This window comes from Acetobacter sicerae (assembly GCF_011516765.1).
Classification (GTDB): domain Bacteria; phylum Pseudomonadota; class Alphaproteobacteria; order Acetobacterales; family Acetobacteraceae; genus Acetobacter; species Acetobacter sicerae.
This window is the reverse complement of sequence record NZ_JAAABN010000001.1, coordinates 516,158-573,828: the sequence shown is the minus strand read 5'-3', so window position 1 is coordinate 573,828 and position 57,671 is coordinate 516,158. Positions and strand designations below refer to the sequence as shown.

The following is a 57,671-nucleotide window of genomic DNA, read 5'->3' as shown; positions in this document are numbered from 1 at the left end:
ATAAGAAGAACTAGGTTTCCACACCCTAAATTTATTTCAAAATTAAGATTTTCCATTTCGTATGTATCGAAAAAGCCCCTCTTAACAGCTAAGGTGTATAGATCACTAACAGACTCAATCAATGGTAAGTCTTCTATATCTCGAAAGTCGGTCGCAGATAGAAGAAGGCCACGTTTATGTTTGTGTTCATCAATATATCGAGCCACATCGTCACAAAAAGTAGTTTTCCCTATACCTGCAGGACCTACAATAATTTGTAGAGGAGCACAACTTTCGCTATTATCTAGCAACCTTCTTATATATGTTCTGGTCGCCTCGTCCTTATGAGAGCTATCATCGTTTTCAAGTTTAGAAATCTTCTGAGGAATTATATATTCTCTATGTTGACTTGAAGATGGAAGCGTTCTCATTTCAGTTGGAAGACAATTTTCCCATAGAAAATCGTCAAAATACTCTATATTTACTTTACGAAAATCATAAGAAATTTTTTGTTTAGAAATAGAATTTATATAAATAGAATTTATCGATTTTTTTCTATCTATTTCTTTTCCTAAAGAATTATATACTCGTGGAGTAATTATTGTTAGCTTATAAGGCATAGATTCTTTTATTTTAACATTAAAAGAATCTATGCTTTTTTCGAGTGACGAATTAGTCCTTAGAAAAAGATATCCTAATTCAACGCCTTCTATCTCAGTTACTATATAATCGTAATATATTTTTGAAAAACTATCCACTTCTTTTTCTTTTGTGAAGACTTTTTGTTTTGGAAATTTAATTTTCACCACATCCTCAGCACGTAAATTTTCGAACCGGCCTCGCTGCAATGCTCTTGGAGGGAAAGCGAGAGTCATCTGATGAGGAAGTTTAGGGGCAACGAGCGTAGTCTGGCCGAAGAAAGCTATATGCAAAGATCGGCATAAGAAGGAGTAAATCTCTTCCTGAGACAAACTTTCAGATACCTCGCCGCCAACATTTCCATGCGAATACTCATTGCCCACCTTCTGAATATAGCTGAGAGAAGAAGAAAATAAACCTGAATCTCGTGTGCCTATAGCATCTATTTCTTTTTTAGCCTTTGATATCAAAGATTCTAGATTTCCGGAAAAATCTTTTTCGTTTCCGATTAATATTAGTTTGCATATTAATTCAGCAGCCTGCCTATAATTATTACCCGCACCGGAAAGAGGAATTGTCTTTCTTTCTTCGATTTCTTCTAATTTTTTCTCCAAATAATATAGGTGATTATCATAATCATTTTTACTAGTCATTCTATCAGACCTCTATGTTAATTGAAATTACACGCGCAAACTATTTTCCTCAGCCTCCGTAATATAATGTCATATTGTGAAAAAATGTATAGTTTACAGTGATAATTTACAGGTTTTTTTCTCAAAAAAGCCTAATGTGAAAATGAAACGCGCTAAAATAGTCGGTTACCTCCAATCTTAGAACTTTCGTACTATGTCCGCTTTGAGGACGCGCTGATTGGCTCCTTACCGTCCGGGATGAGGCGGAAGCAGACGCCTCCGCCCCATTAGCTCCACCAGTCTCAAACGCTCTCAGCCACCCAGTTCTTCCGCTTCGTCGCTTTGCCAATACCCGGGTTCATGCAGTTGCACGGATCAAGCGAACGGTAGTGATCCAGCATCTCCTGCGGGGCCTGATAGAGGTGACCGACATTGTGCTCGGCAGGATATTTCGCACCACGGGCGTCAAGGCCGGGCAGCATGGAATGTTCAACTTCCATGGCGTCATAACCCTTTTTCACGACGTAATCCTGATGCATCACATGGCACAGGAAGTGGCCGTAATAGAGTTTGACGATCAGCTTGTCCTCAATCTCCTTAGGTAGCGTCTCGAACCATTTCCGGTCATTGCGACGCAGGGCCACGTCAAGCGCGACAATATCCTGCGCCTCCCGTGGGTGGACAGCGCGATAACGGATGGCGGCGCCCGCAGCAGCGAAGCGATGCAGGAAGGCGCGTTTGCCTTCATCGTCAGTGCATTTGAAAAACTCGCCTGTCGCCTTGCCGAAGAAATCAGTCAGATAGGCCTGCACGGGGCCTGTGAGTTCGGCTGAGACTTTCAGCATCAGATGATGCTCGAACCGGTCACGATAATTCAGCATCCGTTGCGGAAGCTGCTGGGGCAGAAGATAGCTCAGGGCCTGCATCACCCGATCACTGAAATGCTCAGGCAGAAAGCCGAGCTTTTTGGCGTAGATATCGAAGCGTGACTTCAGGGCGAACATGGTCGGCAGCACTTTCGTGCCGAAATAGCGAATGACCGCGAATGTATCCTTGCCGTATTTTTCAGCAATGTTGAAAGCATCGCGATGGATGTATTCACCGGCGATCGGCAGAGTGTCGAAACCGGTCAGCAGATGGCGACGCAGGTCTTCCAGTTCGTCGGTGCTGTTGGTGCCGATATAGAAAACGCTGGTGTTTTTCTCAGCCGGAAACGTGTCGAGACGCACGGCGAACGTGACCAGCTTGCCTGCGCTTCCGGCGGCCTCGTGCCAGCGGTGCGGGTCGGCATTGAAGCGGGCAGGGGTGTCGGCGTCGATTTCGCGAACATGACTGATATAGTTGCCGTCGTGGCCGCGTCCGGCGTTCCAGTCGATATCGGCCTCGGAAAAGCTGCCCTCTTCCAGCTTGCGGAGCATGGCTTCCGGATCATTACCAAGCTGGATGCCCAGATGGTTGACGAGGCGAAGCTGTCCGTCCTCACCGACCTGACCGAAAATCGCCATTTCGGTGTAAGCCGGTCCGCGCTGCACAAGTGCGCCGCCAGAGTTGTTGCTGACGCCACCAAGGACCGACGCACCGATACAGGAGGAGCCAATCACCGAGTGAGGTTCACGTCCGATCGCGGCCAGCTTGGCTTCCAGTTCGTAAAGCGTGGCGCCCGGCAGGCAGACGACCTGCTTGCCGCCACCGATCAGATGCGAACGATCCAGACGCAGCGTGCTGATGAGCACGATATCACGGTCATAATCATTGCCGTCCGGCGTGGAACCACCGGTCAGGCCGGTATTGGCGGCCTGCATGATGATGATCTTGCCGTCATCGGTGCAGGCTTTCGCCACGCGCCAGAGCTCCACAAGCGAGCCGGGCTGTACAACGGCGAGCACCCGGCCGGCCCCAAAGCGAAAACCATGTGTGAACCGGTAAGTAGCAGCGTCGCCTGTCATGACGTGCGCATGGCCAACAATGGTTTTCAGGGTGGAAATGAGTTCCGGGCTATTCTGGAGAGCAGACATTGTGAAAAGGCCTTGAAACTGTTGTTTTCTTATCAGCTCCACCATAGAGCGCGGGAGAGGAGAAAGGCAGTGCTCCGGGAGAGTTGATGTATATTCTTTTGATATGGCAGAGGTGAAAAAGATAAAATTTACGTCTGGAAAAGCTCACGGCATCGCTTCCCGCCGCAGCAGGTGGCGGTCAGACACCAGCCACGGCAAGACAGGTCCGGAAAACGGGAAGCTCAGGATTTTCTCACAAAGAAGCACCAGTACTTCTCGTGTGGCCTCTCCCGGATTGTTCAATAATGCGTGCAAATCTACGGGAGAGAATTCCGTTCATTCCCGAGATGCGGGTCAGCTTGTCGCGACCGTGCAGGCGCCCTTGCGGCCCGGCTCATGCAGGGCAGTGGAAGGAGAGGACGGATCGATCAGATAGAAATCCGTGAAGTTATCCGCGCCCATCGCCTGAAACACATGCCCGCTCGGATCGTGAAGTGTGCCCTGACTGCTGACGAGGTGGGTCTCGGTCTTTCCTTCGGCGTTCCGCACCACGATCTCGCCGCAGAGCGCGTAGGTGTAGGACGGCTTGTCCGGCACAGAGATGACGGCGCGGCGCTGAGGCGTCTTTTCATCCAGCACCATGGTGGCGACCAGATCGCCGTCAATATAGAGCCGGGAGGTCTCAGAAACTTCCTGTGTCGCCTTGCCGTCTTCCACGATAAACTGGGCAGCCCAGGCTGAACCATTCGTCAGAGCGGTCATCGTTGCCAGCAGGCAGGCGGCTTTGAGGGCGTTGTAAGCATAAGGGCGAGAAAAGCCCGAAGTGCGTGCAGTCATGAGAAACTGTCTCTCTCCGGTAGTGAGATGCTCGCCATCAACCGGCGATGTGTGCGAAAACCGATGTCATGAAACAGCTTTATAATACGTTATGACGCCCGCAGACGATAGCCGGGCGGGAGCCCTGATCAGTCGCGCGGCAGCGTATCTTGCTGAATCCGGAATTGATCAGGCGCGCAGGGAAGCCCGCCTGCTGTTTGAACTGGCTTACGGCAGGGAGGTCAGTTGGCAACTGACACACGCCGATGAAATCATGCCTGACACAGAACTGTTTACCGATTTCGTGCGGCGTCGCGGTGCGGGTGAGCCGATGGCGTATCTCAGCGGCAGGAAAGGATTCTGGACACTCGATCTGGAAGTTACGCCCGATACCCTGATCCCACGCGGAGATACGGAGACGCTGGTGGAAGCGCTGCTTCGGCATCGCCCAGATCGCCAGTCGATAGCATCCGTGCTGGATCTTGGGACGGGAAGCGGCTGCCTGCTGCTGGCAGCACTAAGTGAATATCCGCAAGCTTTTGGAGTGGGTATTGATCGTGCCGAAAGGACCGCGCAACAGGCGCGGAAGAATGCGGCTCTGAATGATCTGGCTTCACGGGCGGATTTCGTGGTGGCCGACTGGAGTGATCCGGTGAACGCCCGTTTCGACGTGATTCTGTCCAATCCGCCCTACATTCCGAAAGACGATATTCCCGGCCTGATGAAAGACGTGGTGGCTTATGAGCCGGGTGCGGCTCTCGATGGCGGTGATGACGGGCTGGATGCTTGCCGTCAGATCATTCCGCGACTGCCGAATCTGCTGGAGCTGCACGGACTGGCTATTCTGGAGTTCGGGATCGGTCAGGAGAAAGACGTGGCAGATATCGCCCGACAATCTGGTCTGTCTGTTGTGGAACTCTGCCCCGATCTGGCGGGGATTATCCGGGCTATTGTCCTGTCGCTCTGAGAGCATCCCGTCGGGTCAGACATTCCGGACAATCGGTTTCCGAGCGCCGCCGGGAAAGACGGCTCAGGTCTTGGAGCGGTGAGCGGACTTGGCTGCACTGTGGACCGAACGGGACACTTCACTGCTTTTGGCGCGCTTTGTAATGGGCGATTTCGCCAGAACATAGTGAATGATGCCGAGCTTCTTGAGACGACTGTTGCGCGGCGCTTCAGCAACCTGAAGCGGCTGCCTTTTCCCTAAACCACTGGCTGCATAGAGACGCAGTTCATGCCGTCGGGATGCGGAGCTGGTGTTGCGGGCAATGACAAGCGGACGGGGCGTGATAGCTCTTCTTTCAACAGGAGCGACGCCTTCATCCTGAAAGCCCTGATCCATCAGGTCAGCCATTGTGCGGGTGCGTTCGGCGTTGGAGGATGCCCCCATGACAACGCCGACCAGTCGCACATTTTCACGAAGGGCGGACGCGACGAGGTTGAGGCCCGCCTGCGCGGTGTAGCCGGTCTTCATACCGTCAGCCCCCGGATAGAAGCGGAGCATCGGGTTATGGTTCGGAATTTCACGCCCATGATAATAGAAAACGGGAGTGGAGAAATAATGGTAGTCTTCAGGAAAATCTGAAATCAGACGACGTCCGAGGGTGGCCAGATCCCGGGCGGTCGTGACCTGATCCGGGTCGGGAAGACCGGACGCATTGCGGAAGGTTGTGGACGTCATGCCAAGCGCATGGGCCTGCGCCGTCATCATGGCGGCGAAACGCACCTCGTCTCCGCCGACCAGTTCACCAAGTGCGCAGGCGGCGTCATTGGCCGACTTGGTGACAAGCCCGAGAATGGCCTGTTCCACTGTAATATAGGAACCCGGCACCAGTCCGAGTTTGGACGGCTCACGGGTGGCAGCCCGCACGGATACGGGAACAGCCTGATCCAGAGAGATCTGTCCGTTACGCAGGGCCTGAAACGCCATGTACAGAGTCATGAGCTTTGTGAGGCTGGCCGGGTAACGCTGGAGGTCAGGATTGATCTGCGCCAGCACTGTGCCTGTGCGAGCGTCCTCGATAAAGGCGCTGACATGACCGACATACTGGGCGCGGGCAGAATCGACGGCGAAGACGGATGAGAGGATGAGAGAGGCGGCGAGTCCTTTTCTGGGTGCGCGTTTGACCACAGACAATATATTGATTTTATGGAAGAAATTCTTCGCCCTGGATCGAGTGTATCCGCCATTCACTTCGGAGAAACAGGCCGGGAATCCAAAGTTCTTTTTCATGGCGGAGCGCACAACAATCCTGATGGGTGTTTGGACAAGAGCTTAACAGTGCCGAATCCATCGTCTAGAGGGAAAATTACTAATATTTTGGAAAATACAAAGCGGTCCGGGCGTTTGTAAGCAACAACTTTTTAAGAAAATTGACGACAGGGTGGCAGCGTCGCTTTGAGCACAACGCAGACTGACCATCAAAAAGGGTTCTGCTGGCCTTGTTCCTGATTTTTTGTTTCCTTGCGCAGTCGGGCGGTTTAGAGAAGCACGATAAGCGTGGCGACCCAGCCTTCTCTGTCAGGAAGAGCCAGGGGAATTGGCGCCGCGGAGCAGCCGAGTGAGTTTCATGACGGAGAATTCAGAAGACAACACATCGGATATCGGCGTTCTGGTCAGGGCTGTCCCCAAGACCAGAAAGCCATCGATGTACAAAGTCCTCATGCTGAATGATGACTACACGCCCATGGAATTCGTCGTGCATGTACTGGAGCGGTTTTTTAACAAAAATCGTGATGAAGCCACCAACATCATGCTGCATGTGCACAAGAAGGGTGTCGGAGTCTGCGGCGTCTTCACGTATGAGGTCGCGGAAAGCAAGGTTTCCCTCGTCATGGATCTGGCGCGACAGAACCAGCATCCGCTTCAGTGCACCATAGAGCGCGACTGAAACACCGGCTTTCAGCGGTTATCGGGATTTCATTGTATGGGAATGCAGGCTTTAGCCGGGCCTGTCCGGTAGCGAACGCGCGGCTCTGATCGCAGGGACGCCCCGCTTTTCAGAACTCTGAATGTGCTTTTAGCCAAGGAAACGGGGCTCTGTCGTATGTGACAGAGCCCCGTTTTGTTACGACTTAGGAGTCGTGTTCGTCTTTCTCGGACGGAACATCAATGTCCGAGCTGATGTCGTCGGCATCGTCATCCAGATCCGATGTGTCCTCAATGACATCATCATCATCGTCATCATCGTCCGCTACGATGTCGAGATCATCATCAACATCATCCTCGTCCGTCTTCGGCTTCGGAGCCTTTACCGGAGTGGCGGGAACGATCTCGCCTGTACGCTTGAGGCGAGGAACTTCAGCCGGCTGCTCAGCCCCGCATTTCGGGCAAACAGCCGGGTCTTTGGTGAGGTCATAGAAACGCGCGCCACACGAGACGCAGACGCGTTTGGAACCGAGTTCGGGCTGGGCCATATGAAACCTGTCGAATTGTATTCGTGGCAGGGGACGCGAATCCCCGACGGTATATGGTGCGACCAGAAGACCCGCACGCAATCTAAGGGCAGGCCACATGCCAGTTCAGACAGTATGCGTCAACCGAGGAAAAGACGTTCCATACCTCTGCACCCAATAAGTCCGTCTCATTTTAGCCTTAATTTTCCATTGGCATACATTCCATTGGCATACACAGGTGTAATGTTGGGATGCGTCCATTCTTTCAAGGGGGCTCGGGATGAGTCGGGGGCAGGCTGTAATCTTTCGGTCCATGACGCTGGGACTCATGCTTGGTCTGGCGGCATGCAGCGGCAGTTCACGGCCGGGCGGCAGTCCATCCCAGTGGGGCCGGGGAGATTATACCCCACCCGGTCCGGCCAGTGATCCGTGGGGACCGTATATTCGTGAGGCAGCCAATCGCTTCACTGTTCCCGAGCAGTGGGTGCGTGCCGTCATGCATCAGGAATCGGGTGGTCACGAATATCAGAATGGTCATCTGACCCGCTCCGGCTCTGGCGCAATGGGCCTGATGCAGCTCATGCCCACCACATGGTCAGAACTGGCGGCGGAATTCGGACTGGGCAACGATCCTTACGAACCGCACGACAACATCATGGCCGGAACCGGCTATATCAGGCAGCTTTATAATAAATTCGGCTCGCCGGGTTTTCTGGCGGCCTATAACGCCGGGCCGGGCCGTCTGGAGCAGTATCTTGAAACCGGCGGCTCACTGCCTGATGAAACGGTCAATTACGTCGCCTCCATCAGCCCGAATCTGGGGGATGCCGTTCCAGCTGTGACGACAACCGCACCGCCGGTCATGGTGGCCAGCGCACGAACTGCGCCGGCTTATACGGTCGCCCAAAACACAGTTACCCAGAACACAGTTGCTCAGAACGCTGTCGCAACAGGTCCCGTGGCTCGTACCTCCGATGGCTGTCTGCGTAATGTCGACGCTGCCTACGACCCGTCAAACTGTCTGGTCGATCGCGACGTGCCGCATGCCGATCCTGCTGCGCCAGTCGCGCCAGTCGCGCCACTCGCACCGCCTCAACCCGCCGTGGAAGTGGCCTCGGCGCCACCAGTCGCAGCACGTCAGCAGGCATTGCCGGTGGAACTGGCAAGTTATGTCGAGCCTGCTTCAACACGAGCCGCTCCGGCTTATCGTCTGACGCCTGTGACTTATACACGACCTGCTTCCGGCGGTGGCGGTTGGGCCGTGCAGGTCGGCGCTTTCTCATCCGGCTCTGATGCGAGAGTCGCTCTGGCGCAGGCACAGGCCATTATCGGCAGAAAAGGTGATGCCAGTCCTGTCGTCACCAGAGTTTCTCCGACGGCGAAATCCCTCTATCGCGCCCGTCTGGTCGGATTTGCCGCGCAGGATGCAACAACAGCCTGCCGTATCCTCCACACCCATTCCGTAGCCTGCTTCGCCGTTCCGCAGTCGACCTGACCACAGGCGGCATGATGCAGGCCGCACAGGCGTTGCGATCCGGGCTGCGCTCGGCTAGACCCGCGCCTTTCCGGGACTGATTTGTCCGGTCACGGGGCAATCGGGAGATGCAGGAATGGCGCGTAACCGTGTTCGCAAGGGGCGGCCTCTGGACGGCTGGCTGGTGATCGACAAACCAACCGGCATGACATCGACGGCAGTGGTCAGCATTCTCAAGCGCGCCTTCAATGCCCAGAAAGTCGGTCATGGCGGCACGCTCGACCCTCTGGCGACCGGCCTTCTGCCCATTGCGATGGGAGCCGCGACCAAGACGGTTCCTTACATTATGGATGGCACAAAGCGGTATCACTTCACCCTTAAACTGGGTGAGGCGAGGGACAGCGACGACGCCGATGGCAATGTCACGGCGACATCCGATGTGCGTCCGACGGATGAGCAGTTGCGGCAGGCCGCGGCGGATCTGACGGGTGACATCATGCAGGTGCCTCCTGTGTTTTCCGCGCTGAAAGTCGCGGGCGAGCGGGCCTACGACATGGCGCGTGACGGTCGTCCGCCCGAATTGCCGCCTCGTCCCGCCCGCATCGACCGTTTCGTGCTGATTGATCGTCCCGATGCCGATCATGCGGTGTTCGAGGTTGAATCGGGTAAAGGCGTTTATATGCGCTCGCTGGCCCGCGATGTGGCGCTGGCCTGTGGAACGGTGGGGCATATTGCTGTTCTGCGCCGGTTGCGGGTCGGCCCCTTCACCGAGGCTGATGCGATTTCACTGGACAAAATCACCGGGAGCGCCGAAGAAGGCCCCGCTTCGCCGGAACTGCTTCTTCCGGTATCGACCGCGCTGGCCGACATCCCGGCGGTGGCCCTGATGCCTGATGAAGCAGCGCTTATCCGACATGGTCAGGCTCTTGGCCTGATGGATTTCATCGACCGTATCCCGCAAACGGGTCCGGACGAGGTGGTCCGCATGATGGACGGGGAAGTGGTCCTGGGTCTGGGACGCCTTGAAGAAGGGTGGCTCAAGCCTGTTCGTTTGCTTTGAGACTGGGAGACGACGATGTCGATTACCGCAGAACGCCGCACGGCGCTGATTGAAGAATACCGCACAACCCCGACCGACACGGGTTCGCCGGAAGTTCAGGTTGCGATCCTCACGGAGCGCATCAACAACCTGACCGAGCACCTGAAGACCCACGCGAAGGACTTCCATTCCCGCCGTGGTCTGCTGGTGATGGTTGGTAACCGTCGCGGCCTGCTCGACTATCTGAAGCGCAAGAGCCAGCAGCGTTACGAGACGCTGATCGGTCGTCTGGGTCTGCGTCGCTGACAGCGGGGTTGGGCAAAAGGAAAGAAGGCGGTCAATCTGCTGTTTTCCCTGCGCCGATAATCCTGTAAAGGTTCGCCCGGGGTTCCGCTTTTGGAGCCTCGGGTTTTTTGCGTCCGGATGGTCCGGACGTGAAGCTGCGCCGTTCCGCATGCGCGGAGGCCGGGCTGGCCACGGCGTTTCAGGCCACATGGCGTTCTGGCGTTTTCGTCAGCCACCATGCCGTCCGAGACGCTGTCTGCATCCGGTTTCTCAAATCCCGGGAATCACAGGGCTGCTATCAGGCCCGGACCGGGGCTGTCGCTGGGGATGGCCGAAAGGTTTGAAGTAAGAATGTTCAATTATTTCCGTAAAGAAATTGAATGGGGCGGTCGTCCGCTGATCCTTGAGACCGGCAAGATCGCCCGTCAGGCGGACGGCGCTGTTGTCGTCACCTATGGCGAGACCGTTGTGCTGTGTACGGCCGTGGGCGCCAAGACCGTCAAGCCGGGACAGGATTTCTTCCCGCTGACAGTCAACTATCAGGAAAAAGCCTACGCTGCCGGCAAGATCCCGGGTGGTTTCTTCAAGCGTGAAGGTCGTCCCTCCGAAGCGGAAACACTCAACTCCCGTCTGATCGATCGTCCGATCCGTCCGCTGTTCCCGGAAGGGTTCCGCAACGAGGTTCAGGTCATCACGACGGTCCTCAGCCATGACATGGAAAACGATCCGGCCATTCCGGCCCTGATCGGTGCGTCAGCAGCGCTGACCCTGTCCGGCATCCCGTTCTTTGGTCCCGTTGCGGCCTGCCGCGTTGGTTACGCCAACGGCGAATACGTGCTGAACCCGACCATTGACGAGACAAAAGAGTCCGATCTCGACCTCGTTGTTGCCGGTACGTCGGAAGGCGTGCTGATGGTGGAGTCGGAAGCCAGCGAGCTTTCCGAGGCCGTCATGCTGGGCGCCGTGAACTTCGGTCACAAGGCTTTCCAGCCGGTCATTGATGCGATCATCGCGCTGGCCGAGCATGCCGCCAAGGCGCCGTGGGAGATGGAAGGTCCGAGCAAGGAAGCCATCGCTCTTCGCAAGAAGGTCGATACGCTGGGCCGCAAGCTGCTGACGGCAGCATATAAGGAAAAGGCCAAGCAGGCTCGCTACGAGAAAATTGCTGCGGCCAAGAAGACGGTCATCGAAAAGCTGACCGCTGCTGATCTGGACGCCGAGGCGGCCAAGCCGATGCTGAAGGATCTCGAAGCTGACATCGTTCGCAACTCGATCCTTGATACGGGCCTGCGCATCGACGGTCGTGACCTTGTCACGGTTCGTCCGATCGTCTCAGAAGTCGGCATTCTGCCGCGCGCCCACGGTTCCGCTCTCTTCACACGTGGTGAGACGCAGGCTCTCGTGATCGCAACGCTTGGCACGGGGCAGGACGAGCAGGTTATCGACGCGCTTGAAGGTGAATATCGCACCAACTTCATGCTGCACTACAACTTCCCTCCGTTCTCGGTCGGTGAGTGTGGTCGTACAGGTTCGCCGGGCCGTCGTGAGATTGGTCATGGCAAGCTGGCATGGCGCGCCATCCACCCGCTGCTGCCGACGAAGGCCGAGTTCCCGTACACGATGCGCGTCGTGTCCGAGATCACGGAAAGCAACGGTTCGTCCTCCATGGCGACGGTCTGCGGTTCGTCTCTTGCCCTGATGGATGCCGGCGTTCCGCTGAAGCGTCCGGTCGCTGGTATTGCGATGGGTCTCATCAAGGAAGACAGCGGTTACGCCGTGCTGTCCGATATCCTTGGCGACGAGGATCACCTCGGCGACATGGATTTCAAGGTCGCGGGAACCGAAGCCGGCATCACCGCGTTGCAGATGGACATCAAGATCACATCCATCACGCCGGAGATCATGGAAATCGCTCTGGAGCAGGCCCGTGGCGGTCGTCTCCACATTCTCGGTGAGATGTCCAAGGCGCTGACGGAAGGCCGTGCAGGCGTGTCTTCCACGGCTCCGAAGATCACGACGATGAGTGTGCCCAAGGAGAAGATCCGCGACGTGATCGGAACGGGCGGCAAGGTCATCCGTGAGATCGTCGAATATTCCGGCGCAAAGGTCGATATCGGCGATGATGGCACGATCACCATCGCGGCATCGTCCGATGAGCAGGCGCAGAAGGCGATCGCCCGTATCAACGGCATCGTGGCCGAGCCGGAAGTTGGTCGTATCTATGACGGCAAGGTTGTGAAAACGGCTGACTTTGGTGCGTTTGTTAACTTCCTTGGTGCCAAGGACGGTCTGGTTCACATCTCCGAACTGGCTCAGGGCCGCGTGGCCCGTACCACGGACGTGGTGAAGCAGGGTGACGCCGTGAAGGTAAAGGTCATCGGTTTCGATGATCGTGGCAAGGTGAAGCTCTCGATGAGGGTTGTAGATCAGGCCACCGGTGCCGATATCACAGCAGACGTCGGCGAGAAGCCTGCACGCGCACCACGCCGCGAAGACTGAGATCTTCCAGGGTCTGAAGTTGGAGCGGGCGTTGCGACTCTTCGGTCGTAACGCCCGTTTCTCTATGGCGCCTGAAGTCGCATCGGGTTAAGAGCGCCGTGTTTGCGGCACGAACAGGGACGATGACGGAACAGCATGAAGTCGATTAACGCAGTTAGGTTGGGGGGCGCTGAAGTCCTGCCTCTGGTTGAGGGTGGAAAAGGTGTTTCCGTTTCGACGGGTGAATCCGCCGGGGCCTGGGCCGCTGCTGGCGGTGCTGGCACGATCTCTGTCGTCAACGCGGATAGCTATGACGAGAATGGCGATGTCGTTCCCCAGATCTACAAGGGGCGCACACGCAGGGAACGTCAGGAAGAACTGATCGACTACGCCATCAGGGGTGGCATTGCCCAGGCCAAAATCGCGCACGAGCGCTCCGGCGGAAAAGGGCGCATCCACGCCAATATCCTCTGGGAAATGGGTGGTTCTGAGCGGGTGATCGAGGGCGTCATGGAAGGCGCTAAAGGTCTGGTTCATGGTCTGACCTGTGGCGCGGGCATGCCCTATCGTCTGTCGGAAATCGCCGCGAAATTCGGCGTTCACTATTATCCTATCGTTTCATCGGCGCGGGCGTTCAACGCGCTGTGGAAGCGCGCCTACAGCAAGGCGGCCGAGCTTCTTGGTGGCGTGGTCTATGAGGACCCGTGGCGGGCAGGGGGTCACAATGGCCTGTCCAACACAGAAAATCCGCTGATGCCGGAGGACCCTTATCCCCGCGTTCTCGCATTGCGGAAGCTGATGCGTACGTTCGGACTTGGAGACACACCCATTATCATGGCGGGTGGCGTCTGGTGGCTCGAAGAATGGCAGGATTGGATCGACAACCCTGAACTGGGGCCGATCGTCTTCCAGTTCGGGACGCGGCCTCTGCTTACGCAGGAAAGCCCCATTCCGGATGCCTGGAAATCACGGCTGCTGACCCTCAAGAAAGGCGATGTCTATCTCAATCGCTTTTCACCGACCGGATTTTATTCTTCCGCAGTGAACAACAGCTTCATGCAGGAACTGCGTGAGCGCTCGGAACGTCAGGTTGCCTATTCGTCGGAACCGCTGGGTGAGCTGGTGGCCCGGTATGGCGTCGGCGCCCGCAAACGCGAAGTCTTTGTGACCGAAGCTGACCTGCTGCACATCAAGGGTTGGGAAGCTGCGGGCTTCACGGAAGCGATGCGCACGCCGGATTCGACCCTGATTTTCGTGACGCCAGATCGTGCGAAGGAAATTCTGGCCGATCAGGTAGCCTGCATGGGGTGTCTGTCGGAATGCCGTTTTTCCAACTGGAGCCAGCGTCCGCCGGAATACAGTAACGGACGCAGAGCCGATCCGCGTTCATTCTGCATTCAGAAAACGCTCCAGACGATTTCGCATGCTGAGGGGCCGGACCAAGCTGAAATTGCTGATCACAACCTGATGTTCGGTGGCACCAATGCCTGGCGCTTTGCGACGGACCCGTTCTACTCGAACGGTTTTGTTCCGACGGTTAAGCAGCTCATCGAACGGATCATGACCGGACGCTGACCGGTATCTGATGGAATGAAGAGGCCACGGACCATGTTCTTTCGACAGAAAAGCGCCACTCTGCTGCGAGCTGTTTTTCTGGCTGGTGGTATGATCATGGCCTCACCCGTTCCGCTGTTCGGGGCAGCTTATGCGGAACCTGCACTCTCACCGGTCGATCAGGGGTGGGTCGCTCGCGTTCAGGACACGATGAACGCTGTCACCACCATGAAAGGCCGTTTTGAGCAGGTTGCGCCAGATGGTCAGCGCACGACGGGCACTGTCTGGCTGGCTCGACCAGGACGGATGCGGTTCGAATATGACAAGCCAAGTCCATTGTTGCTGGTTGCAAACGACGGCAAAGTCGTTTTTCGCGATACCCAGCTTGATCAGACCACGGAAATCCCACTGGAACGCACACCTCTGGGGCTGCTGCTCAGTGAGCATGTCTCGCTCTCGGGTGATGTGACCGTCACCAGTTTTCAGCGCCAGAACGGAACGCTTCAGATATCAGCCGTTCGCACGGCCTCTCCGGGGGAGGGAACGCTGGTTATGCTGCTGTCGGAGCAGCCACTGAGTTTGCAGGGCTGGACTGTTATTGACGCGCAGGGCCGACAGACAAGGGTGGCGCTATCTGATGTAAAGCAGGGCGTGAAGGTTTCAGACTCTCTGTTCGCGTTGCCTCGCGAGAACTGACGCCCTGTGGGGGGCTTCAGGGCTGATCTGTGTTTCTTCCCAGCATATGAAAACTTTTCACGCACCGTATGGTAGGTATTCGGGGCAGATTGTACGGATAGCTGTCTACTTCTCATGATGAAAATTGATGTTTTTCTGAATGCCGGGAAGATGGCGTAGGCCACTCTCGTAAGAGATATGTAAATCAATCTCAATCACCTTGGACATTACTGATAACGTCTCGTCATTTCTGCTCTTGCGACATGACGTGCGGGAGTGGTGGTGCTAGGTTGCCATATCATGATTGATACCAAGGGCCGTTCTCTGGAACTTTTCTATATTGATGGCCATCCGGACGGCATGATTACTGCCGAGCTTTTCAACTGGACAGGCCATGTATTCGTCACGCCTCGCACGCGTCTTGCTGAAGCCCTGAAACGGACTGAGGCTGGCTATGCCGGGGTGTATCTGCTTCTGGGTGAGAAGGACGGTGTGGATTGCGCCTATATCGGGGAAGCCGAAGATCTTGGTGTAAGGCTTAAACAGCACGCGGCGGCGAGTGACAAGGATTGGTGGGAAACCGCAGTTCTGATTTCCGCCAGCGCAAACCGACTGAATAAGGCTCATGTAAAATATCTTGAATCACGACTGATCGTTATGGCGCGAGAAATCGGACATACGCCGCTGCACAATGGTAATTCCCCAAAACCTCCGGGCCTGACGGAAGCAGATATTGCCAAGATGGAAGCGTTTCTTGCCAGTCTTATGGTGGTGCTTCCTGCCATTCGGGTCGATATGTTTATCCAGCGCAGTCGTCCGGCAGGATCGACTGTGTCTTCCATCTCACGTGAGACACCCTATTTCGAGAATTCGAAAAGTAATCCGGAAGCTGAATTCTTACTTAAATATCCGAAGTATGGAATCCAGGCGAATGCTGTGCTCAGGGAAGGTGAATTCATTGTTCTGGCTGGTTCCCAGCTTTATCCGCACTGGCAGGGGAAGGAGGGAGCGAACTATCATTCTCTCTATGAAGAACTGCTGAGAGGTGGCGTTGTAAAATCTGACGAGCAAAGCGCCGTCTTTATTAAAGACTACGCTTTTGCCAGTCCAAGTGCTGCCGCTACCATAATTTATGGACGCTCAGCCAATGGTCCGGAAAGCTGGCGTGAGATCAATAGCGACATTACGTATAAAGAATGGGAAGTCCGTCAGCTTGATGCCGTGACTGAAGAAAATACGGATGATTGATTGTCGAAAGTTCTATCGAGCAATCATAGTCCATGACTATCGTGTGTATTTCGTCTGATTTTATAATGATATTCTGTTTGGCAGTGAATTGGTCACCTGCGCGGGAGGTCAAGGCAGCACGAAAACCGCTTTCACGATCAACTGGATTTAAGGAGCGGGTGATACGACCTGACGTAACGGACAGTTATAATCTTTCCGCATCGAAATGGATTGCGGTTTACGAGACTGCTCTATCACGAAACTTTATAGATTTCGTATAAATCGCAATCGTGAATTTTAATTATTTTCACCGAACAGATGGTGGGCGCAACAGGGATTGAACCTGTGACCCCTACCATGTCAAGGTAGTGCTCTACCGCTGAGCTATGCGCCCATCTGTTCGGTAAGCGGGCTTTTAAAAGAGCTCTGCGAAGAAGGCAAGCCCATGTGAGAAAAATAGTGTAGCCTGTCAGAACGACCCCAATAATCCCTTGTTCTGAGTGCTTATGCTGGACCAATCAGGCGCTGTTTTCAGCGATTCTTTCAACACCAGAGAAGAAGACACGTCTGTCGGTTCCCACGCGAATCCGCCTGTGACTGTTGTACGTCCGGCCGGCGAATCAATACCGCTCATTATCTCGTCACCTCATTCGGGACGTGATTATTCTCCCAGCTTTCTTGCTCAGGTCAGATTGCCGCTTGAAGTGCTGCGCAGTGGCGAAGATTTTCACGTCGATACTCTGGTCGCTTCCGCGCCGGCCCATGGCGCGACCCTGCTTTCAGCTACATTTCCGAGAGTCTTCTGTGATGTGAACAGAGCCTCACTCGATCTCGATCCGGCCATGATCGCCGGAGCAGAGGAAGAGGCGCTTAGCCCTTCAGCTCGTGGGCGTGCGGGTCTGGGGAGTGTCCCGGTAGTCGTTTCCGGGGGGAGGCAGCTTTATGCAGGAAAACTCTCCATGGCGGAGACGACCGCTCGTCTGAGACGCTACTGGCATCCATACCATGCCGAGCTTCGTCAACTGATCAGGGATATGAAAGAGAAGCACGGCTTCTGTGTTCTGCTCGACATGCATTCCATGCCGGCAGGAGTGGACGGCTCAAAAGCGGATTGTGTGATTGGCGACTGTTTCGGCGCATCGAGCGAGCTGCATTATGTGCAGGCGCTGGCCCGCAATCTGCTGGCCCAGAATATGAAAGTGGCCCGTAATCATCCGTTCGCAGGCGGGTTCATCACCAGCCATTATGGCCAGCCTGCTGAAGGGGTCAGCGCCATACAGCTTGAGATGAATCGTGCGCTTTATGTGAGCCGGAGAGCCAACGGCGGCTCCGGACTGAATCCTCGTTTTGCTCAGAAAATCGAGCAGGTTATTGCGGACATGGCGGCTTATGTCGCGCAGTGTGTGAAGACACGCTGATCAGAGGGTGCGCACCATAATCCTGAATGCCGTCGCGAAATGCACGTCCGCTGCGTCAGAGGCGTCCTGATTGAGGCGGATATCGACGGTTGGTTGGGAGATCAGATAAATCTGGCAACTTCCGTTCTCCACCTGGTCCAGATGGCTTGTCACGCAGACAGCGTGGTGTGACGTGAGCGCGTTTTTCAGGGTAGGTGTGCCCGCGCCATTGGCGGATACAACAGCGACAAATGTGTTATGATTTAGATCATCGAGACGCACGGCAAAAGCGTGCATGACAATATCGATATTCTGTGAAGAGTCGGAGAAAGCCTTGCTGATCTGCATCGCTTCCTGCTCTGAACCTGACACCGCAGGATTGTAGACGACCGCCACGGAGATTTCTCCCTTTGGCGGAGGCACAACAAAGTGCAGAGCCTCGCCAAGAATGGTGACATCCTTGGAATCAAAAGCTTCTGCACATGCTGGCATGGTGATGAAAAAACCATAGCTCAGGCCGCATGCAGCCACAAATCTGGCAGTTTTTCTTAAGACGGGTATCAGCTGAACAACTTTCGATCCGACCAACTGGCTGGATAATCAGTCAGAGCTATTGAAGAACATTTAAGCAGTCGCCGGTGCGTTGAAGTATTGTTATGTCGCAATGTTTTTTTCTGTTGCCGCCAGCCACGCCGCAATCTGGGCTTCAGGATCAGGCGCAAGAATGAAGTCGGAAACGGCGGAAACACAGTCCGCACCGGCAGCAATGCACTCCGGCGCACGGGCGAGGGTAACGCCGCCGATTGCGACCAAAGGAAGATCGCCAATTCGCTGCCGCCATTCAGTCAGTTTTTCCGTGCCCTGCGGCCCAAAAGCCATCTTCTTGAGGCGTGTCGGCCAGATCGGTCCCAGCGCGACATAATCAGGCTTGACCGCCAGCGCGCGCTCCAGTTCTTCCACGCAGTGCGTGCTGATGCCGAACCGAATGCCTGCTTTCCGGATGGCGCCAAGGTCCGCTGTGTCGAGATCTTCCTGTCCCAGATGCAGCCAGGGGGCGCCGCACAGAATGGCTTCCTGCCAGAAGTCGTTGACGACCAGCGACACGCCATGGCGTTCGGCGAAGCGCAAACCTTCCTTCAATTCCTCAACGAGCGCTGCGCCCGTTTTGTCCTTGATGCGGAGCTGGATGAAACGCGCTCCGGCCGCGCCGAGACGATCAATCCAGAAAGCCCGATCCACGACAGGATAGATGCGTTGTGGAAGCGGTAAATGGGTCATGCGAGCACAGGCTTTCCGAGCAGGGGAGTGGAGGGGGCCGCCATATCACGTTCCGCCATGGGGTCCGCCTTATACGCCAGAGCGCCAGCTTCGACAGCCAGACTGAAAGCGCGGGCCATCGCTACGGGATCGCCAGCCTTGGCGACGGCCGTGTTGATGAGAACCGCGTCATAGCCGAGTTCCATGGCCTGCGCAGCGTGTGATGGCACGCCGATCCCGGCATCGACGACAAGCGGAACATCCGGGAAATGAGCCCGAAGAGCGCGCAGACCGAACACATTGTTCAGGCCCTTGCCCGAGCCGATGGGCGCACCCCACGGCATCAGCACTTCACAGCCCGCAGCGAGAAGTTTCTCCGCCACGACAAGGTCTTCAGTCGTGTAGGGAAAAACCCTGAAGCCTTCAGATGTGAGAATACGCGCGGCTTCGACAAGCCCGAACACATCTGGCTGGAGTGTATCGGCTTCGCCGATGACTTCGAGCTTCACCCAGTCCGTCTCGAACACCTCGCGGGCCATGTGGGCTGTCGTGACTGCTTCCTTGACCGTGTGACATCCAGCCGTATTGGGAAGCACCGGAACTTCAAGTTCGCGAATGAGGGACCAGAATGCCTGTCCAGCCTTCTGACCAGCAGATTCCCGGCGCAGCGACACCGTTATGACCCCAGCCTGAGCCGCTTTCACAGCGGAAGCGAGGATGTCAGGGGAAGGATACTGGGCCGTTCCGAGCATCAAAGGAGAGGAAAGTGCGGTTCCGTAAAACTTCATTGCTTTATCCACCCTGCATGGGAGCGACGATTTCAATCTTCATTCCCTCTGCAATGGTCAGGTGAGAACGGCGGGAGGCCGGCACGAAGTCGCCATCTACAGCGGTGGCGATCCGGGCACCCTTCAGGCCGAGTTCATCGACAAGCGCGGCGAGAGTGGCGGCGGTCACCTCGCGGGCCTCGTCGTTGACCAGAATGTTCATGTCAGCCTCCCTGACCAGAAGTCGTCACTTGCATGGTTCATGCATCACTTGGGGCTTTCAGGAAGACCACGCAAGTCGCGGGTCTTCTAAGAATCGAATACGAGCTTCTCGACCTGCGCGCCCAGCCATGGCGACAGCAGATAGCCGTGGCGGTACATTCCGTTGACGAAAATGGTGCGACCTTCCTGTGTCACAAGCGGTACATTATCCGGATAGGACGGCCTTAAACCTGTCCCGATATCCACGATCTCGGCTTCCGCGAAACCGGGGTGTAGCGTCCAGGCTGCGTTAAGCAGTTCGCTCATCGACCGGAGCGTCATCGGTCCGTCATTCTCGCTTTCGATCATTGTCGCGCCGACCATGAACAGGTGATCGGCGCGGGGCACTATGTAGATGGGGATCCGGGGATGCAGCATCCGCACGGGTCTGTGCAGCGTGACATCCGGACAGTGAAGAAGAAGCATCTCTCCTCTCACGCCTCGCAGCGAGGAAAGTTCCTTCCGCGCACGTAGACCTGTCGCATCAACTGTCCAGTCGAAAGTTTCGTCGGTTGGCGCCGCCGGTGTATTCAGCAACAGGCGGCCGCCCAGTTCGTTCACCAGACGATCAGCGAGGGCAGGGAGCGCCTTCCGTGGATCGAGATGGCCTTCCTCCGGAAAGAAGAGCGCTTTCTGAAAACGGTCGGCGAGATCCGGCTCCAGTTCGCCGATCTCCTGCGGACCGATTTCCCGAAAATGACTGGTGCGGCGTCCAAACCGGGCGACTTCCGCCGTGTCGCGGGGCGGGGCGACCACAAGACTGCCGTTGGACTGCACATCCGGCACGTTGGCGCGCCACCAGGCGAGGGAATCAATGGAGCGTTCGGTTACTTCTGGCGGTGCTGACTCTGCTTCGCACCAGGGAGCGAGCATGCCTCCCGCCATCCAGGACGCGCCCGAGCCGACTTTCGGTCCGGCTTCGGCCAGAGTGACACGCGCTCCCCGACTGGCCAGTCTGACAGCGGCGACAAGGCCCGCGACGCCTGCGCCACGAACCAGAATGTTTTGCGGGCGTGTCATGAGAGCCTCCCTTGCCGACAGAGCCAGAAATGTGCGCCACGATGACGATCTTCCGACGGTTTGTTAAGGGGGCCTCACGCGCGTCTGAAAAGCTCCCCAGGCGGGAGGTCTGTCATGAAATGATCTTTTTCAGTTTTTAGCGAAAAAAAATGATAATCAGGAGTAGCTGGGGTTCTATTGACCATTCGTTCAGGTTGTAACGATCTGAGGATTTGGTAATAGGTTGCTCAGATAAGTCCGTCGGAGAAAATGGAATGACTGAACCGGTAACGCCACCGCATCTTACTCCCTCCGATCTGGCAAATAATGAAAGAGCCATTGCTTATTATAACGAGCATGGCTGCGACACTGTCGAGAAGGCGTTTTACCTCGCCAATATTCTCCATACCGATCGCTGTGTTGCGGAGGCGGCCCGTGTTTATCACATCGGGTATGAACTCCATTCGAAATCTCCGGACCAGCACCCCGGCGCGCACATTCTGCTGCACGTCAGTCTTCTGTGTCAGCTGAAAGCCGGTCTGCCGCTTGATCAGGCGGATATGGACGCGCTCCGGTCCCTGTCGCTTCCTCTCTACAATTACATCCTCGGCATCCAGACAGCATGGACCACAGGCGACCTGATCAAGGCTGCCCGCATCATGGGCAACTGTTACGACGAGTTCCACACGGGCGAGGAGTGCGACAGGCTGTATCTGGAGGTCATGAACCGCCTCTACACCGAGCAGATGCGCAACGGCGTGGCTGACAGCCGTGTGCCGGGCGCTCTCATCCCCCGTAAGATCTTCATGTACTGGGACAGGGAAACGCCGGACGAAGTTGAGCGTAACTTCGAATATCACCGCAATCTCAAAGGCGTTGAGGTCAAGACTTTCAATCAGGAAGAAGCCGCCCAGTGGCTGTATGAGGTTTATGGCGTCGAAGCCCGGAACCTGTTCCTGAGCACCCGTCATCCTGCCGAGGCGGCAGATTTCCTTCGCGCTCACGTCATCCAGAAGCTGGGTGGCTGGTGGCTCGACGCCGATATCCGCATCCGTTCCGAAGACGTGTTCTTTGAGCGACTGTCCCATCACCACTCACATGTGTTCCTCCTGACCCATGACAGTGTGGTGCATAATGACTTCTTCGGTTCGGTTGCGAACAGCCCGATTCTGGAAGACGTGCTGCTGTCGCTCTATCGGAACTGCTATCTCCATCCGGGTCTGTACATCCCCTACAAGACCGGTCCCGGTGTGTTCGAGCGCGCTCTGAACCGCACGTTCCATGCAGATTTCATGCGGGTGCGTCCGATCCCGTCCATGATCGTGTATGACAACCACGTCTTCTCCGAAATCATCGAAGAACTGCACGTGGACTACAAATTCCAGGGCAAGTCCTGGCACGCCGTCAGCAACTGATCGTCCGGTCCTGAAAGGGCGTCACCCGATTTGGGGATGATACCCACAGCGTCTTAAAGCCGCCTCCATGTGGGGCGGCGGTGGCGCGACTGCCGTGACCGGGGTGGGAAGTTGCAGCGTAAGCTCCCGACTCAGGAGCTGTAACGGACCTGAAGATTCAGTTTTCCCCTCGGCGTAGATCGGGTCGCCTTTGATGGGTGTGCCCAGAAGGGCGCAATGTATCCGCGCCTGATGGGTCCGGCCCGTGTGGAGCGTCAGCTCTACCCACGAACACACACCGTCCGTGCCGAGACGCCTCAATGTCGTCCGTGCGTTCTGTCCGTCTGGAGCGGCGCACATTCTCCATCCACCGGATTTCGTGCTGATCTTTTTCAGAGGCTCATCAATCTCCGCTGTTTCCGGAGCAACGCCCTGCACGATGGCCCAGTAGATCTTGCGGGTCAGGCCTTGTGAGAAGCAGGACTGCATCGCCAGCAATGTCTGTTTGCGCAGGGCAATGGCAAGGCAGCCTGCCGTGTCGGCGTCCAGCCTGTGCGCGAGCCACGGACCATCTTTCCTTCGGCTCATCAGGGGAAACCAGTCTTCAACGCTTGGACCGCCACGTGGTCCGGGATGAACCGGCAGACCAGCGGGCTTGTTGATGATGAGCGCCTGATTGCTTTCATAGAGCGTTTCAAACGGGAGTGTTGAAGAGAGACCCGTCATGACCGTTCACTCGTTTCCAGAAACAGAGAAAGCCTGCACCGTCTGTCCAGAAGTAATAACTTAAGACCGGGGTGAGGCTGAAATTGAGAGCGGTTCCGTATTCACCTGAACGGATGAAGAAGCACGCCAGATAAGTCGTTCGAGCCATTCTGCTGACCGGTGCGCAGCGGAATGGCTCCATAAAGTGGGGCGCAGATAAATCAGTCTTCTGCGCCACGCCCGATCAGCACCTTGCGACGACCCACATGGTCGGCAGCCGTCACGATACCGTTCTTCTCCATCTGTTCAATCAGCTTGGCCGCACGGTTGTAGCCAATCGAAAGATGACGCTGGACGAAGGAGGTGGACGCCTTGCCTTCGCGGATCACGATGGCGACCGCCTTGTCATACAGACCGCCTGCATCGCCATCTCCACCGCCGCTTCCGGCTTCAAACGCTCCCGCAGCGCTGTCATCCTCGCGTTCGGAGATGACGTCTTCATCATAAATCGGCTCACCCTGTTCGCGCAGGAATTCAACCACTGCCTCGACTTCGCTATCGGCAACGAATGGACCATGCACGCGGGTGATGCGACCGCCGCCCTGCATGAACAGCATGTCGCCCTGACCGAGCAACTGTTCCGCGCCCTGTTCGCCAAGGATCGTTCGACTGTCGAACTTGCTGATGACCTGAAAGGAAATACGCGTCGGGAAGTTGGCCTTGATGGTGCCGGTAATCACGTCCACGGACGGACGCTGCGTCGCCATGATGACGTGGATACCCGCCGCACGGGCTTTCTGCGCGAGACGCTGGACGGCGGCGTCGATTTCCTTTCCTGCCGTCATCATCAGATCGGCCATTTCGTCAATGACCACAACGATGAAGGGCAGGGGGTCGAGCGTCAGAGACTGTTCTTCGAAAATCGGGTTGCCCGTTTCCGGATCGTAGCCGGTCTGGACGCGACGGGTCACTTCCTCGCCGCGCTCCCGAACCTGCGCAGCCCGTTCATTGTAACCGGCGATGTTACGCACCTGCAGATGCGCCATGGCGCGATAGCGGCGGTCCATCTCGCGCACGACCCATTTCAGGGCGGTGACGGCCTTGTTCGGCTCGGTGACGACAGGCGTCAGCAGGTGAGGGATGCCGTCATAGATCGACAGTTCCAGCACCTTGGGGTCGATCATGATCAGGCGGCACTCGTCCGGCGAATGTCGGAAAAGCAGTGACAGGATCATCGCGTTGATCCCGACCGACTTACCGGAGCCGGTGGTGCCTGCGACCAGAAGATGCGGCATCTTGGCGAGGTCGCCGAAGACCGGTTCGCCAGCGATATCCTTGCCGAGAGCCAGTTCAAGGCGGGCTGTCGTGTTCACCCATTCGGGGCATTTGAACAGTTCGGAGAGATACACCGTCTCGCGGGTCGCGTTAGGGACTTCGATACCGATGACATTGCGGCCGGGAACCGTGGCGATACGGACGCTGAGCACGGACAGGGAACGGGCGACATCGTCCGCCAGACCGATGACACGGGCAGCGCGAATGCCGGGGGCTGGCTCAAGCTCGTACAGCGTGACCACGGGGCCGGGATGCAGATCGACGATCCGTCCCTGCACGCCGAAGTCCGCAAGAACCGTTTCGAGAAGCCGGGCGTTTCCTTCCAGCATTTCCCGCGATGGCGCCATGGCGGCCCGCGAGGCGGGGGGAAGTTTCAGCAGAGAGACAGGTGGCAGAACCCAGCCCTGAGACGCCTTTGCAGCTTCCCGTCGACCTGCTGCTGACCCTCCATCATTTTCCGAGCGTCCCCCGAAGAGTTTGGAAAGCAGGGACTTCTTGCCTTCACCTTCAGCAGGCGCGCCGTAACCGGCAGACTGCGTGACGGGTTCAGGCCGGGTCGCCGGAGGTGGCGATGCCGGCTGCAAGGGAGCCGGAGCCTGAAGATCAGCAGAAGCATCAGCCTGCTCATCCCGATACGCTGAGAGGCGCTCGGTCGGCGGCGGGGCATCATTTACCGGGCCGGGCAGGGCGTAGACAGCTTCGTCCTCGTTAACCGTGTTGGCGGGCCTGCGGCCAGTCGGACGGTTTGCCGGAGGTGATTCCGGTGAGGGCGCCAGAAGAGCGAGATCGGTGCCTGTAGGGGCGGCGCTTCTGGTGGCGGCAGGCTGTCTTGCCGTTTCGGAACGCGGCGGCGGAGGTGCGAAGCGGGTTTCCTGCGCTGCTTTTGCTGCAAGATATTGCCCGGCCGAGGCGGTGGAAGCCTTGGCGCGCCGGGGAATCCACGACCGTTTGCTGCCGTTGTCCTGTTCGACAAAACCAGTTTCGGAACCGGCTGTTTCATAACCGTTGCCGTAGTCGCTGCGGGCGTATGCGTCCTCCTGCCCCGGAAGAACCCGACGCTGACGGGCAATAATCACTTTGGCGAGGCGACCGGGCTGCCGACCGATGAGCAGCATGGTCGCGCCTGTCAGTCGGGCGATGCTGTTCCATTCATTCTTGTCGAGCCCGAACGCCAGCGCGCCCAGAAGAACGGCAAGGATCAGGCCGAGGAACCAGATGATGACGCCGCCCGCAGGCCCAATGGCGGACATTCCGGCGGCAACGGCTTCCCGCGCTATGCTGGCTCCGATCCCGCCGCCTATGCCTGCGTCGGATGGCCATGCCGGTGCGTGAAAGGCCGTGATCAGAATGGGGAGCGCCGCAAGAAGAGCCGCCCCCACTGGAAGGAGGAAACAGAGGGCGACAGCCCGTATTACGAAGACGCTCAGACCGCGATGCCGGAAGATTCTCCATCCCCACGCGGCGAGGGCGACAATCAGCAGCGCCGTGGAGAGACCCACAGCCTGAATGAGAATATCGGCCAGAAAGGCTCCCGGTCGTCCAAGCAGGTTCGTAGGCGCTCTGTCGGTCGACACATCCGGGGAGGGGTCGAGCGGGTCATAGCTCCAGAAACAGGCTGTCAGGACGAGCGCCAGCACCCACAGCAGAACACCGCCGAGTTCATCACCTCGGCGTTTCAGCGACGTTTTCGTCGTGGCGGATGAAAGGCTGGCTGGAAGGATGCGGCTGATACGCGCCAAGAAACCGGTCCCAAGGTTGCAGTGTTCAAAGGCTGGATACGCCCGCCTCATACGGTCGCATGGAATGCGAACATATCGCGTGCAGGGTGCATCCTAAAGGTGAAGAACCGTTCTTAAAGCCCGGATATGTCCAAAAAGCGAAGATTTTTTGAGTTCATGAAGGAGGTTTCTCCGACTTCATGCTCACAGGGCGCGATACTGACCCAGAGCGTCGGCCATCAGATCGATTTCAGCCAGCTTGGCGTCAAGCGCGGACCAGTCATCCTGCTCGCTCAGTTTTGTCCAGAGAGCCTCGACCGTCGTGATGAGCATGTTACAGGGCTGACCGCCTGAAAAATATGGATGATCTGCGGAATAGGAGGCGACCGGGGTCCGTTTTTCGAGCAGGTCGCGCGCCTCTGCAAAGGCGCTGTCACGATAGAGATCACCACGCTCGCCATTCAGCGCACGCTCCGCACCACCACTGCCACCATACCAGTCGAAGGGAAGGCAATGGAACGGAATGCCGGAGGTTTCCATGAACAGCGTCACCGCATGGCGAAGGGCGCGGTCGGCCTCGGGAGTATCCGGATTGACGCCAAGACGACGGCACCATGCGAGGTCCAGTTCGCGTTCATAAAGCGCAGGAAAGCCGGAAAGAACGTCCGTCAGCCCGGCATGAGGGGCAAATTCCAGCAGGCATTCCGCCAGACGGGCCAGATTCCACAGCAGCGCCTGTGGCTGGCGTCCATAGGCGTAAAGCCCGTTATGGTCGAAATACGCGGCGGTAAAGCCTGCATCGAACCGGGGCAGAAACCGCCACGGGCCATAATCGAAACTCTCGCCCGTGATGGCGATATTGTCCGTGTTCAGAACGCCATGCACAAAGCCCGCCGCCATCCACTGCGCGCCTACACGGGCGACGCGACCGCAGACGGCCTCAAACAGGATCAGGGCTTCGTTGCCGTCTTCCGGGATGGAAAGGTCTGGGTAGTAGGTTTCCCGGACATAGGTACCGAGCTGCTTCAGCGCTTCTGTCTCGGCATTGGCCGCAAGGCGCTGGAAGGTTCCGATACGGATGTGTGAGTGACCGAGCCGCACAAGAACAGCCGAGCGCGTCGGGGATGGCTCGTCATGTCGTTCCAGATTTTCGCCCGTTTCGATCAGGCTGAAGGCGCGGGAGGTTTCAACGCCCAATGCTTCCAGCATGGAGGCGGCCAGAATCTCCCGAATACCGCCTTTCAGGGTCAGGCGACCATCGCCGCCCCGTGACCATGGGGTCCGGCCGCTGCCTTTGGTGCCGAGATCAAGCAGGCGTCCGGTGTCGTCACGCAACTGGGCGAACAGGAAACCGCGACCATCGCCGAGATCAGGGTTGTACTGACGGAACTGGTGGCCGTGATAACGGAGCGCCAGCGGGTGCGGCAAAGAGCCGGGGAGCGGTTTGAAACGGCCAAAGTGATCAACCCATTCGTCCTCGGTCAGCGTGTCGAGGCCGACAGTGGACGCTGCCCGATCGTTACGATAACGGAGCGTGTGTGTGGGGAAGTGAGCGGGTTGCACGACATCGTAAAACAGACCGCCGAGGCGGGTGTGATCGAGGGCCGGATGAAAAGCTTGTGAAAATGGCATCAAACTGCGCTTTCACGGGAAGTTCTATTGACTTCCCGATGGTCATTTTACAGTGTCAACAAATCCGACACACACACGAATAATAAGAAGTGGTCGCTGAATGAAAATTTTCAATATCCTGCTCCTCGCGCCCTTTGTCGGGTTGCTGTGGGTGCCCTTCTATAACCACCAGACCCCGATGCTGTTCGGATTCCCGTTTTTCTACTGGTACCAGTTCGCGTGGGTGCCGGTGACATCAGTTCTGATCTGGCTTGCCTGGAAAAAGGGAGCGCAGTCATGAACAGCATTCCCGCATCTGATACGATCGCGCTTGTCGTCTTCATCCTGTTCTTCGGGTTGACGATTGTCGCAGGTAGCACGGTTTCTCACTGGAAAGGCTGGTTTTCAGGCGGAAAAAAAACGCCATCTTCCGCGCCGGCCGAAGGGCATAGCGGCCACGACACGGAAGAGTGGGGGCTGGGTGGACGTGAGTTCGGGGCCTGGGTCACCTGGTTTCTGGTCGGCGGCGACTTCTATACAGCCTATACCGTCATCGCGGTTCCGGCGCTGGTCTATGCGGTCGGCGCTTATGGCTTCTTTGCGCTACCCTACACCATCATCGTCTATCCGTTCATCTTCATCGTCATGCCGAAGCTGTGGAAGATCGCCAACGATGGCGGTCATGCTACTGCGGCGGACATGATCCGGGCCCGCTTCGGTAGCCGCACCCTTGAACTGGCTGTTGCGTTTTCCGGGCTGATCGCGGTCATGCCCTATATTGCGCTCCAGCTGATCGGTATCCGTACGGTCGTTGAGGCTCTTGGCTTTTCGGGCCAGATTCCGCTGGTCATCGCCTTTGTCTCGCTCGCTGCCTATACGTGGCTCGGTGGTCTTCATGCGCCTGCGCTGACGGCGTTCATCAAGGACATCATGATCTATATCGCGGTGATTGCCGCCGTGACGCTGATCCCGATCAAGCTTGGCGGCTATGGCCACATGTTCGACGTCATGAACAGTGTTGTGGCGATGCCTGACGCTGATCACGTGATGAAGGCAGGGCAGATGATGCCATACGCGACACTGGCGCTTTCTTCCGCGCTGGCTGCGTTCCTGTATCCGCACACACTCACTGGTATTCTGGCGGCGAAATCCGCTGATACGGTCCGACAGAATGCTGTTTATCTACCGATCTACACCATTGTGCTCGGACTGATCGCCCTGCTCGGCATGATGGCGCACGTCGCCGGGATCGACACGACCGTGTCCTCCATGGTGGTGCCTTACCTGTTCCTGAAGCTGTTCCCCGACTGGTTCGCAGGCTTCGCCTTCGCGGCCATTGCTGTGGGCGCGCTCGTTCCTGCCGCCGTCATGGCGATCGGTGCGGCGAACCTGCTGACGAACAACATCCTGCCGAAGAGCTATGCAGGTGTGACGACTTCGCGGATCGCGGCGTTCGGTGTGAAGCTCGGCGCTCTGCTCTGCGTGATGTTCCTGAACGCAAAGTTCGCCATCGACCTTCAGTTGCTGGGGGGCGTCATCATTCTTCAGACATTCCCTGCGCTGATCCTTGGTCTCACCAAATTCCGGTTCTCATCAACCGGGATGCTGTCAGGCTGGGTGGTCGGCACGGTCTTCGGTCTGGCAATGTGCTGGTCTGATGGTCTGAAACCGGTCCACACACTCGCCATCGGCGGCTGGTCCGAACTGGTTTCCACGGGGTTGCTTGCTCTGGTGGTCAACATCATCGTGGCTGGCGTGGTTTCGGTCATTGTTCCGAACCGAAGCGTGGCTGTTGCTGCTGAATAAGCGTAACTGCCTGTCGTGATGTGTTGAAAAGCCTGCCTCCGCGAAAGCAGAGGCAGGCTTTTTTTTGTCTCATAATTCTTGGATGCGTTTACCCGAAGTCGAAAGGGGTGGCTGGATGGTCAGCCTTCCTTTACCGGCGTGCCGGGCTTGATGTCATAAGCCTTCTGCACGAGAGGCGCGCGCTGTCCCAGTCCATCCGTAACCTTCTGCGTCCAGACGGCATTGAGCTGCTCACGCTGCTCGGCGATGATCTCCTTGGGTTCGACATTCCGGTAGGTCTCGATTTCACCGGTCAGAACGCCAACGGTCGTTTCAAAGACCGGCTCGGGGTCATACTGCTCATGAGGGAAGGCGATCTTGCTGTAGTCGAAGAGACGCTCTGATGGATCATCTTCCCAGCTTTCCCAGGTCTCGAACATGCGGTCGTTGAAACCGGTGAGGAACGGACCGGGATTGACCGTCGCCACTTCGATCCCGAATTCCTTGACTTCCTGACTGAGGGCGGACGCGATCGCCTCGATAGCGTGTTTGGAGGAGGAATAGGCTCCCGCGAACGGGTCTGTGGTCAGACCGGCCACCGAAGACATGAAGACGATCTTTCCCTTCTTTTTCTTCACCATGTTCCTCAGCACGATCTGTGTCAGTGAGACCGGACCAACGATGTTGACTTCATACTGCCAGCGGAGATTGTCCGCCGGAATGTCGGCGACGGAACCGCCTTCGGAAATGCCGGCATTGTTCAGCAGGATATCCACATCCCAGGCCGCAGCCTTTTGCCGATCTCCATCATTGGTCACATCGAGTTTCTCGACGCGCAGAGAAACGCCCCGTTTCCGGGCTTCCTCCGAAAGGGTGAAGACCTGTGCGGCGATTTCCACGCCGGCAATGACATTGAACCCTTTTTCTGCCATCCGCAGTGAGACTTCATGACCAAAACCGGTGCCTGCACCCGTTATCAATACGGTCGTCATGGTGTTTCCTTTTCGAATCTACTGAGTCGAAAACGCAGTGGGTCACGGATATGTTCCCATGCAGAATTGGTCTTTCAGTTTTGTTTTTTGATGAATCCGTAATGAAATTGCCTGAAATCCAGCATTCTTCCCGCAATATCGGGACAGTCCGGAGAACCGAGCGTTCGTGTCTGTCGTCTGTGGCTGCTCCCTGATCCGGATGAATGCTGGTGCCTGCCGACCATGCCCGATAGATGGATTGCGCCAGAGATCGTGCCGCGATGAAAGCGGACGGTTACAGTCAGATCCGGTCAGATTTTTCCGCCATCCCTGTAAGAAATGTCCGGTTTTTTATGATCGGGTGTTTTCCGTCTATGACACGCTGTTCTTGAATGACCCGAACAGGTGTGGCGAAGGGAAGATCGGATGTTTCTCCGGCAGTTGAGTTATCTGGTCGCGCTCGATCACTTCCGGCATTTTTCCCGTGCCGCAGCCCATTGTGGTGTCTCCCAACCCGCTCTTTCCACGGCCATCAGGCAGCTTGAGCATGAACTGGGCGTCTCCATCGTGCGCCGCCGTCACCGTGTTCTGGGCCTTACGCCGGAAGGCGAACGGGTCGTCGCGTGGGCGCGGCAGAGTCTGGCGGCGCTTGACGGGCTGAAACAGGAAGCGGGGTTCGCGCATGACGTGGCAGGTGGTTCGCTGTCCATCGGTATCATGCCGCCCGCCGTACAGATTGCGCCGCTGCTGGCGGAAAGCCTGCGTGCCGCGATTCCGGCCCTGCATCTGGAAGTGACGGTCGTCTCTTCTGCAGAGGTAATGCATGGGCTGACGGAAGAGCGTTTCAATCTGGGGCTGGTCTATCTCGACCAGCAGACGGCCGTTCCCAATATTGAAGGACATACCCTCTACAAGGAACAGCATGTTCTGGCCGCCGCTCCGGGTGTCGCGTTGCCGGGGCGGACACGCTGCAACTGGTCGCAGGCAGCCGAACTGCCGCTCTGTCTCTTCGACCGTTCGATGAAAAGCCGTCAGATCGTGGACGCGGCTTTTGAGAAAGCGGGGGTGAAAAAGCCGGACATCCAGTTCGAGACCAATGCGCTGGCGCTGCTGCATGCCGAACTGAAGGCGGGAAGGCTGGCGTCCATTCTGCCAATCGCCGCACTTCCTCCCGGCAGTGAAGGGCAGGGATTGAACATCCGTCGTCTGGAGCCTTCGCCTGAGGTGCCGGTGGGGCTGATCAGGCTCCGGCGTCCTCTGATGAGCGCCCTGATGCAGTGCGCCTGGAACACTGTGAGCGGTCTGGATCTGACGAGCGCTCTCGTGCTTTGAAAGCTGTATTATAAGCGCTGTTTATGATTCCATCACAAGAAAGACTTGGACTTTTTCCGCGCTATCGTCTGCTTGCAACGCCATGATCAACTGATGAGCAGGGAACGGGGCGAGCGTGACAACGGCGGCGGCAGAGCGGAACTGGAGCTGGCTTTTCGCGCCGTCGCCTGCGAATCTCGGCTTCGCAGTGCGCACTTCCTGTGCGGCGATCTTTTCCCTGCTTGTCGCCATGTGGATGGAACTGGGGAGCCCGCAATGGGCGCCGCTGACGGTCTGGGTGGTCGCCACAGCTTCCCGCGGTGAGTCGATTTCCAAGGCCCGGTGGCGGATGGTCGGAACAGTGGTGGGCTGTTCCGTCGGTGTGGCGCTGATTGCGTCCTTTCCCCAGCAGGCGGCCATTTTCTTCGTGGGGCTGGCCGCATGGATCGGCCTGTGCTGCGGCTGCGCCACCTTCTTCGACGGATTTCGGAGCTACGGCTTTCTGGTGGCCGGTTTCACCACGGCCATCGTCGCGGTGGACGCCATCCCGGACCCGGACGCCGCCTTCTCCGTGGCGATGGCGCGGGGAACGTACATCATTCTGGGTATCATCTGTGAAGGTGTGGCGACGATGATGTGCCTTCCGGATATGGAAGGAAACGCGCGTCGAAACCTCGTGAAGCGCCTGAGAAGTGTCGCCGCTCATACCAGCGCAATGCTTCAGACGGTGGATTTCTCACGACCCGTGCAGCAGGCTCTTCTGGCTGACATCATGGCGGCGGCCACCCGCATTGAATACGACGTGCTGGAAATGGGGCCGACAGCCGGACGGGCGGCGGACCATGCCCGCGCCGCTCTGGCGTCGCTGCTGGCGGCGTTCGCGCGGAGGAGGGCGGAGGCTGGCAGGCCCTCCATCGAGCGCAGCCTTGCCAATGCCGACGGGCATGTCCGGATGATCATCTCTCCCCAACGTGGCGACCGATTCCGCTTTACGTCCCGTTCCGTGCGGCAGGGCGTGGAAGGCATGCGCAACGGCTTGCGCGCAGCCGCCGGGATCATGGGGGCGTGGCTGTTGTGGGAAGTCACCGGGTGGCCGTCCGGCATCACCTTCGTGTCCTATGTCGCGCTGGTCTATGGACTGCTCGCGACGCGGGAAACGCCGACACTGGCGACGGGCGGTTTTGTGCGCGGCGCGATGTGGTGCGCATTTGTGGCGGGAATCTTCGTTGTGCTGGTGGTGCCGGGCGTGACTTCGCCGGAGCTTCTGGCGGGCGCGCTGATGGTGCCGATGGTGGCGGGTGGTCTGGCGGCCCGCACGCCACGGCTGGTCAATCACGCCTTTTCCTTCAACATGTTCCTGCCGGTCCTGATCGGTCCTGCGAACACCGGGCGCTATGACGAGATTTCATTCCTGAATGGCACCTCCGCCTTTCTCGGCGCCGTGTTTTTCTCCGCTGTCATGTTCCGCTTTGTGCTGACGTTCCGTCCTGATGACCATCTGCGCCGGACCATCGTGTGGGCGCAGCGGTGTCTGCGTGATCTGACCTACCCGCGCAGTCGCATGTCCGAGCGCGCCTGGCTGATCATGAACGCGGACAGCATGGTCCGGACGGTGCGCACGGCCCGCAATGTGCCGGATGACGTGGTTTTCGCCCGCTTCTCGCAGCATATGGCGATCATGACGGTCGGCATGTATGTCATCGAAGTGCAGGAACGGGCGCAGAGCAAGGCCTGTTCCCCGTGGCTTGCACGCCAGCTGCAGGTGTTCCTGCGTCTGTGGCGACAGGATCAGGAACGTGCGGCGGCGATACTGCCTGTTCTGCTGCGGTACATCGATCGGATGCCGGGTGACCAGACGGAACTGCGTTTCGCTCTTCGGGAAATGGTGCGGTTGCAGCCCGCCATCCGGTAGAGCCGCAATTCTCCGTCAGGCATGACGGGTGCGTCTCCTTCAGGGAGGTGTTTCCGAAATCTCCATAGCCGTCCCTCCGGCTCCGTGATATGCACCCGGTCATGACCGTTCGTACGCGCTTTGCCCCATCCCCGACCGGGTTGCTGCATATCGGCAACGCCCGCGCCGCCCTCTTCAATTTCCTCTATGCCCGCCATTGCGGTGGCCAGTTCGTGCTCCGCATTGAGGACACCGACAAGGAACGCTCCACGCAGAAAGCCGTGGACGTGATTTTCGATGGCCTGAAATGGATGGGGCTGACATGGGACGGTGAACCCGTATTCCAGTCCGCGCGGGAAGACCGCCACAGGGAAGTCGCCCTCCAGCTTCTGGCGGAAGGCAAGGCCTACAAGTGCTTCTGCACGCCGGAAGAACTGAAGGAAATGCGCGAGACCGCCGTGGCGGAGGGCAGGCCGCCCCGTTACAACGGCATGTGGCGCGATCGTGACCCGTCCGAAGCGCCTGCTGGCGCGCCGTACGCCATCCGCATCAAGGCCCCGCATGAGGGCGAGAACGTGATCGAGGATCTCGTGCAGGGCGAGGTCCGCGTGGCCAATGCCGAGCTGGACGACATGATCATCCTCCGCTCCGACGGCACCCCAACCTACCAGCACGCCGTGGTGGTGGATGACCACGACATGGAGATCACCCATGTCATCCGTGGCGACGACCACCTGACCAACACCTTCCGTCAGCTGATGATCTATCGTGCGATGGGCTGGGAAGCACCGCGCTTCGCGCATCTGCCACTGATCCACGGTCCCGATGGCGCGAAACTGTCCAAGCGTCATGGCGCGCAGTCGGTGGTCGAATTCCGCGAGATGGGCTATCTGCCGGAAGCGCTCTGCAACTACCTGCTGCGTCTCGGCTGGGGTCACGGCGACGCCGAGATCCTGTCCCGCGACGAGCAGATCCGTCTGTTCGACCTCTCCGGCGTAGGCCGCTCGGCGTCGCGGATGGATTACACCAAGCTGGAACACGTCAACGCCGTCTATCTGCGTGAAGCCGATGATGAGCGTCTGACCAATGACGTGATGGAGCGTCTGGCTGGTCGTGAGGGTGTGGAAACAGGTCCGGAAGTACGCAGGCGCGTGCTGGAACTGATGCCCGGCCTCAAGGAGCGCGCCCGCACGCTGGTCGAACTCACGGACAGTGCCGCGTTCCTTGGACGTCAGGTGCCGCTGTCCTTCGACGCCAAGGCCGAGAAGCAGCTTACTCCTGAAAACCGGGAGATGCTGGCTGATCTGGCCCGTGATCTGGCCGTGGTCGAGCCCTTCACGGCGGAGCCGATCCATGAAGCGCTCAAACTGTTCGCTGAAAAGCGTGAGCTGAAACTGGGAAAAGTCGCCCAGCCGCTGCGCGCCGCGCTGTGCGGCACGACGGTCTCGCCGGGCATTGACGCCACGGCGGCGGCTCTGGGGCGTGATGAAGTGCTGGCACGGATAGGGGCCGTTCAGAATGGCTGAGGCGTCGTCCGGGGGCTCCCGTTTTTTCGGTCCCTCGGACCGACACCTTCTCGGGATTCAGGGGATGCACCCCTCCCGGATAGAACCCATTCTTGATCTGGCGGAGAGCTATGCGCTCCTGAGCCGGTCCCGCAAGACACCGCGGGATCTGCTGCGGGGACGCACACTCATCAACCTGTTCTTCGAGGACAGCACGCGCACGCGCACGTCCTTTGAGCTGGCGGGAAAGCGCCTTGGGGCTGACGTGGTGAACATGTCGGTCGCGCAGTCATCCGTAAACAAGGGCGAGACGCTGCTGGATACGGCGGCGACGCTGAACGCCATGCGCACCGACCTGCTGGTGGTGCGTCATTCCCAGTCCGGCGCGCCTGCGCTGCTGGCGCAGAAGGTCGATGCTGCCGTTATCAACGCAGGCGATGGCACGCATGAGCACCCGACGCAGGCGCTGCTTGATGCGCTGACCATCCGCCGTCATCTGGGCCGTCTCGAAGGGCTGACCGTCGCCATCTGTGGCGACATAGCCCATTCCCGTGTGGCGCGGTCCAATATCCATCTGCTGACATCCATGGCGAACAAGGTCCGTCTGGTCGGCCCTCTGACGCTGGTGCCGCGTTCGATGGCCAGCCTCGGTGTTGAAGTGCATCATTCGATGGAAACCGGTTTGCGTGATGTTGACGTGGTGATGATGCTGCGTCTTCAGAAAGAGCGGATGTCCGGCGGCCTGATCCCCAGCGCCCGTGAGTATTTCCGCTATTACGGCCTTGATCAGCGCAGGCTCGATCTGGCGAAACCGGGCGCGCTGGTCATGCACCCCGGTCCGATGAACCGTGGCGTGGAGATTGCCAGCCAGATCGCGGATTCCGACCAGAGCGTGATCCGTGAGCAGGTGGAGATGGGTGTTGCGGTGCGCATGGCCGTGCTGGATCGTCTGTCCCGTGGAGGCCGGTCATGAGCACCTGCACCGTTTTCGAAAATGTACGCCTGATTGATCCTGCATCCGGACTGGATCGGCAGGGACGGCTTCTGGTGCGTGACGGCGTGATCGTGGGACATGATCTGCCTGACGCCGAGGGCAAGCCGGAAGGCGCCGAGATTGTGGACGGACAGGGGGCAGTTCTCTGTCCCGGTCTTGTCGATATGCGTGTCGAGATCGGCGAGCCGGGCCACGAATATCGTGAAACAGTCAAATCGGCTTCCCGCGCTGCCTTTGCGGGCGGTGTGACAACGGTCGCCGTGCTGCCGACCGGCTCTCCTCCCATCGACGATCCCGCCATGGTGCGGATGCTGCGGTTCCGTGGCGAGGAGCCTGATTACGTTTCGATCCTGCCATACGGTGCGCTCACCAAGGGCTGTCAGGGCGCTGAACTGGCCGAGATCGGCCTGCTGTCTGAAGCCGGCGCCGTGGCCTTCACGGACGGTAATCGCGCCATCGCCTCGGCGCGTCAGATGAAGCTGGCGCTGACTTATGCGCAGGCTTTCGATGCGCTGGTGGTGCAGCATCCGGAAGAACCGACACTGGCTGGCGGCTGTGCGACGGAAGGCGAACTGGCCCTGCGTCTCGGCCTACCCGGAATTCCGACGGCAGCGGAAGCGATCATGATCGCCCGTGACATCCGGCTGGTGGAGATGACCGGCGGCCGCCTGCATTTCGGGCATGTCTCGACGGGTGAGGGCGTAGAACTGATCCGTCAGGCCAAGGCGCGTGGCGTGCGCGTGACCTGTGATACGGCTCCCCAATATTTTGATCTCAATGAAACGGCGATTGGCGACTTCCGGACCTACGCCAAATTCTCGCCGCCTCTGCGTCGCGAGGATGACCGGCTGGCCATCTGCGCGGCTCTGGCGGACGGGACGATCGACGCCATCGCCTCCGATCATGCGCCGCGTGACCCGGACGACAAGCGGCTGCCGTTCGCGCAGGCTTCGGCGGGTGGAACCGGGCTGGCCACGCTGCTCGGCGTCACACTGACGCGCTATCACGACGGCACCCTGTCTCTGAGCGACGCGCTGGCGCTGCTGACGTGCAGGCCCGCTGTTCTGCTCGGCGTGAATGGGGCAGCAGCACGCGGTGGTGCGCGGCCTGTGGGGACGCTCGCCGCCGGAGCGCCGGCGGACCTCTGTCTGTTTGATCCCGACCGGGCATGGCAGGTCATTGCGGGCGAGCTTCCCGGTCACGCCCAGAACACGCCGTTCGATGGCAGGGCGCTGGAAGGGAAGGTCATGGGTACCTGGAAGAACGGGCGTCGGGTCTTCGGAGGTGCTGCGTGAATTTTTTCGAGTCACCCGGCACGTTGCTGGCGGGCGTGATGCTGCTGTCCTACATGCTGGGAAGCATTCCTTTCGGCCTGCTGCTGACGGCGGCATCCGGGCAGGGCGATATCCGTCAGATCGGTTCAGGCAATATCGGCGCGACCAATGTCCTGCGCACGGGCAACAGGAAGCTCGCCGCCGCAACGCTCCTGCTGGATGGCCTGAAAGGCGCGCTCGCAGTCCTCATCGCCTGGGTGATGACGCCGCCGGAACTCGGTGACCGGGCTGCGTCTCTGGCGGCGATCTTTGCCGTTCTGGGCCACTGCTTTCCCCTGTGGCTCGGGTTCAGGGGCGGAAAAGGTGTGGCTACGGGACTCGGTGTCGTGCTGGCGATGTCGCCGCTTGCCGGTCTGGCCTGCTGTCTAATCTGGGTGGTGGGTGCGAAAGTGACGCGCATTTCTTCTGCCGGGGCGTTGCTGGCCTTCGCCTGCATGCCTGTGATTCTGTTCTTCCAGAATGGACATTCCTTTTCAGGATCGGAAAAGCCGTTGGCCGGGGTGCTGGTCGCCTTCATCATCTTCATGCGGCATCGCACCAATATCGGTCGTCTTCTGAATGGGACCGAACCCAGAATCGGCCAGTCATCACGGTGAACGGCGACGGGCGTCTGAACCCCGATCTGCCAGCGCTGCTACGGCTGGCGCGCACCGAGAATGTTGGTCCGGTAACATGGCGTCGTCTCATGCACGATCATCCGTCAGCGGAAGAGGCGTTGGCGGCTCTGCCTGAACGGGCGCGGCGCGGCGGTCGCAAAGGGCCGCTGAGAATTCCGGAACAGGCCGAAATCGAGCGGGAAATCGAAGGCGTGCTGTCGCTTGGCGGCAGAATCCTCACTCTGTTCGATCCTGATTATCCACCGCTTCTGGCCGAACTTCCTGATTCGCCGCCCATTCTTTCCATGCTCGGCAGTCCGGCCTGCCTGTCGGCTCCGCGCAGTGTGGGAATCGTGGGGGCGCGTAATGCCTCCGCGGCAGGGATGCGGTTCGCGGAAAGTCTTTCGACAGAATTGTCCCATGCCGGAATTACGGTGATTTCCGGTCTGGCCCGCGGGATCGACGCGGCGGCGCATCGGGGTGCGCTGCATGGTGAATTTCCGGAATGGGGCAGTTCGGTCGCGGCCATCGCGGGCGGACTGGATGTTGTCTATCCGGCCGAAAATGCCGTCCTGCAGGCGTTGCTCGCAGAAAAAGGCGCGGTGGTGACGGAAGCGCCTTTGGGCACACAGCCACAGGCACGTCATTTTCCACGCCGAAACCGTCTCATTGCCGGATTGTCCCTAGGCACGGTGGTTGTGGAAGCCGCCATGAACTCGGGAAGTCTGATTACGGCGCAGTTGGCGGATCGTTACAGCCGCGCCCTTTTCGCCGTGCCGGGATCGCCGCTGGACCCGCGCTGTCGGGGCAGTAACGATCTTTTGCGCAGTCGTAATGCGCATCTGGTCGAAACGATTGACGATATTCTGCCTTATCTTCGCCACGCTCATGCGGCAGCGGGACAGATGTCGCCCGGGTTTGCAGAGGCTCAGGAGGAGTGGGGAGCGCCCTCCCTAACGGGTGATGCCGACCTTGATCGTGTGAGAAGAATGATTCCTTCACTTATCTCATTCACACCGGTCCCGGTTGACGATCTGGTGCGGCGCTGTCAGTTCTCGGTCTCGGCGGTTCTGACGGTGCTCACCGAACTTGAGCTTGCCGGCCGGGTGGAGATGCTGCCCGGAGGAGCTGTTGTCCAGTTGATGCCTGACGGAACGGGGTGATTCTTTCTCCCTGCCGGTCTGGCGCGGAGAGAGCATGACTGACGTCGTCGTGGTTGAGTCGCCTGCCAAGGCGAAGACGATCAATAAATATCTGGGCGACGGTTACACCGTTCTCGCCTCGTTCGGGCACGTCCGTGACCTGCCGCCCAAGGATGGGTCCGTTCTGCCGGATGACCATTTCGCCATGAAATGGCAGTCCGATGAGCGTGGCCAGAAACAGGTCGCGGCCATCGCGAAGGCCCTGAAGGGCGCGCAGACACTGTATCTCGCCACTGACCCGGATCGGGAAGGCGAGGCGATTTCCTGGCACGTCAAGGCCATGCTGTCCGAGAAAAACGCGCTCAAGGGCGTGAATGTGCAGCGCGTGACGTTCAACGAGATCACCAAGGGGGCCATCAAGGAAGCGATGGCGCATCCGCGTGACCTCGACATGCCGCTGATCGAGGCTTACCTCGCCCGCCGTGCGCTTGATTATCTTGTCGGATTCACGCTCTCGCCTGTCCTCTGGCGCAAGCTGCCGGGCTCGAAGAGCGCCGGTCGTGTGCAGTCGGTCGCGCTGCGTCTGATCTGCGAGCGCGAAGCCGAGATCGAGGTTTTCAAGCCCCGTGAATACTGGACGGTCGGCGCGACATTCCTCACGCCGGCAGGCGCTCCTTTTACCACGCGTCTGACGCATCTTGACGGCCGGAAGCTCGACCAGTTCGATCTCGCCAATGAAGAGCAGGCTTTCGCCGCGCGGGACGCGGTGCTGGGGGGTACGTTCGCGGTCAAATCCGTCGAACGGAAAAAGGTCAAGCGCAACCCGCCGCCGCCGTTCACGACGTCCACGCTCCAGCAGGAAGCCTCGCGCAAGCTCGGCATGGGCGCGCAGAACACCATGCGGACAGCGCAGCAGCTTTATGAAGGCATCGAGCTGGGTGGTGAGACGGTCGGTCTGATCACCTATATGCGAACCGATGGCGTCACGATGGCTGGCGAGGCAATCGCTGACATCCGTCGTCACATCGGCAAGGATTTCGGCGCGAATTACGTGCCTGCCCAGCCGCGCGTCTATTCGACCAAGGCCAAGAATGCGCAGGAAGCGCATGAAGCCGTACGTCCGACGGATGTCAGCCGTACGCCGGCTTCGGTCGCGAAATATCTCAGTGACGAGCAGCGGCGTCTGTACGAGCTGGTGTGGAAGCGCGCTGTCGCAAGCCAGATGCAGTCTGCGGAGCTGGATCAGGTTGCTGTCGATGTCGCCGATCAGCCCGGCAAGACCGTGCTGCGTGCGACGGGCTCGATCATCGCGTTCGATGGCTTCCTGAAACTCTATACGGAAGGCCGGGACGAGAGCGACAAGGCAGCGGACGACGAGAGCCGTATGCTGCCGCCGATGAACGAGCGCGATCCGCTCAAGCGTGGCGATGTGGAGGCTGAACAGCATTTCACGCAGCCGCCGCCGCGTTACTCGGAAGCGTCTCTGGTCAAGAAGATGGAAGAGATCGGCATCGGTCGTCCGTCCACCTATGCCTCCATTCTGACGGTCCTGAGAGACCGTAATTACGTGCGCCTGGAAGCCCGGCGCTTCATGCCGGAAGATCGGGGACGCCTTGTTACGGCGTTCCTCGTCTCCTTCTTCGAACGCTATGTCGATCCGCAGTTCACGGCGGGGCTCGAAGAGCAGCTTGACGATATTTCGGCAGGTCACGCTGACTGGCGCAAGGTGATGAGCGCCTTCTGGGAAGCCTTCTCCGCTGCCGTGGCTCAGACAAAAGACCTGACCATCACAGAGGTCATCGACGCGCTGGATCAGGACCTCGGCTCGCATTTCTTCCCGCCGAACGCGGAAGGAACCGATCCGCGAGTCTGCACATCCTGCGGTACGGGCCGTCTGGGGCTCAAACTCGGGCGCTATGGTGCTTTCATCGGTTGCTCCAACTATCCGGAATGTCAGTACACGCGGAAGCTGGCCGTCGAAGGCGGCGAGGGTGACGGCAGCGAAGAACTGAAAGACGGGATGAAGCTGCTGGGCCAGCATCCTGTCACCGGCGAGGACATCACGGTCAAGCGTGGGCCGTGGGGTCTTTACGTCCAGCAGGGTGAACCCAACCCGGAAGACAAGAAGGCCAAGCCGAAACGCGCTTCGCTGCCGAAGGGGTTAAGTCTGGAGAATCTGACGCTGGATCAGGCGGTCGGACTGCTGAGCCTGCCCCGGATTGTGGGTATTCACCCGGAATTCAATGAGCCGATTGAAGCCGGACTGGGTCGTTTTGGTCCGTATGTAAAGATGGGCGCGATCTATGGCTCTCTCGACAAGGACGATGACGTTCTGACAGTCGGGCTGAATCGTGCGGTGGACGCGCTGGCCAAGAAGATCGCCTCTATCCGCAATCTCGGGCCGCACCCCAAGGACGGCGAGCCGGTCATGGTGCGCAAGGGCCGGTTCGGGCCGTATGTCCAGCATGGTCAGGTCGTCGCCAATCTGGCGCGTGGCGAGAGCATGGACGATGTCACGCTCGATGGCGCTCTGGAATTGCTGGCCGAGAAGGGCAAGCCTCTGAAGCCGAAAGGCAAGGCAGGCGCCAAAAAGACGACCAAAACGGCAGCAAAGACCACAGCGAAGAGTAAGGCCAAGGCAGAGGGCGACGCCGAGAAGCCGGCAAAAAAGACGACGAAAGCGAAAACGGCCACGGCTGCAAAAAAGAAGCCTGCCACCCGCAAGAAAGCAGCGACCGCGAAAGATCAGACGTCCTCTGAATGAGTGCTGATACAGGATCATTCCTGTCCTCTGGCGCAGGCCTGCCGGACAGGAATGTTCTGGCGCAGGTCCTTCGGGACTCACCTGCGCCGCTGACAGCCGGACAGTTGGTTCGTCGGCTGGGCCTGCCGCCCGATCATAAGAAGCAGGTGCGGGCCGTGCTGCACGCGATGGCGCTTGATGGCGTGTTTCGGGAAGAATCCCTGCTCGGCAAGCTGCGCGGCGAGACGGATCTGCCCCTGCTGGCGGAGATCGTTATCACCGGTCATGACCGGCATGGCGCACCGTTCGGCAGGATCGCGGCAGAGGAACCTTTCGGCAGGAGAGCCGCGGCGAAAGATGGTCAGCCAATCGTGTTCGTGCATCAACCTCCAGTTGATGAACCGCCGCTTGTGGCTGGATCTTGCTTACTGGCGCGTCTGCGTTCGGTCGGCGCTAACCGCTATGAAGCCCGGATACTGAAAAGACAGGCGCCTGTCCGCTTTGTCGGTATTTTTGGCGAACAAGAGGATGGACAGGTAAGGACCTGTGACCCGCAAAGCGCCTGCTGCCGCCCGGTTCCGGCAGATGAACGTCTCGGTCTGAAAGAAGGCGATCTCATTCAGGCGGATGATGAAGGTCACATCTGTCACCGTTTCGGCAGATGGGACGATCCGCAGGCCGTCGCGGATATGGGGCGCGCCGAATATGGTCTTCCCGAAGTCTTTCCGCCTGACGTTCTTTCCGAGGCCATGCGATTAAGCGTCCCTGAAGAAGGGCGGTTACCATCCGGTCGTAAGGATTTTCGCTCGATTCCATTCGTGACGGTCGACGGTCCGGATGCACGCGACTTCGATGACGCAGTCTGGGCCGAACGCGAAGGCGAGGGCTTTCGGCTACTCGTCGCCATTGCGGATGTCTCGCACTATGTTTCGCCAGGGTCGGCTCTTGATATGGAAGCGCGACGGCGCGGACATTCCGTTTACTTCCCGGACGGCGTCGTCCCGATGCTGCCCCTCCGTCTGTCGCAGGATCTCTGTTCGCTTCGGCCTAATGAAGACCGTTTCTGCGTTGTCTTCGATATGCGCTTCAATGCAGAGGGGCAGCCTACGGACACCCGCATCGACCGTGGCGTCATACGGAGCCGCGCGCGTCTGACTTACGAACAGCTTGAGGCAATGCGTGAAGGTTCGCACGCTTTCCTTCATGAGGATCTGGGGCGCAGCTGGGTCGATACGCTGTATGCGGCACATGAAGCGCTGATGGCGGCACGTATACGGCGGGGTTGCCTGCGAATTGCGGACAGGGATCTGCTTCGCGTGGAACTGGACAGATCGACCGGGCGTTTAGCTGTTTTGGACAGCCGACCACTTGAAAGCAGGCATCTTGTCGAGTCCTTCATGATTGCAGCTTGCCATGCCGGTGCACGGGTCTTGCGTGACAAGGGGAAAGCCGCGCTTTTTCGGTCTCATGCCGATGCACGTGCTGTGGCGGATGTGCCACGTCTGCCTGCCGTTTACGTCACCGAACCAGCGCGTCACGCGGGCCTGCAGCTGGATGTCTACGCGCATCTCACCAGCCCGATACGTCGGTATGCCGATCTGACGAATCACCGCATGCTTCTGGAAGCGATTGTTCCGGAAGAGCCGCATGCACAGGCGCAGCCTGCTGATGACCGAGATCTTCTTGCTCTGTCTGCGCATCTGACCATGACCGAGGCCCGGGCGACCGAGGCGTCCGCAGTCACGCGGCAACGTCTGTTGGCGCTCTGGTTATGTCAGGATCAGGAGAGGATCTGGTCCGGCCATGTGACTGGTGCGACCCCGGATGGCGCTCTGGTCACATTGACGGAAACGCAGACAACCGGTCTGCTTCCTTTCCGGGAAAATGCAGACCGAAAAATGCATTCGGATTCGAGTGGGGGAAGTGAAGCGTGTTCTGGCGCAGCAGCGTCCTCTCCGGATGCATGGGCAATGTTTTCCCTGCGAAAGGGGGCCGTCGTGCGTGTCAGAATCGCCGGTCTGTCACACGACGTCTTTCGGTGCATCTTTCAGTTTGCAGGGTTTTCCGCATGAGAAACCCGCGTCTGTCCGTGCTGCCTTTCTCAGACTCTCAGGGACTGCGCAGGTTTCGTCCTGTGATTCTGCCTCTGGCTGTCGCTGTCTGGCTGCTGACCACGGCAGTCTGCGCCTACGCTGCCACAACGCCGGAAGAGGAAAAGGATGGAGCGCACACTCCCGCCGTTCCCGTTGCCGGGCAGAAGCAGCCAGCCAAGGAGACGGCGACGTCGCCAAGCGAGACTGCGGCTGCCGGAGAACAGGCGGGCGCGCAGAAGGACACTTCATCGCCACTGAACGCCAGTCTCATACGGTCGGTCATCCAGACGGCTCTGGACTTCCTGCAGCCCCGGACTCTCCATCCCTATGACGCACGTCAGTTATGTCTCTGGGGACTGGGGGGAATCAGCGCGCTTGATCCGGCCCTGCGCGTTGTCGAGGTTCCTGATGGAATTCAGCTCATGCAGGGACAGTCAGTGGTTCTGAGGCGTCCTGCGCCTGTCGCGAACAGTTCGCGGGACTGGGCCGCGCTCACGACCGATTTCCTCCTGTCCGCCACGGAACATTCATCGGTTCTGCAGAGTGTGCAGGGAGACGGACTGACCCAGAGCTTCTTTGACGAACTGTTCAATCATCTCGATCCATATTCCCGCTATGTCGGTCCGACACCCGCTGACACCGACCGTACGGTACGAAGTGGCGGCAATGCGGGAATCGGCATCACGATTGATGAACAGACTGTTCCTCCCTCAGGTCGAAACAGGACAGCGTCGCGCCATCTGGTTGTCAGCGCCGTCAACACCAATGGACCCGCCTGGCCAGCCGGAGTGGATGTCGGTGAACGCCTTGTTGCTGTTGACGGACACAGCGTGGTCGGTCGGTCGGTCGAGCAGGTGAACGCCCTCATTGCGGGTGATCCCGGCAGTCACGTGTCAGTGCGACTTTATTCTCCGGTGCAGAAGCGGACGCGGACGCTGCAACTGCGACGGGAGAGAATACCGCCGGAAACGGTCTTCGCCTTCAGCGCAGGACCACTGGTGATTATCCGTATCACATCCTTTTCTTCCGAGACTGCGGAGGAAATGAGCCAGTATCTCGATCAGGCGACACAGGACCGTCATCTGCGTGGCATCCTCATCGATCTGCGGGGCAACAGGGGCGGTGTGCTGCAACAGGCTGTCACCGCTGCTGCGCTTCTGCTGGATAACGGTGTGGCTGTCGTCACAAAGGGTCGTGATCCCCAGGCGAATCATGTCTGGGCCGTGCAGGGGGGTGACATGACCAATCATCTTCCCGTTGTCGTTCTGGTGGACGGCCGTACGGCGAGCGCCGCCGAAATTCTCGCGGCGGCGCTCGCCGATCATCACCGGGCCGTGGTCGTGGGAAGTTCAACAATGGGAAAGGGGCTGGTGCAGACTGTCGCGCAGTTGCCCGATCGTGGTGAACTGTTCGTGACCTGGAGCCGGGTGATCGCGCCGCTTGGCTGGCCGCTTCAGGGACTGGGGGTGATGCCGCAGGTTTGTACGAGCCGCGGGGCTGCCGACACGGAGAAGCAGATGGCGGCGCTGCGGGACGGTCATACGCCGGAGGACGCATCCGTGGGACAGTCGCGGAGTGTCCGCTACCCGGTTCCTGTTTCCCGGATCCTTGAAATCCGGAAAACCTGTCCGGCCGCTCTTGGTGGTGATCTCGATCTGGATGTGGGACGTGACCTTCTCGAAACGCCCGCAGCCTACAGGGCGGCTCTTTTCATGATTCCAGATGAAGCGGACACAGCAGGAATGGAAGCCGAATGAGCGTGGAACCCCGTCTCAGAACTGGTTTATGGGTGAGCGCCGTGTTGCGGCAGGCCAATTCCGCTGGATGTCCGGCTTTTCGTCGTCGCCGTGGTGACGAGGATGCGGGAGGCGTGCTGGCCATTCTCACGTCGCGTGACAGAAAGGCTGTTGTGCTCGCACAGACTCGTGCGCCAGACGGCTCTCCGGCATGGATCAGGGGAAGCGGCGCTGAGCCGGTCGATGAGGCGACTGCGGAAGCTTATGTGGACAGACAGGTCGGGCGCGATCCTGATCTCTGGGTTCTCGAATTTGAAACCGAGGACCTGACACCTCCCTTCGAGGCTGTCTTGCTTTAACCCTTAAGGCGTTGCATGAGAGCCACAGATGAACGGTAAGCCGTGCGGGCCATGCAACCTCCGGCGCTCTCCGGGTTTGCAGACATGTTGAGAAAACGGCGGTAAATGCCGAACGACTGAGCAGAATTTTCAGAGTTAAAAGTCTTGTGGCCGGTGTTGCGAGTTGCGCGAAGGCCTGGTTTCGGCAAAACAAGGCCATGTGATATTGCAGTGACATTGCACCGGGTCGAAGTGTCCGGTCGATTGCGGTGCAGATGTGAGGAGAACATGATGAAGCTGCGTAACGGGTTTCTTACGGGATCAATCCTGTCGGCGCCGCTTGTCGTCCTCGCTTTGTCCGCCGCCGCTTCCGCCCAGCCTGTGCAGGGTCTGTATATTGCAGGTGAGGGTGGTGCGACTTTCAATCAGGATCAGCAGGTTCGCCTGACACACAACATGCCGAGCGGACGCGATACCTGGAAAACAGGTGCTGTTGGCATAGGCTCGATTGGTTACGGACTTGGTAACGGCTTCAGGGTGGAACTCGAAGGCAATTACCGGAACATGGATTACCATCGGCTTTCCTCTGCCACCGTCTCCACAAAGGGCGATGGGCGTCGCCAGACGTCCGGTCTGATGGCCAACGCCCTGTTCGATCTGGATATCGGTAAGAGCTGGCTGTTCCCGTATTTCGGCGCCGGTATCGGTTACGGCTGGACCCATATGCATACGAGCATCACGGGCCTTGACCGCTCACTCTCCGAGGAGGTGCGGGGCACTCATGGTGGCTTCACCTATCAGGGCATCTTCGGCCTTGCCTTCCCGGTGCCATGGGTCGTGGGCCTTTCCGCGACAGCCGAGTACCGCTTCTGGACCATGCTGGCTCCGCAGGGTTTCCATGCGACTGCGCTTGGCACGGTTGGCGGAAGGAATACGGTCAAGGAATATGGTCTGGCGGAAAACAACCGCAGTACAGCGACCGACTTCAACCATTCCCTGATGCTGGGGCTGCGCTACGAATTCAATCCTGCGCCGCCGCCGCCGCCGCCAGCGGAGGTCGCGCCGGCCCCGATGCCGACGGCAGCCAGAACCTATCTCGTGTTCTTTGACTGGGATGATGCGGGGCTGAGCGACCGCGCGCGCTCCATCGTCTCCGTGGCCGCTCAGGCATCCGGGCACACGGCCCTGACCCGCATTCAGGTTTCAGGTTACACCGATACGTCGGCAGCCCATCAGGGGCCGCGTGGCGAGCGTTACAATATGGCGCTCTCCATCAAACGCGCCGAGACGGTCAAGGCTGAACTGATCCGTGACGGCGTGGCCGGTTCCATCATTGATGTGCAGGGATATGGCCAGACTCACCCGATGGTTCCGACGGGTCCGGGAGTGAGAGAGCCTCAGAACCGGCGTGTGGAAATCGTTCTGCGCTGAACGCCTGCTCTGTAAGCCTGGTCTGCAAAGGCGGGTATAAGCTTTATTCCTGATGAGCAACGGGGCCGAAAGGCCCCGTTGTCTATTCACAGCCCGTTGAAAAGAGACGTGGACAGATAGCGCTCGGCGAAAGATGGGGCGATGGCCACGATGGTCTTGCCCTTGTTCTCGGGCTGATGAGCCAGCGTCACTGCGGCATGCAGGGCTGCACCCGATGAAATGCCGATGGGGATACCATCCAGCCGGGCGCAGCGTCGGGCGGCGGCGATGGCTTCCCGTTCAGAGACCGTCAGAACACCATCAAGGGCTCCGACATCGAGCGTGCGAGGACAGAAGCCGGGGCCGATACCCTGAATGCCATGCGGTCCCGGCTCATCTCCGTTGAGAATCGCACTTTCGGCAGGTTCAACACCAAAAACCTCAAGCCCCGGTTTTTTCTTTTTCAGGGCGTGCGCAATGCCGGACGCCGTGCCGCCCGTCCCGACGCCAGCGACGACGACATCCACTGTGCCGGCTGTATCGGCCCAGATTTCCTCAGCCGTTGTCTGCTCATGCACGAGCGGGTTGGCCGGATTGTCGAACTGGCCCGGCATCCAGGCGTCAGGAGTGGTTTTGAGGATTTCCTGCGCCCGGGCAATGGCTCCCGCCATGCCAAGACGGGAAGGGGTGAGTTCAACCTGTGCATCCATCAGCCGCAGCATTTTGCGACGTTCAATGGATGCGCCCTCCGGCATGGTCACAATCAGACGATACCCACGGGAAGCAGCGACAAACGCCAGAGAAATGCCTGTATTGCCGGATGTGGGTTCGACCAGAACACTCTTTCCGGGAGTGATGAGGCCCTGTTCTTCCGCCGCCAGCACCATGGCGGCGCCGATGCGGTCTTTCACCGATCCGAGTGGGTTAAAGAACTCAAGCTTGAGGAGAACGCGGGCCTCAAGCCTGTCTTCTTCCATCATGCGAGGCAGGCCAACCAGAGGGGTGCCGCCGACCACATCCACCACGGAATCGAAAATCCGTCCGCGAGGAGGGGCAAGCTTGAAATCAATACGGTCGGCTGGCGTCTCGGAGACCATTGCATAACCTCTTTTCTGGCGCTCTCTGCCGGCAGGACAGGGGTTTGAACCGTGCCGCCACGGAGAATCGATCTGGCTGAAGTCCTGGACAGACATCGCTTCCCGCAAATCGGGATAGGCTGGTGAAATAGCACGACAGAGCAATGTGGATAAGTGTTGCTTTCATTGCTTTTCACTTTCATGGCATGGATATGTCGCCATCGTGCGGATTGTCGGCTAATTGTCGGCGGAATGAATGGCTTTGGGGAAGGCTCAATGTTTTTGCGACGCGACCGTGCAATGACCGGCGTTATGATCATGCTGGATGTTGCATTTTATGCGGGGCGGACCGGTACCGTGAATGCAGCGGACATTGCCCAGAGGGCCGGACTGGTCCGACGGGGCATCGAACCCCTGCTGCAGATGCTGTCCCGTTCATCGCTGCTGGAGAGCGTCAGGGGACCGCGGGGAGGCTATCGGCTGGGGCGGCCGAGAAGGGATATTTCCATCTCGGAAATCGTCTCTACGGTGGTGAATACAGATCCGGAGACCGATGACGGCTCTTCAGGAGATCTCTACCAGAAGGTTCTTGATCCTTTCTGGCGTGAAGAGGATGAGGCGATTACCGCCAGACTGCGTGAAATCACGCTGGATGATCTTGTCAGGAAGGCTGAAACGGCTGGACTGCGTCGGCCTCTGACGGAACCGATCACCTTTTCGATATAACGCCTGATGCACTGTCAGTCAGTGCATCAGGACAATCGTCAGAACTGTCGCATGTGACGTGCAGACTTAGCGTTTGCGCGCTTTCGTCACCGTGCGGCGTTTGGTCGTCGTCGTCGCCTTGCGCGTTTCCTTGTGTTCGGGCGTTGGGGCGCTGACGGCTGGCTTCGGTATGACAACACCTGTTGCGTCGACTGTGACATTGACGGTCAGGTTGTCACGCTTCTGGCCGGGACCACGGATCAGCACAACCGAGAATTTGTCAGCACCGGCGTACGCCATGACGGGCGTGTAGGCGATCTGTGTCTGCCCATCGAGCGTATAGAGAAACGCCTTGCCGTGTTCAGGCGTGGGGGAGACGCCGAAGGACGCGTAAGCGCCGCCATCAGGTGGGGCGACAGCCAGAACGCAACGTCCGTCATCGCTGCGGACAGTCATGGTGGCTACGCGATCGCCCTGGGCGTCGGTCGTCGGTTTGGTGGTCTGGCAGACGGCGGATGTTTTCATGTAGCCGAACGGATCAGGTGACCCATAGCGACCGCTCTGAAGCGGACCATGATTACATCCGGCCAGAAAGCTGGTGGCCAGCACAGGCACGGCTAGGACTTTAAGACGCACGTAAAGGCTCCGCTTATAGCTGTTGACAACAGGGCGGACTGGCGGCGAATCCACCGACCGCAATGAAATCCATCCCGCTCTAGAGCATCCGACTGCTGGTTGAAAGGCATGGCGCGGGACGATTGTACGGATGCAGGAGACGGATGCCGTCGAAACGCCACAATCACGGCGGTATTATGGCCGCATGACAGATATGTCTGAAAATCTTTCACGATAATATGTCGATAAAACCGTGCTTTGAGACGACAGGTTGAGAAACAGGTTTCAGAATCCTCTCGCCATCAGGATGCGGGCAGTGCATACGTCTGAGCACGTTATATTCCATCTCTTTCAAAGAGGCTTTTCATGTCCACAGGTCTGTTCCGTCTCGCGATCGCCAGTGTGGTTTCCCTTGGTCTTACCGCTGGTTCCGGGGCCTTTGCCGCCAGTTGCAGCGGTTCCCCGGCTGCCGAAGCTTTCGATGTGCAGGGCCTCAAAAGCGAACTGATGGTGACAGCCCTCTCCTGCAAGGCTCAGGACCGCTACAACAGCTTTGTCGAGAAGTTCCGCACCAAGCTTCTGGCTGAGGAGCAGCGCCTGAACACCTATTTCCGCACGACATACGGAAAGCGGGCTCAGGTTGAGCATGACGACTACATTACGCAGCTCGCGAACGTGCAGTCCGAAAAAGGTCTTCAGTCCGGCACCATATTCTGTGACCAGCGCATGGGCATGTTCGATGAAGTCGTTGCTCTGGATGACGAGCACGACCTTTCGAAATATGCGCAGGCGAAAGACATCACGCAGCCTGCGACATTTGAGACCTGTGCTGCGCCTGCCGTAGAGAAAACCACGCAGACGCGCAGCCGCGCCCGCCGTCGCACAGCCCGCAAGGCATAACGTCTGCAATCTGAGTTCTTGACGAATCATCTGTAGAGGGAGACAGAACCGGGCATGAGCGATCTTTTCTCAGGCACCGGATCTTCTTCTCCCTCCCAGCCGACGCCGCAAAAAACGCAGCAGGCTGCGTCAGCGTCGGGTCAGCAATATGACGCCAGCTCCATTGAGGTGCTGGAAGGGCTTGAGCCTGTCCGTCGTCGTCCCGGCATGTATATCGGCGGGACGGATGAGGGCGCGCTGCATCATCTCGCCGCTGAAATTCTCGACAACTCGATGGACGAGGCGGTCGCTGGCCATGCCACGACCATTGATGTCACGCTCGAGTCCGGCAACTGGCTGACGGTGCGGGACAATGGACGCGGTATTCCCGTCGATCCGCATCCCCGTTTTCCAGACCGTTCGGCGCTCGAAGTCATTCTCACGACGCTGCATGCTGGCGGTAAATTCTCGGGCAAGTCCTATGCGACATCCGGCGGTCTGCACGGCGTGGGTTCATCCGTGGTCAATGCACTGTCGACCTGCATGGAAGTGGAGGTCGCACGCGACAGGACGCTGTGGCGGCAGGTCTATGCGCGGGGCATTCCGCAGACAGCCATAGAAAAGGTTGGCGCTGCTCCCAACCGGCGCGGCACGCAGATACGCTTTCAGCCTGATCCGGAAATTTTCGGGACCCATGCGTTCCAGCCTGCTCGCCTCTATAAATTGTGCCGTTCGAAAGCCTTCCTGTTCCGTGGGGTGACGATCCGCTGGAACTGCGATCCGTCACTGATCAGGGCTGGTGACGAAACTCCCGCCGAAGCCGTTCTGCATTTTCCGGGAGGTCTGGCCGACAGTCTGGCCGATGAGCTCGGTAAAAATGCGCCGCTGCTGGCTCCTATCTGGTCCGGTGACGCCGAACTTCCTGAAACCAACGGTGTATCAGGTGGCAAGGTCGAATGGGCGATCGCCTTCCTCGAATCCGGCACGGCCAGCTTTGTGTCATTCTGCAATACCATTCCAACACCACTCGGCGGCACGCATGAAGCCGGTTGCCGTGCGGCTCTGGTCAAAGGTTTCCGTGCATGGGGCGATCAGCGGTCGAACAAGCGTGCGAGCATTGTCACGGCTGAGGACATTCTCGGCTGCACGGCAATCCAGCTCTCCGCTTTTGTCCGTGATCCGCAGTTTCAGGGGCAGACCAAGGAAAAGCTGACCAGCGCCGAGGCATCGAAGCTGGTCGAGACTGCGCTTCGTGACCGTTTCGATCATTGGCTGTCTGGCAATCCGACGCAGGCTGATTCGTTACTGGCCTTCGTGGTCGAGCGGGCGGAAGATCGTATTCGTCGCCGTGAGCAGAAAGATACACCGCGTAAGAGCGCTACACGCCGTCTGCGTTTGCCCGGCAAGCTGACGGACTGCACCCGTGAAAAAGCCGAAGAAACCGAAATCTTCCTTGTGGAGGGTGACTCGGCTGGTGGCTCGGCCAAACAGGCGCGTAACCGTGAAACGCAGGCAGTACTGCCGCTGCGCGGTAAGATTCTCAATGTCGCCAGTGCCACGAGCGAAAAGCTGCGTGGCAATCAGGAACTGAGTGATCTGGTGGAAGCGCTGGGCTGCGGGACCGGGGATCGCTTTGATCTGACGCGGCTGCGCTACGGGCGCGTCATCATCATGACCGATGCCGACGTGGACGGCGCACACATCGCCTCGCTGCTGATGACATTCTTCTACCGTGAATTGCCTGAACTTGTGCGTTCCGGGCATCTGTATCTGGCTCAGCCGCCGCTTTACCGTCTGACGCATGCTGCCAAGACGGTTTACGCGATGGATGATGCCGACAAGGACCGGAAGATCAAAACGGAGTTCAAGGCGAACGCGAAAGTGGAAGTCTCCCGATTTAAAGGTCTTGGCGAAATGCCGCCGAAAGACCTCAAGGAGACCACCATGGACCCGAAGCGTCGCACTCTGCTGCGCGTGATGATCCATTCTGACGACAGGCTGGAGACGCGGGAGCGTGTGGAAAGTCTGATGGGACGCAAGCCAGAACTGCGTTTTGCGTTCATTCAGGAACACGCCCAGTCGCAGTCAGTGGAAATGCTCGATATCTGACCCGAAAGAACCTTCCCGGTGCCTTGAACCGGGAAGGAGGCTTTGTCAGGCGTCGGTCGTTTCGGGCGCTTTCTCGGACTGATACTCTCGGTCGAGCGTCTTCAGATCCGTTGCAATGCGCGTCACAGGACCAGACCAGTCGAGCGGTTTATCCTGCTGGTAGATCCGCACGCTCTTGTACCATGGAGAATCCGTGCGGTTGGAAAGCCAGCGCCAGCACTGGTCATAACGTGACAACAGCCAGACAGGCTTGCCGATACCGGCCGCGACATGGGCGGTGGACGTATCAACGGCGATAACGAGGTCAAGGTTGGCGATCAGCGCCGCCGTGTCTCCGAAATCGTGCAACTCGTCAGTGTAATCAATGAGTTTCATTCCAGCCGGTGGTGTGCGCGCCTGACAGGACTGATCGCCGACCTGCAAGCTGAAAAAGGCGACGTCCGGAGCGCTCTCAGCCAAAGGAGCCAGTGCTGCGAGCGTTGTTGAGCGACGTCTGTCAGCAACTTCCGCTTCGCGAATTTCACTATGCGGCGCACCCGCCCAGACGAGACCGATTCTGAGAGGATGACCGGCAGGCGTGTCCTGCTGGATACGCTGTGCCCATTTGCGGACCTTTTCGGGATCGGGTTTCAGAAAACCTTCTGGTGAAGGCAGGGTATCAAGCGTCATATTCAGTGCGAGCGGCAGACTGAGGACAGGGCACTGAAGGTCATGTGCAGGGGATGGAACTGTTTCGCTGACAAAGCGGGCCTGCGGAAAGGACCGGGCCAGCAGCCCTAGCAGTTCGGGTCTGACACGTACGACAACCGTGCCGCCACGTTCGGCAATCAGCGGAATGAAACGGGAAAATTGCAAGACGTCGCCGAAACCACCCTCGGTGTGAATCAGGAGCCTTTCGCTGTCGAATCGTTCCCCTCGCCAGAGAGGGGCGTCAAAACCGTGGTGACGAGCTGTCCTGATCTTCCAGCGCCACTCATACTCGGCAAAACCCTCCGGGTAGTTGCCCTGAGCGAGCAGCGAGAGAGCGTAGTTCGTGTGGGTTTCGGGGCTATCGGGGGCCAGCTCCACGGCAACCCGGTGAAACTTCTGGGCCATCTCGTGCTGGCCCCGGTGGCTATCCAGGGCGACTCCCAGATTGCTCGCCGCGAGAGGGTGTTCCAGACTGATGTTCAGACATTTTGAATAGGCGGCAATCGCCTCGTCATAGCGTTGCAGTGATTGCAGAGCGTTGCCCAGATTGCACCAGGCGTCGGCAAGCTGCGGAGCCAGAGCAACGGCTCGACTCAGAACCTCGAGCGCAGGCTCGAAGCGGCAGATGCCGACCAGCAATCCGCCATAATTACTCAGAGTGAGCGCATCGCGGGGCTCTTCGCCAATTCGCCTTCGGTAGACGGCTTCCGCTTCCAGAATCCGTCCTTCACGCTGCAACTGCGTGCCGGCATCGGAGAAAAAGGCTGTATTGTCGGGTTGGGGTGCGGGCGATGACGTCATGAACGCTACGTTCGCCCGACAGACTTAAAAAAATGTGACCTGAAAGCACATCATGCTCTCAGGTCAGTGTATCAGGCAGAAAATTCACTCATGCCGGGACGGTTCAGCATGGACAGCAGTTCCCGGCGCGTATCCGAGTTGTCGCGGAAAACGCCCAGCATGCGGCTGGTCACCATGGATACGCCGGGACGATGCACGCCGCGTGTGGTCATGCATTGGTGTCCGGCTTCAATGATGACTGCCGTGCCATAGGGTTCAAGCACACTGTCGATCGTGTTGGCGATCTGGGATGTCAGGCGCTCCTGAATCTGGAAACGCCGGGAATAGGCTTCCACCACGCGGGCGAGTTTGGAAATGCCGACAACCCGCTTACGGGGGAGGTAGGCGACGTGGGCGCGACCGATGATCGGCACCATGTGGTGCTCGCAATGGCTTTCCAGTCGGATGTCACGCAGCAGGACGATCTCGTCATAATCGTCGACTTCCGAGAAGGTGCGCTGAAGAAGCTCTTCCGGATTGACGGCATAGCCTTCGAAAAACTCTTCGTAGGAGCGGGCGACACGGGAAGGCGTGTCGAGCAGTCCTTCGCGCGCCGGATCTTCACCGGCCCAGCGCAGCAGGACCCGGACGGCCTCCTCGGCTTCCTCGCGGGAAGGGCGGACTGGAGTAGGAGGATTGGTCATCAGGTAGATCTCTGCTGGAATAGGTGGGCGTGTGCCATCGGGTCTCATGGCGACCGGGTCACTGCGGGAAATGTGTGGGGAAATCAGTGGAGCATGCTCGGCTGATAGGGGCTGTCGAGGCTGAAGGCCGGAATGCGCGCATCAAAGAGCCGTCTGCCCGGTTCCTCCACCATGTGAAAGAAGCCGCGCATGATACCGCTTGGCGTGTCGAGAGATGCGCCGGAGGTATATTCAAAACCGCCACCGGGCTCGAGAATGGGCTGCTCGCCCACCACGCCGTCGCCACGAACGCGGTCGACATGCCCGTTGGCGTCAATGATTTCCCATGACCGTTCGAGAAGCTGGACCGTGTTCGGCCCATGGTTCTCGATACGGATACGGTAGCCCCAGCAGTAGGAATGCTCATCCGGCTGGGACTGGTCGTCGAGCCAGAAGGCCCGGACGACAATCCGGATATTCCCGGTCGTGGCCTCGTAGGACGGCAATGCCGCAATGGCTTCGTTCAAAGCCGCTTCCGGGTCTTCGAACAGCTTGGGCGGCATGGGCGGTCTCGAGGACATGATCGGGAACTCCCTTGTTCAGTTTGCGAAGCCGCGGCTTTTCAGGGCTGCAACACCGCGGGCGAGATCGTCGATAAGATCTGCAGAATCTTCCAGACCGATCGACAGGCGGATGGCGCCGTCAGCAATGCCGAGGCGCGCGCGCTCCTCAGGACCGATCTTCATGTGGGTCGTCGTCGCCGGGTGGGTCGCCAGTGAGCGGGCGTCACCAAGATTGTTGGAGATCAGAATGATGCGCAGGGCGTTGAGGAACGCGAATGCGCCTTCCTGCCCACCGGCGACCTCGAAGGCGATCAGCGAACCGAAACCACTCATCTGGCGTGCGGCCAGTTCGTGCTGCGGGTGATCCTTGCGACCCGGATAACGCACGCTGACAATGCCCGGAGCGCTTGCGAGCCAGTCGGCCACAGCGGCTGCGTTACGGGTCATCGCATCGACACGCAGGGCGAGCGTCTCAAGGCCTTTCAGCATGACCCATGCGTTGAATGGCGACAGGGCGTTGCCGGTGTTGCGCGTGAAGGGCAGCACCGTGTCGTTGATCCAGTCCTTGCGGCCCAGAATGGCTCCGCCGAGCACGCGTCCCTGACCGTCGATATGCTTGGTGCAGGAATACACCACCACGTCAGCGCCCAGTTCCAGCGGCTTCTGGTAGACAGGCGAGGCGAACACGTTATCGACAATGACGATCGCACCGGCTCTGTGCGCCCGCTCGGCGATGGTGGCGATATCGAGCACATCCAGCATGGGGTTGGACGGGCTTTCGAGCAGCACGGCGGTTGTCGGCTTGCTGAAGGCTTCATCCCACGCCTTGAGATCGCCACCGTCAACAAAAACGGTTTCCACGCCATATTGCGGCAGCAGATTGGCGACGATCCAGTGACAGGAGCCGAACAGGGCGCGGGACGCGACAACGCGGTCTCCAGCCTTCACCTGCGCCAGAAGAGCGGAGGAGACAGCGCCCATGCCGGTCGCCGTGCAGACGCAGGCTTCCGCGCCTTCCAGATCGGCGAGGCGACGCTGCAGGGCGTCGACCGTCGGGTTGCCGAAGCGGCTGTATTGATAATGCACCGCTTCACCCGTGAAGGTGGCGGCGGCCTGCTCGGCATTGTCGTAGGCAAAGCCGGAGGTCAGGAAAAGAGCTTCACTCGTCTCGCCATATGGCGTGCGCTCGACTTCGCCATGGATCAGGCGGGTGGCGGTGCGCCACGTGGCGGCGACTTCGGGAGACGTTGTTTTGATGGACGTGTCAGTCATGCTCGGTCTCGGTTCCGTTCTGTCCGCAGCAGAAACGCCGGATCATTCAGAATCCTGCCATTCCTGCACGGGGCTTCGACCGTGGAAACCTGGCGGCATGGATCCCGCCAGAGCCTCTTTAGCGCGTTTCTTTTACCTCGCCGCAAGCCGGCCATACAAATCACGAGGCCCCTGACGGGGGAGGCAAAGGTTATCGCGGAAAAAACCGCGTGTCGTCAACAGGGGCTCTGGCATGGCTCCGCTTCATTTCATGACGCTCAGACAGGCCCGGCCCGGCGTGAACGACGCCATTTCGGTGGGCAGGGTGTTGATGCTCTGCGCGTCTTTCAGAAGGGCGCGTCCCCGCGCGGACCATCCGGCAAGGCCAATGGAAGGGCTGTTGAACGGACCGCTCACGCGGATGGGGATGTCGAGCGCCAGAGCGGCGGCTCCCCGGCTCTGGAAAGCCAATTCGAACCAGCGTCGGTTGAGATCGAACAGCGCTTCTCCGACAATGGATCCGGCTGGTGTATAGATCCGCAGCGGCACGACAGCACCTTCACCGCGACTCATTTTCAGAGCGCCGAGCAGGCAGGTCACAGGTGTCGTGCCCTTCATCGTGCCGAACAGCGTGCCGATGTTGGTCGAGGCGATGCCGATGACTTCCTTGCTGATCAGGCCGCTGTTCATGCCGACCACGGCCTGGATATCCGCATTCCGTGACGCCTCATTCAGGGTGCTGACCCCGTCCGCGCTCGCTTTCACGCGAAAGGACAGCGAGCCACTGACAGGCACGGGCGCAAGGCCGGCCTGTCTGCGGAACGTGTCGATATCGGCTT

50 protein-coding genes, 1 tRNA gene and 1 riboswitch (2 of these 52 running past the window's edge) are annotated in these 57,671 nt (G+C 58.7%); of the genes, 29 read left to right on the top strand and 22 right to left on the bottom strand.

Annotated elements, in window-relative coordinates:
* The 3 genes from GVI59_RS02575 to GVI59_RS02565 all read right to left on the bottom strand — a co-directional run.
* On the bottom strand, window positions 1–1,271 hold the 5' end (the start) of the coding sequence (locus tag GVI59_RS02575) for an NACHT domain-containing protein (protein ID WP_173572696.1). 1,573 nt of this gene lie to the left of the window's left edge; 1,271 of the gene's 2,844 nt are visible here — the first part of the coding sequence; the start codon lies at window positions 1,269–1,271; the stop codon falls past the left edge of the window.
* Between the two features lie 281 nt (window positions 1,272–1,552).
* Window positions 1,553–3,265 carry a D-lactate dehydrogenase gene (dld, locus tag GVI59_RS02570; protein WP_173572695.1) on the bottom strand — a complete coding sequence of 571 codons (1,713 nt, stop codon included), beginning with the start codon at window positions 3,263–3,265 and terminating at the stop codon, window positions 1,553–1,555.
* 333 nt (window positions 3,266–3,598) lie between these two features.
* On the bottom strand, window positions 3,599–4,081 hold the full coding sequence (locus GVI59_RS02565; protein ID WP_173572694.1) for a hypothetical protein: 483 nt from the start codon (window positions 4,079–4,081) through the stop codon (window positions 3,599–3,601).
* Window positions 4,082–4,172: 91 nt separating this feature from the next.
* Here GVI59_RS02565 and prmC point away from each other — a divergent pair, with 91 nt between their 5' ends.
* Complete coding sequence (gene prmC / locus GVI59_RS02560; protein WP_173572693.1) at window positions 4,173–5,027, top strand: peptide chain release factor N(5)-glutamine methyltransferase; 855 nt, start codon at window positions 4,173–4,175, stop codon at window positions 5,025–5,027.
* Between the two features lie 63 nt (window positions 5,028–5,090).
* Here prmC and GVI59_RS02555 read toward each other — a convergent pair whose 3' ends face one another.
* The gene (locus tag GVI59_RS02555) at window positions 5,091–6,293 is read right to left on the bottom strand and encodes a D-alanyl-D-alanine carboxypeptidase family protein (RefSeq protein WP_173572692.1); all 1,203 of its coding nucleotides are present in this window, start codon (window positions 6,291–6,293) and stop codon (window positions 5,091–5,093) included.
* Window positions 6,294–6,630: 337 nt separating this feature from the next.
* Between GVI59_RS02555 and clpS the strand changes: the two genes are divergently transcribed.
* Window positions 6,631–6,951, top strand: coding sequence for an ATP-dependent Clp protease adapter ClpS (gene clpS, locus GVI59_RS02550; protein ID WP_077813012.1), 321 nt, complete (start codon window positions 6,631–6,633; stop codon window positions 6,949–6,951).
* A 184-nt stretch (window positions 6,952–7,135) separates the two neighbouring features.
* On the opposite strand, the gene GVI59_RS02545 is transcribed toward clpS, so the two are convergent.
* Window positions 7,136–7,477 carry an FYDLN acid domain-containing protein gene (locus tag GVI59_RS02545; protein ID WP_173572691.1) on the bottom strand — a complete coding sequence of 114 codons (342 nt, stop codon included), beginning with the start codon at window positions 7,475–7,477 and terminating at the stop codon, window positions 7,136–7,138.
* 259 nt (window positions 7,478–7,736) lie between these two features.
* Between GVI59_RS02545 and GVI59_RS02540 the strand changes: the two genes are divergently transcribed.
* The 8 genes from GVI59_RS02540 (at window position 7,737) to GVI59_RS02505 (ending at window position 16,209) form a co-directional block, all read left to right on the top strand.
* Window positions 7,737–8,951 carry a lytic transglycosylase domain-containing protein gene (locus GVI59_RS02540; protein WP_242012878.1) on the top strand — a complete coding sequence of 405 codons (1,215 nt, stop codon included), beginning with the start codon at window positions 7,737–7,739 and terminating at the stop codon, window positions 8,949–8,951.
* Window positions 8,952–9,066: 115 nt separating this feature from the next.
* The gene (gene truB / locus GVI59_RS02535) at window positions 9,067–9,990 is read left to right on the top strand and encodes a tRNA pseudouridine(55) synthase TruB (RefSeq protein ID WP_173572690.1); all 924 of its coding nucleotides are present in this window, start codon (window positions 9,067–9,069) and stop codon (window positions 9,988–9,990) included.
* Window positions 9,991–10,005: 15 nt separating this feature from the next.
* Window positions 10,006–10,275, top strand: a complete 270-nt coding sequence (rpsO, locus tag GVI59_RS02530) for a 30S ribosomal protein S15 (RefSeq protein ID WP_010667834.1) — start codon at window positions 10,006–10,008, stop codon at window positions 10,273–10,275.
* A gap of 128 nt (window positions 10,276–10,403) precedes the next feature.
* Window positions 10,404–10,598 carry a hypothetical protein gene (locus GVI59_RS02525; RefSeq protein ID WP_173572689.1) on the top strand — a complete coding sequence of 65 codons (195 nt, stop codon included), beginning with the start codon at window positions 10,404–10,406 and terminating at the stop codon, window positions 10,596–10,598.
* Between the two features lie 7 nt (window positions 10,599–10,605).
* Window positions 10,606–12,753: a polyribonucleotide nucleotidyltransferase gene (gene pnp, locus GVI59_RS02520; protein WP_173572761.1), complete on the top strand. Its 2,148-nt coding sequence runs from the start codon at window positions 10,606–10,608 to the stop codon at window positions 12,751–12,753.
* 135 nt (window positions 12,754–12,888) lie between these two features.
* Window positions 12,889–14,307, top strand: coding sequence for an NAD(P)H-dependent flavin oxidoreductase (locus GVI59_RS02515; RefSeq protein ID WP_173572688.1), 1,419 nt, complete (start codon window positions 12,889–12,891; stop codon window positions 14,305–14,307).
* 33 nt (window positions 14,308–14,340) lie between these two features.
* Complete coding sequence (locus GVI59_RS02510) at window positions 14,341–14,982, top strand: LolA family protein (protein WP_173572687.1); 642 nt, start codon at window positions 14,341–14,343, stop codon at window positions 14,980–14,982.
* 279 nt (window positions 14,983–15,261) lie between these two features.
* The gene (locus tag GVI59_RS02505; RefSeq protein WP_173572686.1) at window positions 15,262–16,209 is read left to right on the top strand and encodes a GIY-YIG nuclease family protein; all 948 of its coding nucleotides are present in this window, start codon (window positions 15,262–15,264) and stop codon (window positions 16,207–16,209) included.
* Window positions 16,210–16,507: 298 nt separating this feature from the next.
* On the opposite strand, the gene GVI59_RS02500 is transcribed toward GVI59_RS02505, so the two are convergent.
* Window positions 16,508–16,582 (bottom strand) — tRNA-Val (locus GVI59_RS02500).
* Window positions 16,583–16,781: 199 nt separating this feature from the next.
* Between GVI59_RS02500 and GVI59_RS02495 the strand changes: the two genes are divergently transcribed.
* Window positions 16,782–17,606 (top strand): N-formylglutamate amidohydrolase, encoded by an 825-nt coding sequence (locus GVI59_RS02495; protein ID WP_173572685.1) that lies wholly within the window; start codon window positions 16,782–16,784, stop codon window positions 17,604–17,606.
* Here GVI59_RS02495 and GVI59_RS02490 read toward each other — a convergent pair whose 3' ends face one another.
* The 5 genes from GVI59_RS02490 to thiO all read right to left on the bottom strand — a co-directional run bounded on the left by GVI59_RS02490 (window position 17,607) and on the right by thiO (window position 20,890).
* On the bottom strand, window positions 17,607–18,077 hold the full coding sequence (locus GVI59_RS02490; protein WP_173572684.1) for a hypothetical protein: 471 nt from the start codon (window positions 18,075–18,077) through the stop codon (window positions 17,607–17,609).
* 162 nt (window positions 18,078–18,239) lie between these two features.
* Window positions 18,240–18,863 (bottom strand): thiamine phosphate synthase, encoded by a 624-nt coding sequence (locus GVI59_RS02485; protein WP_173572683.1) that lies wholly within the window; start codon window positions 18,861–18,863, stop codon window positions 18,240–18,242.
* The gene (locus tag GVI59_RS02480; protein WP_173572682.1) at window positions 18,860–19,630 is read right to left on the bottom strand and encodes a thiazole synthase; all 771 of its coding nucleotides are present in this window, start codon (window positions 19,628–19,630) and stop codon (window positions 18,860–18,862) included. Before GVI59_RS02480 ends, GVI59_RS02485 begins: the two co-directional genes overlap by 4 nt.
* A gap of 4 nt (window positions 19,631–19,634) precedes the next feature.
* The gene (thiS, locus tag GVI59_RS02475) at window positions 19,635–19,832 is read right to left on the bottom strand and encodes a sulfur carrier protein ThiS (protein ID WP_173572681.1); all 198 of its coding nucleotides are present in this window, start codon (window positions 19,830–19,832) and stop codon (window positions 19,635–19,637) included.
* Window positions 19,833–19,918: 86 nt separating this feature from the next.
* Window positions 19,919–20,890 carry a glycine oxidase ThiO gene (gene thiO / locus GVI59_RS02470; protein ID WP_173572680.1) on the bottom strand — a complete coding sequence of 324 codons (972 nt, stop codon included), beginning with the start codon at window positions 20,888–20,890 and terminating at the stop codon, window positions 19,919–19,921.
* A 254-nt stretch (window positions 20,891–21,144) separates the two neighbouring features.
* Between thiO and GVI59_RS02465 the strand changes: the two genes are divergently transcribed.
* The gene (locus tag GVI59_RS02465) at window positions 21,145–22,284 is read left to right on the top strand and encodes a glycosyltransferase family 32 protein (RefSeq protein WP_173572679.1); all 1,140 of its coding nucleotides are present in this window, start codon (window positions 21,145–21,147) and stop codon (window positions 22,282–22,284) included.
* Between the two features lie 21 nt (window positions 22,285–22,305).
* On the opposite strand, the gene GVI59_RS02460 is transcribed toward GVI59_RS02465, so the two are convergent.
* The 3 genes from GVI59_RS02460 to GVI59_RS02450 form a co-directional block, all read right to left on the bottom strand.
* The gene (locus tag GVI59_RS02460; RefSeq protein WP_173572678.1) at window positions 22,306–22,989 is read right to left on the bottom strand and encodes an RluA family pseudouridine synthase; all 684 of its coding nucleotides are present in this window, start codon (window positions 22,987–22,989) and stop codon (window positions 22,306–22,308) included.
* A 200-nt stretch (window positions 22,990–23,189) separates the two neighbouring features.
* Window positions 23,190–26,093, bottom strand: coding sequence for an FtsK/SpoIIIE family DNA translocase (locus GVI59_RS02455; protein ID WP_408736589.1), 2,904 nt, complete (start codon window positions 26,091–26,093; stop codon window positions 23,190–23,192).
* A 132-nt stretch (window positions 26,094–26,225) separates the two neighbouring features.
* Window positions 26,226–27,653, bottom strand: a complete 1,428-nt coding sequence (locus tag GVI59_RS02450) for a protein adenylyltransferase SelO family protein (protein WP_173572676.1) — start codon at window positions 27,651–27,653, stop codon at window positions 26,226–26,228.
* 100 nt (window positions 27,654–27,753) lie between these two features.
* On the opposite strand from GVI59_RS02450, the gene GVI59_RS02445 reads away from it, so the two are divergent.
* Both GVI59_RS02445 and GVI59_RS02440 read left to right on the top strand, forming a co-directional pair.
* Complete coding sequence (locus GVI59_RS02445) at window positions 27,754–27,933, top strand: DUF3311 domain-containing protein (RefSeq protein ID WP_173572675.1); 180 nt, start codon at window positions 27,754–27,756, stop codon at window positions 27,931–27,933.
* Window positions 27,930–29,438 carry a sodium:solute symporter family protein gene (locus GVI59_RS02440; RefSeq protein ID WP_173572674.1) on the top strand — a complete coding sequence of 503 codons (1,509 nt, stop codon included), beginning with the start codon at window positions 27,930–27,932 and terminating at the stop codon, window positions 29,436–29,438. The genes GVI59_RS02445 and GVI59_RS02440 overlap by 4 nt, the downstream gene beginning before the upstream one ends.
* 119 nt (window positions 29,439–29,557) lie before the next feature.
* Here GVI59_RS02440 and GVI59_RS02435 read toward each other — a convergent pair whose 3' ends face one another.
* On the bottom strand, window positions 29,558–30,409 hold the full coding sequence (locus GVI59_RS02435; protein ID WP_173572673.1) for an SDR family oxidoreductase: 852 nt from the start codon (window positions 30,407–30,409) through the stop codon (window positions 29,558–29,560).
* A gap of 405 nt (window positions 30,410–30,814) precedes the next feature.
* Between GVI59_RS02435 and GVI59_RS02430 the strand changes: the two genes are divergently transcribed.
* The 12 genes from GVI59_RS02430 (at window position 30,815) to GVI59_RS02375 (ending at window position 47,502) form a co-directional block, all read left to right on the top strand.
* Window positions 30,815–31,720, top strand: coding sequence for a LysR family transcriptional regulator (locus GVI59_RS02430; RefSeq protein ID WP_173572672.1), 906 nt, complete (start codon window positions 30,815–30,817; stop codon window positions 31,718–31,720).
* Between the two features lie 115 nt (window positions 31,721–31,835).
* Entirely contained in the window at window positions 31,836–33,611 is a 1,776-nt protein-coding gene (locus GVI59_RS19345) for an FUSC family protein (protein ID WP_173572671.1), read from the top strand.
* Window positions 33,612–33,712: 101 nt separating this feature from the next.
* A complete protein-coding gene (gene gltX / locus GVI59_RS02420) occupies window positions 33,713–35,116 on the top strand; it encodes a glutamate--tRNA ligase (protein WP_173572670.1) in 1,404 nt (467 codons plus the stop codon).
* Window positions 35,109–36,068 carry an aspartate carbamoyltransferase catalytic subunit gene (locus tag GVI59_RS02415; protein WP_173572669.1) on the top strand — a complete coding sequence of 320 codons (960 nt, stop codon included), beginning with the start codon at window positions 35,109–35,111 and terminating at the stop codon, window positions 36,066–36,068. The genes gltX and GVI59_RS02415 overlap by 8 nt, the downstream gene beginning before the upstream one ends.
* A complete protein-coding gene (locus tag GVI59_RS02410) occupies window positions 36,065–37,384 on the top strand; it encodes a dihydroorotase (protein ID WP_173572668.1) in 1,320 nt (439 codons plus the stop codon). The genes GVI59_RS02415 and GVI59_RS02410 overlap by 4 nt, the downstream gene beginning before the upstream one ends.
* On the top strand, window positions 37,381–38,019 hold the full coding sequence (gene plsY / locus GVI59_RS02405) for a glycerol-3-phosphate 1-O-acyltransferase PlsY (protein ID WP_338422050.1): 639 nt from the start codon (window positions 37,381–37,383) through the stop codon (window positions 38,017–38,019). The genes GVI59_RS02410 and plsY overlap by 4 nt, the downstream gene beginning before the upstream one ends.
* On the top strand, window positions 38,016–39,182 hold the full coding sequence (dprA, locus tag GVI59_RS02400; RefSeq protein ID WP_173572667.1) for a DNA-processing protein DprA: 1,167 nt from the start codon (window positions 38,016–38,018) through the stop codon (window positions 39,180–39,182). The genes plsY and dprA overlap by 4 nt, the downstream gene beginning before the upstream one ends.
* A 34-nt stretch (window positions 39,183–39,216) precedes the next feature.
* Entirely contained in the window at window positions 39,217–41,925 is a 2,709-nt protein-coding gene (gene topA / locus GVI59_RS02395) for a type I DNA topoisomerase (RefSeq protein WP_173572666.1), read from the top strand.
* Window positions 41,922–43,976, top strand: coding sequence for an RNB domain-containing ribonuclease (locus GVI59_RS02390; protein WP_173572665.1), 2,055 nt, complete (start codon window positions 41,922–41,924; stop codon window positions 43,974–43,976). The genes topA and GVI59_RS02390 overlap by 4 nt, the downstream gene beginning before the upstream one ends.
* Window positions 43,973–45,754: a S41 family peptidase gene (locus GVI59_RS02385; protein ID WP_242012876.1), complete on the top strand. Its 1,782-nt coding sequence runs from the start codon at window positions 43,973–43,975 to the stop codon at window positions 45,752–45,754. Before GVI59_RS02390 ends, GVI59_RS02385 begins: the two co-directional genes overlap by 4 nt.
* Window positions 45,751–46,092 carry a DUF1491 family protein gene (locus GVI59_RS02380; RefSeq protein WP_173572664.1) on the top strand — a complete coding sequence of 114 codons (342 nt, stop codon included), beginning with the start codon at window positions 45,751–45,753 and terminating at the stop codon, window positions 46,090–46,092. The genes GVI59_RS02385 and GVI59_RS02380 overlap by 4 nt, the downstream gene beginning before the upstream one ends.
* Before the next feature lie 270 nt (window positions 46,093–46,362).
* Window positions 46,363–47,502, top strand: coding sequence for an OmpA family protein (locus GVI59_RS02375; protein ID WP_173572758.1), 1,140 nt, complete (start codon window positions 46,363–46,365; stop codon window positions 47,500–47,502).
* An 86-nt stretch (window positions 47,503–47,588) separates the two neighbouring features.
* Here GVI59_RS02375 and cysK read toward each other — a convergent pair whose 3' ends face one another.
* On the bottom strand, window positions 47,589–48,578 hold the full coding sequence (gene cysK, locus GVI59_RS02370; protein WP_173572663.1) for a cysteine synthase A: 990 nt from the start codon (window positions 48,576–48,578) through the stop codon (window positions 47,589–47,591).
* Window positions 48,579–48,833: 255 nt separating this feature from the next.
* Between cysK and GVI59_RS02365 the strand changes: the two genes are divergently transcribed.
* Complete coding sequence (locus GVI59_RS02365; RefSeq protein ID WP_173572662.1) at window positions 48,834–49,283, top strand: RrF2 family transcriptional regulator; 450 nt, start codon at window positions 48,834–48,836, stop codon at window positions 49,281–49,283.
* A gap of 66 nt (window positions 49,284–49,349) precedes the next feature.
* Here GVI59_RS02365 and GVI59_RS02360 read toward each other — a convergent pair whose 3' ends face one another.
* On the bottom strand, window positions 49,350–49,898 hold the full coding sequence (locus GVI59_RS02360) for a hypothetical protein (RefSeq protein ID WP_173572661.1): 549 nt from the start codon (window positions 49,896–49,898) through the stop codon (window positions 49,350–49,352).
* A 345-nt stretch (window positions 49,899–50,243) separates the two neighbouring features.
* On the opposite strand from GVI59_RS02360, the gene GVI59_RS02355 reads away from it, so the two are divergent.
* Together GVI59_RS02355 and parE are read left to right on the top strand one after the other, a co-directional pair.
* Window positions 50,244–50,777: a hypothetical protein gene (locus GVI59_RS02355; RefSeq protein WP_173572660.1), complete on the top strand. Its 534-nt coding sequence runs from the start codon at window positions 50,244–50,246 to the stop codon at window positions 50,775–50,777.
* Between the two features lie 54 nt (window positions 50,778–50,831).
* On the top strand, window positions 50,832–52,865 hold the full coding sequence (gene parE, locus GVI59_RS02350; protein WP_173572659.1) for a DNA topoisomerase IV subunit B: 2,034 nt from the start codon (window positions 50,832–50,834) through the stop codon (window positions 52,863–52,865).
* Window positions 52,866–52,910: 45 nt separating this feature from the next.
* Here parE and GVI59_RS02345 read toward each other — a convergent pair whose 3' ends face one another.
* From GVI59_RS02345 to GVI59_RS02325, 5 genes are all read right to left on the bottom strand, one after another.
* Complete coding sequence (locus tag GVI59_RS02345; protein ID WP_173572658.1) at window positions 52,911–54,356, bottom strand: tetratricopeptide repeat protein; 1,446 nt, start codon at window positions 54,354–54,356, stop codon at window positions 52,911–52,913.
* A gap of 71 nt (window positions 54,357–54,427) precedes the next feature.
* Window positions 54,428–55,039 (bottom strand): GTP cyclohydrolase I FolE, encoded by a 612-nt coding sequence (folE, locus tag GVI59_RS02340; protein WP_173572657.1) that lies wholly within the window; start codon window positions 55,037–55,039, stop codon window positions 54,428–54,430.
* A gap of 83 nt (window positions 55,040–55,122) precedes the next feature.
* Window positions 55,123–55,599, bottom strand: coding sequence for a Co2+/Mg2+ efflux protein ApaG (gene apaG / locus GVI59_RS02335; protein WP_242012875.1), 477 nt, complete (start codon window positions 55,597–55,599; stop codon window positions 55,123–55,125).
* An 18-nt stretch (window positions 55,600–55,617) separates the two neighbouring features.
* Window positions 55,618–56,853: an O-succinylhomoserine sulfhydrylase gene (gene metZ, locus GVI59_RS02330; RefSeq protein WP_173572656.1), complete on the bottom strand. Its 1,236-nt coding sequence runs from the start codon at window positions 56,851–56,853 to the stop codon at window positions 55,618–55,620.
* A gap of 97 nt (window positions 56,854–56,950) precedes the next feature.
* A riboswitch (SAM riboswitch) is annotated at window positions 56,951–57,030 on the bottom strand.
* A gap of 66 nt (window positions 57,031–57,096) precedes the next feature.
* Window positions 57,097–57,671: the 3' end of an AsmA family protein gene (locus GVI59_RS02325; protein ID WP_173572756.1), read on the bottom strand. Its footprint extends 1,300 nt past the window's final position; only the last 575 of its 1,875 coding nucleotides appear in the window; the start codon falls outside the window, past its right edge; the stop codon is at window positions 57,097–57,099.

Coding starts and splice junctions, on each gene's coding strand:
- dld (WP_173572695.1), bottom strand. CDS start 3,265: ATGTCTGCTCTCCAGAATAGCCCGGAACTCATTTCCACCCTGAAAACC.
- GVI59_RS02565 (WP_173572694.1), bottom strand. CDS start 4,081: ATGACTGCACGCACTTCGGGCTTTTCTCGCCCTTATGCTTACAACGCC.
- prmC (WP_173572693.1), top strand. CDS start 4,173: ATGACGCCCGCAGACGATAGCCGGGCGGGAGCCCTGATCAGTCGCGCG.
- GVI59_RS02555 (WP_173572692.1), bottom strand. CDS start 6,293: ATGAAAAAGAACTTTGGATTCCCGGCCTGTTTCTCCGAAGTGAATGGC.
- clpS (WP_077813012.1), top strand. CDS start 6,631: ATGACGGAGAATTCAGAAGACAACACATCGGATATCGGCGTTCTGGTC.
- GVI59_RS02545 (WP_173572691.1), bottom strand. CDS start 7,477: ATGGCCCAGCCCGAACTCGGTTCCAAACGCGTCTGCGTCTCGTGTGGC.
- GVI59_RS02540 (WP_242012878.1), top strand. CDS start 7,737: ATGAGTCGGGGGCAGGCTGTAATCTTTCGGTCCATGACGCTGGGACTC.
- truB (WP_173572690.1), top strand. CDS start 9,067: ATGGCGCGTAACCGTGTTCGCAAGGGGCGGCCTCTGGACGGCTGGCTG.
- rpsO (WP_010667834.1), top strand. CDS start 10,006: ATGTCGATTACCGCAGAACGCCGCACGGCGCTGATTGAAGAATACCGC.
- pnp (WP_173572761.1), top strand. CDS start 10,606: ATGTTCAATTATTTCCGTAAAGAAATTGAATGGGGCGGTCGTCCGCTG.
- GVI59_RS02515 (WP_173572688.1), top strand. CDS start 12,889: ATGAAGTCGATTAACGCAGTTAGGTTGGGGGGCGCTGAAGTCCTGCCT.
- GVI59_RS02510 (WP_173572687.1), top strand. CDS start 14,341: ATGTTCTTTCGACAGAAAAGCGCCACTCTGCTGCGAGCTGTTTTTCTG.
- GVI59_RS02505 (WP_173572686.1), top strand. CDS start 15,262: ATGATTGATACCAAGGGCCGTTCTCTGGAACTTTTCTATATTGATGGC.
- GVI59_RS02490 (WP_173572684.1), bottom strand. CDS start 18,077: ATGCCAGCATGTGCAGAAGCTTTTGATTCCAAGGATGTCACCATTCTT.
- GVI59_RS02485 (WP_173572683.1), bottom strand. CDS start 18,863: ATGACCCATTTACCGCTTCCACAACGCATCTATCCTGTCGTGGATCGG.
- GVI59_RS02480 (WP_173572682.1), bottom strand. CDS start 19,630: ATGAAGTTTTACGGAACCGCACTTTCCTCTCCTTTGATGCTCGGAACG.
- thiS (WP_173572681.1), bottom strand. CDS start 19,832: ATGAACATTCTGGTCAACGACGAGGCCCGCGAGGTGACCGCCGCCACT.
- thiO (WP_173572680.1), bottom strand. CDS start 20,890: ATGACACGCCCGCAAAACATTCTGGTTCGTGGCGCAGGCGTCGCGGGC.
- GVI59_RS02465 (WP_173572679.1), top strand. CDS start 21,145: ATGACTGAACCGGTAACGCCACCGCATCTTACTCCCTCCGATCTGGCA.
- GVI59_RS02460 (WP_173572678.1), bottom strand. CDS start 22,989: ATGACGGGTCTCTCTTCAACACTCCCGTTTGAAACGCTCTATGAAAGC.
- GVI59_RS02455 (WP_408736589.1), bottom strand. CDS start 26,093: ATGAGGCGGGCGTATCCAGCCTTTGAACACTGCAACCTTGGGACCGGT.
- GVI59_RS02450 (WP_173572676.1), bottom strand. CDS start 27,653: ATGCCATTTTCACAAGCTTTTCATCCGGCCCTCGATCACACCCGCCTC.
- GVI59_RS02445 (WP_173572675.1), top strand. CDS start 27,754: ATGAAAATTTTCAATATCCTGCTCCTCGCGCCCTTTGTCGGGTTGCTG.
- GVI59_RS02440 (WP_173572674.1), top strand. CDS start 27,930: ATGAACAGCATTCCCGCATCTGATACGATCGCGCTTGTCGTCTTCATC.
- GVI59_RS02435 (WP_173572673.1), bottom strand. CDS start 30,409: ATGACGACCGTATTGATAACGGGTGCAGGCACCGGTTTTGGTCATGAA.
- GVI59_RS02430 (WP_173572672.1), top strand. CDS start 30,815: ATGTTTCTCCGGCAGTTGAGTTATCTGGTCGCGCTCGATCACTTCCGG.
- gltX (WP_173572670.1), top strand. CDS start 33,713: ATGACCGTTCGTACGCGCTTTGCCCCATCCCCGACCGGGTTGCTGCAT.
- GVI59_RS02415 (WP_173572669.1), top strand. CDS start 35,109: ATGGCTGAGGCGTCGTCCGGGGGCTCCCGTTTTTTCGGTCCCTCGGAC.
- GVI59_RS02410 (WP_173572668.1), top strand. CDS start 36,065: ATGAGCACCTGCACCGTTTTCGAAAATGTACGCCTGATTGATCCTGCA.
- topA (WP_173572666.1), top strand. CDS start 39,217: ATGACTGACGTCGTCGTGGTTGAGTCGCCTGCCAAGGCGAAGACGATC.
- GVI59_RS02390 (WP_173572665.1), top strand. CDS start 41,922: ATGAGTGCTGATACAGGATCATTCCTGTCCTCTGGCGCAGGCCTGCCG.
- GVI59_RS02385 (WP_242012876.1), top strand. CDS start 43,973: ATGAGAAACCCGCGTCTGTCCGTGCTGCCTTTCTCAGACTCTCAGGGA.
- GVI59_RS02380 (WP_173572664.1), top strand. CDS start 45,751: ATGAGCGTGGAACCCCGTCTCAGAACTGGTTTATGGGTGAGCGCCGTG.
- GVI59_RS02375 (WP_173572758.1), top strand. CDS start 46,363: ATGAAGCTGCGTAACGGGTTTCTTACGGGATCAATCCTGTCGGCGCCG.
- cysK (WP_173572663.1), bottom strand. CDS start 48,578: ATGGTCTCCGAGACGCCAGCCGACCGTATTGATTTCAAGCTTGCCCCT.
- GVI59_RS02365 (WP_173572662.1), top strand. CDS start 48,834: ATGTTTTTGCGACGCGACCGTGCAATGACCGGCGTTATGATCATGCTG.
- GVI59_RS02355 (WP_173572660.1), top strand. CDS start 50,244: ATGTCCACAGGTCTGTTCCGTCTCGCGATCGCCAGTGTGGTTTCCCTT.
- parE (WP_173572659.1), top strand. CDS start 50,832: ATGAGCGATCTTTTCTCAGGCACCGGATCTTCTTCTCCCTCCCAGCCG.
- GVI59_RS02345 (WP_173572658.1), bottom strand. CDS start 54,356: ATGACGTCATCGCCCGCACCCCAACCCGACAATACAGCCTTTTTCTCC.
- folE (WP_173572657.1), bottom strand. CDS start 55,039: ATGACCAATCCTCCTACTCCAGTCCGCCCTTCCCGCGAGGAAGCCGAG.
- apaG (WP_242012875.1), bottom strand. CDS start 55,599: ATGTCCTCGAGACCGCCCATGCCGCCCAAGCTGTTCGAAGACCCGGAA.
- metZ (WP_173572656.1), bottom strand. CDS start 56,853: ATGACTGACACGTCCATCAAAACAACGTCTCCCGAAGTCGCCGCCACG.